This is a genomic window from Mycolicibacterium elephantis DSM 44368, from assembly GCF_004014805.1.
Classification (GTDB): domain Bacteria; phylum Actinomycetota; class Actinomycetes; order Mycobacteriales; family Mycobacteriaceae; genus Mycobacterium; species Mycobacterium elephantis.
The window spans coordinates 56432-111727 of sequence record NZ_ATDN01000010.1; the positions used below are offsets into that span (position 1 = coordinate 56432).

At 68.8% G+C, this 55296-nt stretch carries 60 protein-coding genes and 1 riboswitch (2 of these 61 only partly in view); of the genes, 36 read left to right on the top strand and 24 right to left on the bottom strand.

The window, feature by feature from the left end:
* The 5 genes in view from MELE44368_RS08635 to MELE44368_RS08655 are tightly spaced (at most 41 nt apart) and all read right to left on the bottom strand, a layout consistent with a single transcriptional unit that may run on beyond the window.
* A protein-coding gene (locus MELE44368_RS08635) for a hypothetical protein (protein ID WP_083042924.1) crosses the window boundary here: on the bottom strand, positions 1–600 show its 5' portion. The gene continues 252 nt to the left of window position 1, outside the view; 600 of the gene's 852 nt are visible here — the first part of the coding sequence; the start codon lies at positions 598–600; its stop codon lies beyond the left edge, outside the window.
* Between the two features lie 41 nt (positions 601–641).
* Positions 642–2159 carry an aldehyde dehydrogenase family protein gene (locus MELE44368_RS08640; RefSeq protein WP_128108136.1) on the bottom strand — a complete coding sequence of 506 codons (1518 nt, stop codon included), beginning with the start codon at positions 2157–2159 and terminating at the stop codon, positions 642–644.
* 9 nt (positions 2160–2168) lie between these two features.
* A complete protein-coding gene (locus tag MELE44368_RS08645) occupies positions 2169–2735 on the bottom strand; it encodes a phosphatase PAP2 family protein (RefSeq protein WP_241566529.1) in 567 nt (188 codons plus the stop codon).
* Entirely contained in the window at positions 2732–3247 is a 516-nt protein-coding gene (locus MELE44368_RS08650) for a mycothiol transferase (RefSeq protein ID WP_128108137.1), read from the bottom strand. The genes MELE44368_RS08645 and MELE44368_RS08650 overlap by 4 nt, the downstream gene beginning before the upstream one ends.
* Before the next feature lie 13 nt (positions 3248–3260).
* Positions 3261–3665 (bottom strand): VOC family protein, encoded by a 405-nt coding sequence (locus tag MELE44368_RS08655; RefSeq protein ID WP_128108138.1) that lies wholly within the window; start codon positions 3663–3665, stop codon positions 3261–3263.
* Between the two features lie 22 nt (positions 3666–3687).
* Here MELE44368_RS08655 and MELE44368_RS08660 point away from each other — a divergent pair, with 22 nt between their 5' ends.
* Both MELE44368_RS08660 and MELE44368_RS08665 read left to right on the top strand, forming a co-directional pair.
* A complete protein-coding gene (locus MELE44368_RS08660; RefSeq protein ID WP_128108139.1) occupies positions 3688–5415 on the top strand; it encodes an N-acyl-D-amino-acid deacylase family protein in 1728 nt (575 codons plus the stop codon).
* Positions 5416–5424: 9 nt separating this feature from the next.
* On the top strand, positions 5425–5799 hold the full coding sequence (locus tag MELE44368_RS08665) for a pyridoxamine 5'-phosphate oxidase family protein (protein ID WP_128108140.1): 375 nt from the start codon (positions 5425–5427) through the stop codon (positions 5797–5799).
* A gap of 59 nt (positions 5800–5858) precedes the next feature.
* Here the strand turns inward: MELE44368_RS08665 and groL are convergent, their stop codons facing one another.
* Positions 5859–7484 (bottom strand): chaperonin GroEL, encoded by a 1626-nt coding sequence (groL, locus tag MELE44368_RS08670; RefSeq protein WP_128108141.1) that lies wholly within the window; start codon positions 7482–7484, stop codon positions 5859–5861.
* A gap of 203 nt (positions 7485–7687) precedes the next feature.
* Here groL and MELE44368_RS08680 point away from each other — a divergent pair, with 203 nt between their 5' ends.
* Complete coding sequence (locus MELE44368_RS08680) at positions 7688–8200, top strand: cupin domain-containing protein (RefSeq protein WP_128108142.1); 513 nt, start codon at positions 7688–7690, stop codon at positions 8198–8200.
* A 66-nt stretch (positions 8201–8266) separates the two neighbouring features.
* Positions 8267–9976 carry a DEAD/DEAH box helicase gene (locus MELE44368_RS08685; protein ID WP_128108143.1) on the top strand — a complete coding sequence of 570 codons (1710 nt, stop codon included), beginning with the start codon at positions 8267–8269 and terminating at the stop codon, positions 9974–9976.
* A gap of 5 nt (positions 9977–9981) precedes the next feature.
* Here MELE44368_RS08685 and MELE44368_RS08690 read toward each other — a convergent pair whose 3' ends face one another.
* From MELE44368_RS08690 to MELE44368_RS08710, 5 genes are read right to left on the bottom strand one after another with little or no spacing between them, the layout of a single operon-like run.
* Positions 9982–10455 carry an SRPBCC family protein gene (locus MELE44368_RS08690; protein WP_128108144.1) on the bottom strand — a complete coding sequence of 158 codons (474 nt, stop codon included), beginning with the start codon at positions 10453–10455 and terminating at the stop codon, positions 9982–9984.
* A 36-nt stretch (positions 10456–10491) separates the two neighbouring features.
* Positions 10492–10767: an addiction module protein gene (locus MELE44368_RS08695; protein ID WP_241566530.1), complete on the bottom strand. Its 276-nt coding sequence runs from the start codon at positions 10765–10767 to the stop codon at positions 10492–10494.
* Positions 10768–10769: 2 nt separating this feature from the next.
* Positions 10770–11585 (bottom strand): HAD-IIA family hydrolase, encoded by an 816-nt coding sequence (locus MELE44368_RS08700; RefSeq protein WP_128108145.1) that lies wholly within the window; start codon positions 11583–11585, stop codon positions 10770–10772.
* 25 nt (positions 11586–11610) lie between these two features.
* On the bottom strand, positions 11611–13029 hold the full coding sequence (locus MELE44368_RS08705) for a PH domain-containing protein (RefSeq protein WP_128108188.1): 1419 nt from the start codon (positions 13027–13029) through the stop codon (positions 11611–11613).
* A gap of 50 nt (positions 13030–13079) precedes the next feature.
* The gene (locus MELE44368_RS08710) at positions 13080–13562 is read right to left on the bottom strand and encodes a PH domain-containing protein (RefSeq protein ID WP_046752652.1); all 483 of its coding nucleotides are present in this window, start codon (positions 13560–13562) and stop codon (positions 13080–13082) included.
* A gap of 41 nt (positions 13563–13603) precedes the next feature.
* Between MELE44368_RS08710 and MELE44368_RS08715 the strand changes: the two genes are divergently transcribed.
* The 17 genes from MELE44368_RS08715 (at position 13604) to MELE44368_RS08795 (ending at position 31659) form a co-directional block, all read left to right on the top strand.
* Positions 13604–14515 (top strand): SDR family NAD(P)-dependent oxidoreductase, encoded by a 912-nt coding sequence (locus MELE44368_RS08715; protein WP_128108146.1) that lies wholly within the window; start codon positions 13604–13606, stop codon positions 14513–14515.
* Positions 14515–15750 carry a molybdopterin molybdotransferase MoeA gene (moeA, locus tag MELE44368_RS08720; RefSeq protein ID WP_064919386.1) on the top strand — a complete coding sequence of 412 codons (1236 nt, stop codon included), beginning with the start codon at positions 14515–14517 and terminating at the stop codon, positions 15748–15750. The genes MELE44368_RS08715 and moeA overlap by 1 nt, the downstream gene beginning before the upstream one ends.
* A 40-nt stretch (positions 15751–15790) precedes the next feature.
* Positions 15791–16519, top strand: coding sequence for a phosphatidylserine decarboxylase (locus MELE44368_RS08725; protein WP_046752881.1), 729 nt, complete (start codon positions 15791–15793; stop codon positions 16517–16519).
* Positions 16516–17367, top strand: a complete 852-nt coding sequence (locus tag MELE44368_RS08730; protein ID WP_206613725.1) for a CDP-alcohol phosphatidyltransferase family protein — start codon at positions 16516–16518, stop codon at positions 17365–17367. Before MELE44368_RS08725 ends, MELE44368_RS08730 begins: the two co-directional genes overlap by 4 nt.
* Complete coding sequence (locus MELE44368_RS08735) at positions 17364–19562, top strand: AAA family ATPase (protein WP_128108190.1); 2199 nt, start codon at positions 17364–17366, stop codon at positions 19560–19562. The genes MELE44368_RS08730 and MELE44368_RS08735 overlap by 4 nt, the downstream gene beginning before the upstream one ends.
* Positions 19563–19664: 102 nt before the next feature.
* Entirely contained in the window at positions 19665–20153 is a 489-nt protein-coding gene (locus tag MELE44368_RS08740) for a DUF1707 domain-containing protein (RefSeq protein ID WP_082948561.1), read from the top strand.
* A gap of 127 nt (positions 20154–20280) precedes the next feature.
* A complete protein-coding gene (locus MELE44368_RS08745; protein ID WP_234707875.1) occupies positions 20281–20784 on the top strand; it encodes a CBS domain-containing protein in 504 nt (167 codons plus the stop codon).
* Positions 20785–20796: 12 nt separating this feature from the next.
* Positions 20797–22080: an ArsB/NhaD family transporter gene (locus tag MELE44368_RS08750; RefSeq protein WP_064892429.1), complete on the top strand. Its 1284-nt coding sequence runs from the start codon at positions 20797–20799 to the stop codon at positions 22078–22080.
* 41 nt (positions 22081–22121) lie between these two features.
* On the top strand, positions 22122–24239 hold the full coding sequence (locus tag MELE44368_RS08755) for an acyltransferase family protein (protein WP_128108147.1): 2118 nt from the start codon (positions 22122–22124) through the stop codon (positions 24237–24239).
* A 163-nt stretch (positions 24240–24402) separates the two neighbouring features.
* Positions 24403–27297: a Na+/H+ antiporter subunit A gene (locus tag MELE44368_RS08760; protein WP_128108148.1), complete on the top strand. Its 2895-nt coding sequence runs from the start codon at positions 24403–24405 to the stop codon at positions 27295–27297.
* Positions 27294–27767 (top strand): Na(+)/H(+) antiporter subunit C, encoded by a 474-nt coding sequence (locus tag MELE44368_RS08765; protein WP_128108149.1) that lies wholly within the window; start codon positions 27294–27296, stop codon positions 27765–27767. The genes MELE44368_RS08760 and MELE44368_RS08765 overlap by 4 nt, the downstream gene beginning before the upstream one ends.
* Positions 27764–29362: a Na+/H+ antiporter subunit D gene (locus MELE44368_RS08770; RefSeq protein ID WP_128108150.1), complete on the top strand. Its 1599-nt coding sequence runs from the start codon at positions 27764–27766 to the stop codon at positions 29360–29362. Before MELE44368_RS08765 ends, MELE44368_RS08770 begins: the two co-directional genes overlap by 4 nt.
* Positions 29359–29892: a Na+/H+ antiporter subunit E gene (locus MELE44368_RS08775; protein WP_064919384.1), complete on the top strand. Its 534-nt coding sequence runs from the start codon at positions 29359–29361 to the stop codon at positions 29890–29892. The genes MELE44368_RS08770 and MELE44368_RS08775 overlap by 4 nt, the downstream gene beginning before the upstream one ends.
* Positions 29889–30176, top strand: a complete 288-nt coding sequence (locus tag MELE44368_RS08780; RefSeq protein ID WP_064928265.1) for a monovalent cation/H+ antiporter complex subunit F — start codon at positions 29889–29891, stop codon at positions 30174–30176. Before MELE44368_RS08775 ends, MELE44368_RS08780 begins: the two co-directional genes overlap by 4 nt.
* The gene (mnhG, locus tag MELE44368_RS08785; RefSeq protein ID WP_046752887.1) at positions 30173–30535 is read left to right on the top strand and encodes a monovalent cation/H(+) antiporter subunit G; all 363 of its coding nucleotides are present in this window, start codon (positions 30173–30175) and stop codon (positions 30533–30535) included. The genes MELE44368_RS08780 and mnhG overlap by 4 nt, the downstream gene beginning before the upstream one ends.
* Entirely contained in the window at positions 30522–31313 is a 792-nt protein-coding gene (locus tag MELE44368_RS08790; protein WP_064919383.1) for an SAM-dependent methyltransferase, read from the top strand. The genes mnhG and MELE44368_RS08790 overlap by 14 nt, the downstream gene beginning before the upstream one ends.
* 61 nt (positions 31314–31374) lie before the next feature.
* Positions 31375–31659, top strand: coding sequence for a type VII secretion target (locus MELE44368_RS08795; protein WP_046752911.1), 285 nt, complete (start codon positions 31375–31377; stop codon positions 31657–31659).
* A gap of 11 nt (positions 31660–31670) precedes the next feature.
* Here the strand turns inward: MELE44368_RS08795 and MELE44368_RS08800 are convergent, their stop codons facing one another.
* From MELE44368_RS08800 to MELE44368_RS08820, 5 genes are read right to left on the bottom strand one after another with little or no spacing between them, the layout of a single operon-like run.
* A complete protein-coding gene (locus tag MELE44368_RS08800) occupies positions 31671–32309 on the bottom strand; it encodes an LON peptidase substrate-binding domain-containing protein (protein ID WP_109747058.1) in 639 nt (212 codons plus the stop codon).
* A 2-nt stretch (positions 32310–32311) separates the two neighbouring features.
* Positions 32312–33445, bottom strand: a complete 1134-nt coding sequence (locus MELE44368_RS08805; protein WP_046752889.1) for a glutamate--cysteine ligase — start codon at positions 33443–33445, stop codon at positions 32312–32314.
* On the bottom strand, positions 33426–34112 hold the full coding sequence (sodC, locus tag MELE44368_RS08810; RefSeq protein ID WP_046752890.1) for a superoxide dismutase[Cu-Zn]: 687 nt from the start codon (positions 34110–34112) through the stop codon (positions 33426–33428). Before sodC ends, MELE44368_RS08805 begins: the two co-directional genes overlap by 20 nt.
* Before the next feature lie 10 nt (positions 34113–34122).
* Positions 34123–34584: a LytR C-terminal domain-containing protein gene (locus MELE44368_RS08815; protein WP_198529480.1), complete on the bottom strand. Its 462-nt coding sequence runs from the start codon at positions 34582–34584 to the stop codon at positions 34123–34125.
* A 36-nt stretch (positions 34585–34620) separates the two neighbouring features.
* The gene (locus tag MELE44368_RS08820; protein ID WP_046752892.1) at positions 34621–34929 is read right to left on the bottom strand and encodes a nucleoid-associated protein NapA; all 309 of its coding nucleotides are present in this window, start codon (positions 34927–34929) and stop codon (positions 34621–34623) included.
* Between the two features lie 135 nt (positions 34930–35064).
* Here MELE44368_RS08820 and MELE44368_RS08825 point away from each other — a divergent pair, with 135 nt between their 5' ends.
* Both MELE44368_RS08825 and MELE44368_RS08830 read left to right on the top strand, forming a co-directional pair.
* Positions 35065–35658 (top strand): peptide deformylase, encoded by a 594-nt coding sequence (locus MELE44368_RS08825; protein ID WP_064892431.1) that lies wholly within the window; start codon positions 35065–35067, stop codon positions 35656–35658.
* Positions 35658–36563 (top strand): N-acetylglutamate synthase, CG3035 family, encoded by a 906-nt coding sequence (locus tag MELE44368_RS08830; protein ID WP_128108151.1) that lies wholly within the window; start codon positions 35658–35660, stop codon positions 36561–36563. Before MELE44368_RS08825 ends, MELE44368_RS08830 begins: the two co-directional genes overlap by 1 nt.
* A gap of 1 nt (position 36564) precedes the next feature.
* Here the strand turns inward: MELE44368_RS08830 and MELE44368_RS08835 are convergent, their stop codons facing one another.
* On the bottom strand, positions 36565–36855 hold the full coding sequence (locus MELE44368_RS08835) for a CDGP domain-containing protein (RefSeq protein WP_128108152.1): 291 nt from the start codon (positions 36853–36855) through the stop codon (positions 36565–36567).
* Between the two features lie 66 nt (positions 36856–36921).
* On the opposite strand from MELE44368_RS08835, the gene MELE44368_RS08840 reads away from it, so the two are divergent.
* From MELE44368_RS08840 to MELE44368_RS08875, 8 genes are all read left to right on the top strand, one after another.
* Positions 36922–37722: an exodeoxyribonuclease III gene (locus MELE44368_RS08840; RefSeq protein WP_046752896.1), complete on the top strand. Its 801-nt coding sequence runs from the start codon at positions 36922–36924 to the stop codon at positions 37720–37722.
* A gap of 56 nt (positions 37723–37778) precedes the next feature.
* A complete protein-coding gene (locus MELE44368_RS08845; RefSeq protein WP_109747059.1) occupies positions 37779–39380 on the top strand; it encodes an HNH endonuclease signature motif containing protein in 1602 nt (533 codons plus the stop codon).
* Between the two features lie 40 nt (positions 39381–39420).
* A riboswitch (TPP riboswitch) is annotated at positions 39421–39529 on the top strand.
* On the top strand, positions 39524–41161 hold the full coding sequence (thiC, locus tag MELE44368_RS08850; protein ID WP_128108153.1) for a phosphomethylpyrimidine synthase ThiC: 1638 nt from the start codon (positions 39524–39526) through the stop codon (positions 41159–41161). It overlaps the preceding riboswitch by 6 nt.
* Positions 41158–42000, top strand: coding sequence for a bifunctional hydroxymethylpyrimidine kinase/phosphomethylpyrimidine kinase (gene thiD, locus MELE44368_RS08855; protein WP_128108154.1), 843 nt, complete (start codon positions 41158–41160; stop codon positions 41998–42000). Before thiC ends, thiD begins: the two co-directional genes overlap by 4 nt.
* Positions 41997–42614 carry an alpha/beta hydrolase family protein gene (locus tag MELE44368_RS08860; RefSeq protein ID WP_064928270.1) on the top strand — a complete coding sequence of 206 codons (618 nt, stop codon included), beginning with the start codon at positions 41997–41999 and terminating at the stop codon, positions 42612–42614. The genes thiD and MELE44368_RS08860 overlap by 4 nt, the downstream gene beginning before the upstream one ends.
* Positions 42611–43222 (top strand): septum formation family protein, encoded by a 612-nt coding sequence (locus MELE44368_RS08865; RefSeq protein WP_128108155.1) that lies wholly within the window; start codon positions 42611–42613, stop codon positions 43220–43222. The genes MELE44368_RS08860 and MELE44368_RS08865 overlap by 4 nt, the downstream gene beginning before the upstream one ends.
* Before the next feature lie 55 nt (positions 43223–43277).
* Positions 43278–44765, top strand: coding sequence for a flavin-containing monooxygenase (locus tag MELE44368_RS08870; protein WP_064892874.1), 1488 nt, complete (start codon positions 43278–43280; stop codon positions 44763–44765).
* 24 nt (positions 44766–44789) lie between these two features.
* Positions 44790–45062: a DoxX-related protein gene (locus tag MELE44368_RS08875; RefSeq protein WP_046752914.1), complete on the top strand. Its 273-nt coding sequence runs from the start codon at positions 44790–44792 to the stop codon at positions 45060–45062.
* Here the strand turns inward: MELE44368_RS08875 and MELE44368_RS08880 are convergent.
* Complete coding sequence (locus tag MELE44368_RS08880; protein ID WP_128108191.1) at positions 45029–46264, bottom strand: TetR/AcrR family transcriptional regulator; 1236 nt, start codon at positions 46262–46264, stop codon at positions 45029–45031. The genes MELE44368_RS08875 and MELE44368_RS08880 overlap by 34 nt on opposite strands.
* Before the next feature lie 104 nt (positions 46265–46368).
* Here MELE44368_RS08880 and MELE44368_RS08885 point away from each other — a divergent pair, with 104 nt between their 5' ends.
* The 3 genes from MELE44368_RS08885 to MELE44368_RS08895 are packed head-to-tail and all read left to right on the top strand — an operon-like array spanning position 46369 to position 48181.
* Complete coding sequence (locus MELE44368_RS08885) at positions 46369–46593, top strand: hypothetical protein (RefSeq protein ID WP_206613726.1); 225 nt, start codon at positions 46369–46371, stop codon at positions 46591–46593.
* Positions 46594–46604: 11 nt separating this feature from the next.
* Positions 46605–46946 (top strand): hypothetical protein, encoded by a 342-nt coding sequence (locus tag MELE44368_RS08890; RefSeq protein WP_046752903.1) that lies wholly within the window; start codon positions 46605–46607, stop codon positions 46944–46946.
* A gap of 14 nt (positions 46947–46960) precedes the next feature.
* Positions 46961–48181, top strand: coding sequence for an APC family permease (locus MELE44368_RS08895; RefSeq protein ID WP_128108157.1), 1221 nt, complete (start codon positions 46961–46963; stop codon positions 48179–48181).
* A 47-nt stretch (positions 48182–48228) separates the two neighbouring features.
* Here the strand turns inward: MELE44368_RS08895 and MELE44368_RS08900 are convergent, their stop codons facing one another.
* Genes MELE44368_RS08900 through thiO form a run of 5 tightly spaced genes read right to left on the bottom strand, consistent with a single transcriptional unit; the run spans position 48229 to position 53200 of the window.
* The gene (locus tag MELE44368_RS08900) at positions 48229–49674 is read right to left on the bottom strand and encodes a M28 family peptidase (RefSeq protein ID WP_128108158.1); all 1446 of its coding nucleotides are present in this window, start codon (positions 49672–49674) and stop codon (positions 48229–48231) included.
* Entirely contained in the window at positions 49671–51179 is a 1509-nt protein-coding gene (locus tag MELE44368_RS08905) for a M28 family metallopeptidase (protein WP_128108159.1), read from the bottom strand. The genes MELE44368_RS08900 and MELE44368_RS08905 overlap by 4 nt, the downstream gene beginning before the upstream one ends.
* A 53-nt stretch (positions 51180–51232) precedes the next feature.
* Entirely contained in the window at positions 51233–51991 is a 759-nt protein-coding gene (gene thiG / locus MELE44368_RS08910) for a thiazole synthase (protein WP_128108160.1), read from the bottom strand.
* Positions 51984–52181, bottom strand: a complete 198-nt coding sequence (gene thiS / locus MELE44368_RS08915; RefSeq protein ID WP_064927545.1) for a sulfur carrier protein ThiS — start codon at positions 52179–52181, stop codon at positions 51984–51986. Before thiS ends, thiG begins: the two co-directional genes overlap by 8 nt.
* On the bottom strand, positions 52178–53200 hold the full coding sequence (thiO, locus tag MELE44368_RS08920) for a glycine oxidase ThiO (RefSeq protein WP_128108161.1): 1023 nt from the start codon (positions 53198–53200) through the stop codon (positions 52178–52180). Before thiO ends, thiS begins: the two co-directional genes overlap by 4 nt.
* Positions 53201–53362: 162 nt before the next feature.
* Here thiO and thiE point away from each other — a divergent pair, with 162 nt between their 5' ends.
* Positions 53363–54034 carry a thiamine phosphate synthase gene (thiE, locus tag MELE44368_RS08925; protein WP_128108162.1) on the top strand — a complete coding sequence of 224 codons (672 nt, stop codon included), beginning with the start codon at positions 53363–53365 and terminating at the stop codon, positions 54032–54034.
* Here the strand turns inward: thiE and MELE44368_RS08930 are convergent.
* Positions 54018–54524 (bottom strand): NUDIX hydrolase, encoded by a 507-nt coding sequence (locus MELE44368_RS08930; RefSeq protein WP_064919374.1) that lies wholly within the window; start codon positions 54522–54524, stop codon positions 54018–54020. The two genes, thiE and MELE44368_RS08930, sit on opposite strands and share 17 nt — an antisense overlap.
* Before the next feature lie 113 nt (positions 54525–54637).
* On the opposite strand from MELE44368_RS08930, the gene glnX reads away from it, so the two are divergent.
* Positions 54638–55296, top strand: partial view of a protein kinase G-activating protein GlnX gene (gene glnX / locus MELE44368_RS08935; RefSeq protein ID WP_046751744.1) — the start only. The gene runs 661 nt beyond the window's last position; the window shows 659 of its 1320 coding nt (coding positions 1–659); it begins with the start codon at positions 54638–54640; the stop codon falls past the right edge of the window.

The window sequence follows — 55296 nt, forward strand, 5'->3', positions numbered from 1 at the left end:
AAGCGTTTTACCGCGTGACCGGGACGCCGCCAACGTCAACAGGGCGAAGACACCGGTCAGGATCGTGGCGCCGACGGTGATCCACGGTCCCCACGTCGACACCTGCCGCAGGCGGCCCGGGTGCAATCCCGTGGTTTCGGGCACGGTGATCGGGACGGTCAGGGTCTGCGGCACGTCGAGGTCGATGTCGCCGAGCAAGTCCTTTATCGACGGGTCGTTGAGCATCGGGGCGATGTCGATGTACCAGCGGTCGGTGCCCTCCTCGCGCTGGACGGAGTCGGTGAACATCCACCGGTGCGCGATGCGGTTGGCTTGGCCGAACTGTCCGGGAAACCCGGCGCTGCTGGTGTAGGCGTCGGTCCCGCGGCGGACCATGTCCCGGTTGAGGGTGTAGCCGTTGTCGGCGGCGAAAGAGATGACCTGCCTGGCCAACTCGGCGGCCATCGCGCTCTGCAGCTGGGGGTCCTTGGCCGCTGAAGCCGCGAACGACGCATAGCCGTCCTCGCTGACCACGTTTCGCTGGACCCACATCGCCGGGACCGCCACCGCAAGAAGAAGCGTGGTGACGAGCCACAGCAGCATGGTCGCCACCAGCCGCACGCGTATGTCCTCCTTAAGGGGCAGGGGTCAACGCCGCGAGCTTACTTCGCCACCCGCCGCGGCCGCGCCAGGGCCAGCTTGGTCATCAGCTTGTTCATCCGCTTGAGCGCCTTGAGCGAGTTGTTGTAGTAGGTGCCGCCTGCGCCGATGTTGGTGCGCGGCGCCACGACCGTCTCCTGGCGGCAGAACTTGCGCATGCCTTCGGGTCCGCCGAACCTCGCCCCGATACCGGAGTTCTTCCAGCCGCCCATCGGCGCCGTGGTGCACATCAGGTTGGAGATCACGTCGTTGATGTTCACCGCACCGCAGTCCAGTTGCAACGCAATCGATTTGGCGCGCTCGACGTCCTTGGAGAACACCGACGCCGACAGGCCGTACGGGCTGTCGTTGGCCAGCCGGATCGCCTCGGCGACGCTGGCCACCTTCATGATCGGCAGCGTCGGTCCGAACGTCTCCTCGGTCATGCACGCCATCGAGTGGTCGACGTCCACCAGCACGGTCGGCGGATAGAAGCTGCCGGGGCCCTCGGGCCGCTTGCCACCGGTGAGCGCTTTGGCTCCTGCGGCGACGGCCTCGCGGACGTGCCGCTCGGTCACCTCGACCTGGCTCTCGTCGATCAGCGAGCCGAAGTCATGCCCTTCGCCCGCGCCCATCTTGAGGTTCTCCACCGCGCGCACCACCGCGTCGACGAACTTGTCGTACACCGGCTCCAGCACGTACACCCGCTCCACCGACACGCAGGTCTGGCCGGCGTTGAACATCGCGCCCCACACCGCCGCGTTGGCCGCCAGCTCGATGTCGGCGTCGTCCAAGACGATCATCGGGTCCTTGCCGCCCAGCTCCAGGCTGACCGGGGTGAGCCGGCGCGCGGCGCGCTCCATCACCTTGGCCCCCGTCGTGCTGGAGCCGGTGAACTGGATGTAGTCGGAGTTGTCGACGACGGCCTCGACCGCCTCGCGGGCGCCCTGCACGATCGCCATCACCTCCGGCGCGCCCGAGTCCAGCCAGCCGCGCAGCAGCAGCTCGGCGGTCAACGGGGTGCGTTCGGACGGTTTGAGCAGCACCGCGCAGCCGGCCGCCAGCGCCGCGAGGCCGTCCATCAGCAGGTTGGCGACGGGGTAGTTCCACGGCGCGACGATGCCGACCACCGGATAGGGCCGGTAGTGCACCTCGACTTTCTTGATCGCCAGGAACGGCAGCGCCGCGGGCCGGGTCTCTGGGGCCAGCGCCTTTTCCATCGTCCTGATGTAGTACGAGGTGATCATGATCAGCAGCGGGACCTCTTGGGCGGCGTCGGTGGCCGACTTGCCGGTCTCCTTGATCAGCAGCGACTCGATCTCGTCGCGGTGCTCGCCCATCCACACCGCGTAGCGGGCCAGCACCTTGGCCCGGCCCTTGGGGCCGCGGGCCTCCCACTGTTTCTGCGCGTCGCGCAGCCTCGCCGCCATGCGTGGCACGTCGGCGGGGTCGGTCCACCGCACGGTGCCGGCGACGGCGCCGGTCACAGGGTTGCGGACGGTTCCGGTGTCGGGCAGCTCAACGTCAGGGGTGGCAGTCATAACCCCATGCTAGCCACGTCCTGTGATCCAGATCGCACGCGGGTTGACACGTGTCAAGTCCGGTTCCGCGAGGAGGGCCGCGATGCAGACCAGCGACGTGCCCAGCAGCACCCCGCCGAGCGTGTCGGTGAAGTAGTGAAAGGTCGTGCCGACCCCGATCACCGCCAGCCCGACATACACCGTCGCGAACACCAACGCCCACAGCGCACAGCCGGTCACCAGCACGAACAGGCCCAGCACGACGGTCGTCGTCGTGATATGGCCACTCGGGTAGGCCAGTCCCCCGCCCTTCTCGCGACCGAACAGCGGCTTGATCAGCTGCACCAGCAGATAGGCGCCGTACGGCAGCACGGTCGCGATGACGGCCAACCGCCACCGTCGTCGATACAGCGCGAAGCCGACAACCGCGGCCCCGACGATGATCAGCGCGAGCGGGTTGGCGAACCCCTGCAGGTCGCGCGTCGGGCTGTGGCTGTAGCGGTGAAACCAGTCATCCAGGCCGGTGCTCGACTTTCCGACTGCCCAGCCGAGCAGCACCATCGCGAGCAATCCGACCGGCGGCCACCACCGGATCACGCAATGCCGCGCAGGTAGGCGGCGGCACCCAGGTGCTGGGCGGCGTCGTCGACGATGCTCACCAGCCGCACCCCGGCGGTCACCGGTGGATCCCAGTTGGGGTCGACGACGCGGCTCAATTCGCCGGGCGTGACCGAGGCGATGTACTCGAGCGTCATCTTGTGCACGGCGCGGTAGTAGCCGACGAGCAGATCGGCCGACGCCCGCACCTTGGCGACCTCTTCGGGACCGTGCCCGTAGCCCATCGCGTCGCGAGGAAGGTCGAGGTCGAACCGGTCGACCCAGCCGTCGCGGAACCAGACCTGCTCGGTGCCGGCTATCGCGCAGAGCTGCAGATCCTGTTGCCGCGCGCTGTGCCAGATCAGCCAGGAGATGCTGTTGGCCTCCTGGGTCGGGCGGTAGAACGCGACCTCGTCGGTCAGCCCGTCGGTCAGCTCCTCGGCGTGCTCGATCTGCCGGGTGAACATGTCGCGCAGCAGCTCGCGAACCGCCGAGATATCAGAGTCAGCCATATCCCGACGGTACTCAGTCCGCCTGCGGCGGCGCGCCACTGGAATAGCCGTGGAAGACCGCCTCGATGTTGTTGCCGTCCGGATCGCGCACGAACGCGCCGTAATAGCCCGGGTGGTACTCCGGCCACGGCCGCGGCGCGTGCAGCGACTCGGCGCCCGCCTCCAGCGCGGCGTCGTAGAACGCCTGCACCGCGTCGGTGTCGGCGGCCTGGAACGCGAAGTGCACCTCGCGGTTGGGGCCCGCCGCATCGCCGGCGTTCATGTCGGCGATCCAGAAGTCGGGCTTGCCGTCCCGCCCGTAACCGATGGCGACCTGGTAGTCCAGCTGCCGGGTGTAGCCGAGCACGCCGAGCACCTTGTCGTAGAACGCCTTCGACTTCTCGAAGTCCGCACAGTTGATTCCGAAGTGGTCGATCACCGGCTCATCGTAGATTCGAGGTATGACATATGACCTCGTGATCCGTGGCGGCACCATCGTCGACGGCCTCGGCGGCGAACCCTACGTCGGCGACCTGGCGGTCTCGAACGGGGTGATAGCCGCAGTGGGCACGGTGGACGGCACCGGGACGCGGGAGATCGACGCGACCGGGCTGCTGGTCACCCCGGGCTTCGTCGACCTGCACACCCACTACGACGGCCAGGCCGTCTGGTCGGACCGGCTCACCCCGTCCTCGGCGCACGGCGTGACGACGGCGGTGATGGGCAACTGCGGCGTCGGGTTCGCTCCGTGCCGCGCCGAGGACCACGACGTGCTGGTCGACGTGATGGCCGGGGTCGAGGACATCCCCGGTGTGGTGATGGTCGACGGACTGCCGTGGAACTGGGAGACGTTCCCGGAGTTCCTCGACGCGCTGGACGCGCGCCACCGGGATATCGATGTGGCCGCGCTGCTTCCGCACTCCCCGCTGCGGGTGTACGTGATGGGCTCCCGCGGCGTCGACCGCGAACCGGCCACGCCCGAGGACCTCGCGATGATGCGCAAGCTCGCCGCCGAAGCGGTCCAGGTGGGCGCGCTCGGGTTCGCGTCGTCGCGGTTCACGTTGCACAAGACGCAAAGCGGGCGCCCGATTCCCAGCTACGACGCCGACCGCGCCGAGATCGAGGCGATCGCACGCGGCGTCGAGGACGCCGGCGGCGGGCTGATCCAGTTCGTGCCCGACCTCGTCGCCGGTGACTACGAACCGGTGCTGCAGACGGTGTTCGACGTCGCCGAGGACGTGGGGCTGCCGGTGACGTTCACGCTGGCGATCGGCAACGCCGGTGATCCGTTCTTCGTCGACGCGCTCACCATGGTCGAGAAGGCCAACGCTGCCGGCGGCGACATCACCGCGCAGATCTTCCCGCGGCCGATCGGGCTGGTGCTGGGGCTGGAGCTGTCGGGCAACCCGTTCGTGACGTATCCGAGCTACCAGGAGATCGCGGGGCTGCCGCTGGCCGAGAAGGTCGCCGAGATACGCAGACCCGAAGTGCGCGAACGCATCCTGGCCGACACCCCGGCATCCGACGGGCACCCGCTGATGTTCGCCGCGCAGGCGTTCGAGTGGATGTTCCCGCTGGCTGATCCGCCGAACTACGAGCCGCCGCGGTCGGAGAGCATCGCCAGCAGGGCCCGCGCCCGCGGCGTCAGCCCGCTCGAGGAGGCCTATGACCGGCTGCTCGACGACGACGGGCACGCCATGCTGCTGGTCACGCTGGCCAACTTCCGTGACGGCAGCCTTGACACGGTCGCGGAGTTGATCCGTCGCGAAGACGTCGTGCTTGGCCTCGGTGACGGCGGCGCGCACTACGGAATGATCTGCGACGCAAGCTTTCCCACGTACATGCTGGCGCACTGGGCGCGCGACCGCGCGTCGGGGCGGCTGACGGTGGCCGAGGCGGTGCGCGAGTTGACGTCGGCGCCCGCGCGGGTGGCGGGCCTGGCCGACCGGGGCCGGATCGCGGTGGGATACAAGGCCGATCTCAACGTCATCGACCACGCCGCGGTGCGTCTGCACCGGCCCGTCGTCACCTACGACCTGCCCGCGGGTGGTCGACGCCTGGACCAGAGGGCCGACGGTTACGTCGCGACCATCGTGTCGGGCGAGGTCATCGCCGAGAACGGGGTGCCGACCGCGGCGCGCCCCGGCCGGTTGATCCGCGGCCGTCAACCGGCGCCGAGCGGGAAATAGGATGGCGATATGAGCGTCAAAGTCGACCTCGACGGGCTGGCCGACGCGCTGGCCGATTTCACGTTCGCCTACCTGATCACCGTCGGCGACGACTACCGCGCCCACACCGTCGCCGTCGAGCCCACCCTCACAAGCGGCGTGCTCGACGTCGGTTCCGTCGGCACCACCACGCAACGCAACATCGAGGCGCACGGCGACGTCACCGTGGTGTGGCCGCCGCGCGAGCCCGGCGGTTACTCGTTGATCGTCGACGGAACCGGTCGGATCACCGACAGCGCGTTGCGGGTCGAGCCGACGCGCGCGGTGCTGCACCGCAAAGCGACCCCCGACTCGCCGAAGACGAGCCCGGACTGCCTGCACGACTGCGTGCCGCTGAAGAAGTAGCCGCGCGCACGAAAAAGCCCGGGCTGCCTAGGCAACCCGGGCTTTCCCGTTGGACAGACTCAGAAGTCCATGCCGCCCATGCCACCGGTCGGGTCGGCCGCGGCTGCGGCTGCCTTCTCCGGCTTGTCGGCGACGACGGCCTCGGTCGTCAGGAACAGCGCCGCGATGGACGCCGCGTTCTGCAGCGCCGAACGCGTCACCTTGACCGGGTCGGCCACGCCCGCCTTGAGCAGGTCCTCGTACTCACCGGTCGCGGCGTTGAGCCCCTCACCGGCCTTGAGGTTGCGGACCTTCTCGGCGACAACGCCGGGCTCCAGGCCCGAGTTGGCGGCGATCTGCTTCAGCGGGGCCTCCAGCGCGACCCGGACGATGTTCGCGCCCGTGGCCTCGTCACCGGTGAGCTTCAGCTCGTCGAGCACCGGGGCAGCCTGCAGCAGGGACACACCGCCACCGGCGACGATGCCCTCCTCCACGGCGGCCTTGGCGTTGCGCACCGCGTCCTCGATGCGGTGCTTGCGCTCCTTGAGCTCCACCTCGGTGGCGGCGCCGGCCTTGATCACCGCAACGCCGCCGGCCAGCTTGGCCAGCCGCTCCTGCAGCTTCTCGCGGTCGTAGTCGGAGTCGCTGTTCTCGATCTCGGTGCGGATCTGGGCGACCCGGCCCGCGATCGCCTCGCTGTCACCGGCGCCCTCGACGATGGTCGTCTCGTCCTTGGTGACGACGACCTTGCGGGCCCGGCCCAGCAGCGAGATGTCGGCGCTCTCCAGCGACAGGCCGACCTCCTCGCTGATGACCTGGCCACCGGTGAGGATCGCCATGTCCTGCAGCATCGCCTTGCGGCGGTCACCGAAGCCCGGGGCCTTGACGGCGACGGACTTGAAGGTGCCGCGGATCTTGTTGACGACCAGGGTCGACAGCGCCTCGCCCTCGACGTCCTCGGCGATGATCAGCAGCGGCTTGCCGGACTGGATGACCTTCTCCAGCAGCGGCAGCAGATCCTTGACGGTCGAGATCTTGGAGCTGACCAGCAGGATGTAGGGATCCTCCAGGACCGCTTCCTGGCGCTCGGCGTCGGTCACGAAGTACCCCGAGATGTAGCCCTTGTCGAAGCGCATGCCCTCGGTCAGCTCGAGCTGCAGCCCGAAGGTCTGCGACTCCTCGACGGTGATGACACCCTCGTTGCCGACCTTGTCCATCGCCTCGGCGATCAGCTCACCGATCTGCAGGTCACCGGCCGAGATCGCGGCGGTGGCGGCGATCTGGTCCTTGGTCTCGACCTCCTTGGCCGACTTCAGCAGGGTCTCGGTGATCTTCTCGACGGCCTTCTCGATGCCACGCTTGAGGCCGAGCGGGTTCGCGCCCGCAGCGACGTTGCGCAGGCCCTCGCGCACGAGCGCCTGGGCCAGCACGGTGGCGGTGGTGGTGCCGTCGCCGGCGACGTCGTCGGTCTTCTTGGCGACTTCCTTGACCAGCTCGGCGCCGATCTTCTCGTACGGGTCCTCCAGCTCGATCTCCTTGGCGATGGACACGCCATCGTTGGTGATCGTGGGGGCGCCCCACTTCTTCTCCAGCACGACGTTGCGACCCTTGGGCCCCAACGTCACCTTTACCGCGTCGGCGAGGGCATTCAGGCCCCGCTCGAGGCCGCGGCGGGCCTCTTCGTCATACGCAATTTGCTTGGCCATTGCGAAGTGTTTCCTCCGGATTGGGGATGGCACATCTGTTGGCCGGGTGCAGTGCCCGCGACGGACGGCGTTGGGTGTGCTCCGCGGGTGCGGCCCCTTGCCTCACCGTCCCGACCTAGCACTCACCGGTCGCGAGTGCCAACTGCATTCTTAGCACTCGACCATGGAGAGTGCAAGGTCGTCGGGGACTAGGCTCAGCCCCGATGTCGCTCTGGAATCCGCGCGACGTGCCGCCCTATCCTCCGCCCAGGTACACCCAGGACGAACCCGAGGCCAGCGCATGGCTGAAACGGGGTGACGAACCGCCGGACTACGACGCGTTCGGCCTGGTGCAGTACCGCTATCTCGCCAACCAGGAGGCCACCGACGGCGACTACGGGCTGTACCGCGTCGACATCGCCCCGAACGCCGGCGGCCCGGGGCCGCATTTTCACCGCGCGATGTCCGAGGCCTTCTTCGTGCTCTCCGGGACGGTGACGGTCTACTACGGCACCGACTGGACCGACGCGCACCGCAACGACTTCCTCTATGTCCCGCCCGGCGGCATCCACGGCTTCCGCAACGAGGCCGACGCGCCGGCGTCTCTGCTCATGTTGTTTGCTCCAGGCGCCCCGCGCGAGCACTACTTCGAGGGTCTGGCCCAGCTCGGCGACATGACCGACGCCGAGCGCCGAGAATGGTTCGTTCGCAACGACAATTTCTTCGTCGACACGTGACCCGGGAAGGATGCGAACGCGTAATCCGTTGCGCTAGGCTGCTTACCGATCAGTGAGGAGTCTTGGGTGCGGGTTGGTTCAGCGCCCGACACCCAGGCTTTAAGAGGCTGGCAGCGTCGGGCTTTGGTGCGGTATCTTGGCGCCCAACCGCGCGATTTTCTGGCCGTCGCGACGCCCGGTTCCGGTAAGACGGCGTTTGCCCTGCGGGTGGCCGGTGAGCTGCTGGCCGACGGCACCGTCGAGCGTGTCACCGTCGTCGTGCCGACCGATCACCTCAAGACCCAGTGGGCGCTGGCCGCCGCCAGAAGCGGGATCGCGCTGGACCCGAAGTTCACCAACTCGTCGGCGCTGACGTCCTCGGAGTACCACGGCGTCGTCGTCACCTACGCGCAGGTGGCCAGCCACCCGACCCGGCATCGGGTGCGCACGGAGAACTACCGCACGCTGGTCATCTTCGACGAGATCCACCACGGCGGGGACGCCAAGAGCTGGGGCGAGGGCATGCGCGAGGCGTTCGGCGACGCCACCCGCCGGCTGGCGCTGACCGGCACGCCGTTCCGCAGCGACGACAGCCCGATCCCGTTCGTCACCTACGAGCCCGACGGCGACGGCGTGCTGCGCTCGGTGGCCGACCACACCTACGGGTATGCCGAGGCGCTCGCCGACGGCGTGGTGCGCCCCGTGGTGTTTCTGGCGTACTCCGGTGAGGCCCGCTGGCGCGACAACGCCGGCGAGGAGCACTCGGCGCGGCTCGGCGAGCCGCTCACCGCCGAGCAGACCGCACGGGCCTGGCGCACCGCGCTGAACCCGGCGGGCGAGTGGATGCCCGCGGTCATCGCCGCCGCCGACACCCGGCTGCGCCAACTGCGCCAGCACATGCCCGACGCCGGCGGCATGGTGATCGCGTCCGATCAGACCGCCGCGCGGGCATACGCCGAGCTGCTCACCGAGATCACCGGCGAAGCGCCGACCGTGGTGCTCTCCGACGATCCCGGTTCCTCCGACCGGATCAGCGAGTTCTCCGCTGGCACCAGCCGGTGGCTGGTCGCCGTGCGGATGGTCTCCGAAGGGGTCGACGTGCCGCGGCTGGCCGTCGGCGTCTATGCCACCAGCGCGTCGACGCCGCTGTTCTTCGCCCAGGCCATCGGCCGGTTCGTCCGGTCGCGCCGGCCCGGGGAAACCGCGAGCATCTTCCTGCCTTCGGTGCCCAACCTGCTGTTGCTGGCCAGTGAGATGGAGGCCCAGCGCGACCACGTGCTCGGCAAGCCGCACCGCGAGACCGACGGCGACGACGAGTACGTCGAGCGCCGCAAGTCCGAACCCAGCGAACTCGACAACGGCTTCGAGTCACTGGGCGCCGACGCCGAGCTGGACCAGGTGATCTTCGACGGGGCGTCGTTCGGCACCGCGGCGCCCGCAGGCAGCGAGGAGGAAGCCGACTATCTTGGCATCCCCGGCCTGCTGGATGCCGAGCAGATGCGAGACCTGTTGCGGCGCAGGCAAGAAGAGCAGCTTGACCGCAGGAGCCGCGCAGTCGGCGACATCCAAACGGACACCGCGACCGGTGAGGTGCCGCGAGCGTCCACCCACAGGCAGCTGCGCGAACTGCGCCGCGAGCTCAACGCCCTGGTGTCGATCGCCCACCACCGCACCGGTAAGCCGCACGGCTGGATTCACAACGAGCTGCGCCGGATCTGCGGCGGTCCTCCGGTGGCGGCGGCCACCACCGAGCAGTTGCAGGCACGCATCGAGGCGGTCCGCACGCTGCGGGCGTGATCTCGCTATTTTTCGGCGAGCTGAGCCAGGTGCTTCAGCGAGTTGTCCAGGTGCGCCGCCTCGAACGGCGGGAACTGGATGTGTTCGCGCAGAACCGGCGGCACCTGCGACCAGTCGTAGGTCAGCGTGACCTCCGTCTGACCCGGTCCGGTGGACGCGAGGTCGTAGCGCCAGTACCAGCCGCCGAATTCGAGTTCGGCGTCGTCGGGCCCCTGACCGGGCCGCCATGCGATGGCGTGCGGACGGTCGAAGACCTCGACGCGGTTGGCCATCTCGTACTCCTTGTCGGGATGGTTGTCGTGATACATCGCCATCCGGAAGACCTGCCCGGCTTCGCTGATGCGCTCACCGGTCAACGGCTCGCGCACCCACCCGGTGCCGTCGATCGCCTGATGTGTCGACGGGTCGGCCAGGACATCGAAGACGACGTCGATGGGCGCGCTGACGGAGGTGCTGACGCACATGCGTTCTTCAGTCATAGCTGTATCGACCGCCGACGGTCGCGAAACTCATCGCTAGGTGAGCAGCCCGCAGCCGGCCACTCCGCACAGCAGCGAGCTGGTTAGCAGCGCCGGCCAGCCCAGCACCGCGACCACCAGCGCCGCGATGTTGGCGAAGACGGTGAAGTCAGCGCTGAGCGCGTGTTTGAGCTGCCCGATCAGCTCGATGTGAAGCATCGCATAAACCACGCCGATCACCGTGTACGCCAACCCGATCCACAGCACGAGCTCGAGCAGAGTGTTGATCCCCCGCCGCAGCAGCGCCTGCTGCACGCGTTCCCACATCGTCATCGCTAGAGCCCGAGAAGCTCCGGCAGGTCGGCCACCGAGTCGATCACGTGGTTGGGCTGCATCGCGAACTCGTCTGCCGCCCAGCGGTCCAGCGTCTCCTGCCGGAACTTGCCCGTGCGCACCAACACCCCCGTCATCCCGACCACCTGGGCCGCCAGCACGTCGTTGTTGAGGTCGTCACCGACCATGTACATCTCGTCGGGCTCGACGCCGAGACGGCTTGCGGCCGCGAGGAATCCGTCCGGGGCCGGCTTACCGACGGCAGTCGCCTTGCGGCCGGAGGCCTCCTCCATGCCGATCAGGTACATCCCGGTGTCGATCCGCAGACCGTCGCTGGTGGTCCACGCGGTGCTGCGGTGCATGGCGACCACCGGAACGCCCTGGGCCATCCAGTCGTACACCCACGACAGGGTCGGATGGCTGTACTCCGGTCCCGCGCCCCCGAGCAACACCACGTCGGGCTTGTCCGGGGCCTTCGGCCCGCTGAACTCGGTCGAGTACACGATGTCGATGCCGGGCATGTCCTCGGCGATCTGACCGCTGTTGACGAGAAAGCAGCGGGCATCCGGAAAGCGGTCACGGACATACTCGGCCGTCAGCACCGCCGCGGTGACGACCTCGTCGGGGCGCACCGCCATGCCCGCCTCGGTCAGCAGTTCGGCGATCTGGACCCGGGTGCGCGTCGTCGTGTTGGTCAGATAGGAGCAGGCAACCTGGTGCTCCGCCAGTAGGCGCAGCGTCCTCGCCGCGCCCTCGATCGGTTTCCATGACGTCACCAGGACACCATCGATGTCGAAGAGCACTCCACCGATAGCCATTGCCCGACATTAAACGGCAACCGATTCAGCGCAAGTCGGACCCCACCCGAGCCCACTCGGTGTCGGCGACCCACGGCGATGCCTCCGCAGCAATCGACCACGCCAACTCCGCGGGCACATCGATCACCTGATAGTGCTTGACCCCCGCCGCCGTGGCCGCGATCAGCGTCGCCACTCCGGCGCGGCGCTGCATCAGCGTCTGCCGCACGGTCCAGCCGATGATGCCCGACGCCTCGATGCAGTCGCGGCGGCGCTGCAGGCTGCCGGTGCGCGCGACCAACCAGCCGTCCCCGACCCGGTGCCCCAGCGACCGGGTCCGGTCGTGCGCCAGCAGCGCGCAGCCCACCGCGAGCACGACGCACAGCAGCCAGGCCCACGTCGGCGCCGCGGTGACGGCCAGCACAACGGCGATCACCACAGGCGCCACCATCGCCCGCGTCCACCGCCGTCGCGTGGCCGCCGGGCCGTGCGCCCGCAGCGGACCGCTGACCACCTCGGGCCGCTCGATCAGATCCGTCAGCACCGCCTCGGCCGTCGCCCGGGGGCACGGGGGCAGCAGCAGCGACGCCTCCCCCACCCCGCCGACCCCGGTCATCACCGCGTCCAGCCGCGCCCCGCCGAACAACCGCACCAGCAACGGCTCCCGCAGCGACCCGCCGCGCAACCTGCGCATGTCGAAGGTGTGCTCGCGCACCCGCAGCAGCCCGAGCCGCAGGTGCAGCACATCCGCGTCGCGCCGCAGCACCAGGTTCCCGTAGCTCAACAGCGACTGCAGCACCGACAGCACCACCGACGCCAGCAGCACCACGATCGCCGCCACCGCGACCGTCGTCGCCACCCCGAACTGCTCGGCGACGTCGACACCCGACTGGGCCACGTCCGAATCCCGCAGCGCCGCACCGGCGCCCATCTGATAGACCAGCCCGGCGGCCGCCGCGATCATCGCCAGCCCGGTGAAACTCAGCGGGCTGTACCGCAGCCACGACGGATCCCACTTGGCCAGTACGCGGCCCGCGGGCGCCTGCTCTTCGTCGGCGACCGCCAGCGAGTCCGCCAGCAGGATCGCCCGTAGCCGGGGCACCTCCTCGGCCTGCACCGCGTCCAGCGCGAACACCGCGTCGCCCCTGGCCTCCTGGCCGGTGCTCACCCGCAGCACCGTCAGTCCCAGCATCCTGTGCAGCAACCGGGCCTCGGTGGACACCGACCGAATCCTGTTGCGCGGCACCGAGATCACCTTGCGTTGCAGTACACCGGTGCGCAGCTGCACATCGGTGGGCCCGATGCGGTAGGTGGTCGTGAACCAGCGCGCCGCGCCGTACGCCACCGTCGCGGCCACCACCATCACCACCACCGCGGGGTTGCCGGTCGCCGAACCCAGCACCAGCGACCCGATGATCACCGGGATCTGACGCATCACCTCATGCACCGGATGCACCAACAGCATTCGCGGGCTCAGCCGGTGCCACACCTCGGTCGGGGCTGCGGGCGGCCAGCTCACGTGGCGTCCTCCGCGCCCAGCGCCGCGACGTCGGTCAGCTGCGCGACGATCTGGTCGGCCACCTCGGTGTCCAGCGCGACGATGCGCACCGCACCGGCCGACGACGCCGTCGTCACCGTCACGGTGGACAGCCCGAACAGCCGGTCCAGCGGCCCGCGTTCGGTGTCGACGGTCTGCACCCGCGATATCGGCGCGATCCGGCGTTCCTGCACCAGCCAACCCGAACGCGTGTAGACGGCCCGCCCGTCGATGTCCCAGCGGTGCACGCGGTACCGCCACAACGGCACCACCACCACGAAGACCGCGACGCCCACCGCCGTCGCCGCCGCGGCGGTCACGTGCAACCACCACGCTCGCGGGTCGACGAGAAGCCACACCAGCTGGGCGAACGCCAGCACCAGCCATGGAATCGCCGCGCCGATCGCCCACACCAGAGGCGCCTTGCGGCTCGGCGGATGGGCGGGTTCAACCAGATCCATGATTCGAGCATGACGCACGTCGGGCTGAGTATGTTGATCGCATGACCGCCAAATGGACCGCGGCCGATGTGCCGGATCAGTCAGGCCGGGTGGCCATCATCACCGGCGCCAACTCGGGGCTGGGCTATGACACCGCGGCGGTGCTGGCCGACAAGGGCGCACATGTCGTGCTCGCCGTGCGCAACCTCGACAAGGGCAGGCAAGCCGTCGATCAGATCAAGTCGGGCAGCCCCAACGCCGACGTGACGCTGCAAGAGCTCGACCTGTCGTCGCTGAACAGCGTGCGCAAGGCCGCAGCAGAGCTGCGCGCGGCCCATCCGCGCATCGATCTGCTCATCAACAACGCAGGCGTGATGTACGTGCCGAGGCGCGAGACCACCGAAGACGGCTTCGAGATGCAGTTCGGGACCAACCACCTGGGCCACTTCGCGCTGACCGGGCTGCTGTTGGAGAACATGCTGCAGGTCGGCGGGTCACGTGTCGTGACGGTCAGCAGCGTCGGTCACCGGATCCTGGCCCGCATCCATTTCGAGGATCCGCATCTGGAGCGCAAGTACAACCGGGTCGAGGCCTACGGGCAGTCCAAGCTGGCCAACCTCATGTTCACCTACGAGTTGGCTCGCCGCCTCAAGGCCAAGGAGGCCCCCACCATCGCGGTGGCCGCGCACCCCGGGCTTTCGGACACCGAGCTCATGCGCCACCTGCCCGACTTCATCCCCGACTTCGTCTGGAAGATCGTCGCCCAACCCGCCGACAAGGGTGCGTTGCCGACGCTGCGCGCGGCCACCGACCCGGGCGTGCAGGGCGGTCAGTACTACGGACCCGACGGCATCGGCGAGTCCAGGGGGCATCCGAAACTCGTTGCTTCCAGCGCACAGTCGCACAACGAAGACATTCAGCGTCGGCTGTGGAGCATGTCCGAAGAGCTGACCGGCGTCACCTTTCCCGTCTGATGCCCGGTCTGCTACGCCCTGTCGAGGAACACCAGCGCGTCGTCACGAGCCTCATCGCGCCCCGGCCCGCCGTTGGCGTTCCGCTCGCCGACGCGCTGGGCCTGGTGCTGGCCGACGACGTCGTCGCGCCGCTGTCGTTACCCGGGTTCGACAACTCAGCCATGGACGGATACGCCGTCGTCGCCGACGACGTGGCGGGCGCGTCAGCCGAGCAGCCCGTCGTCCTGCCCGTCGCCGAGGACATCCCGGCCGGCCGCACCGATGTGCTGATGCTCAAACCCGGTACCGCACACCGGATCATGACCGGGGCGCCGGTGCCGTCCGGCGCGACGGCCGTCGTGCCCGTCGAGGCGACCGACGGCGGCGTCGACACGGTCGCCATCCGCGCCGCCGCGCCACCCGGAAAGCACATCCGCCGCGCGGGCGAGGACGTCACCGCGGGCACGACGGTGTTGCGCAGCGGGCACCTGGTCACCCCGGCGGCGCTGGGGCTGGCGGCCGCACTCGGATTGGGTGAGCTGGCGGTGATTCCGCGCCAGCGGGTGGTGGTGATGTCGACGGGCACCGAACTGGTCTCCCCCGGCACACCGCTGCGGCCCGGCCAGATCTACGAGTCCAACGCGGTGATGCTGACCGCCGCGCTGCGCGACGCCGGCGCCGAGGTGGTGGCCTCGACGATGTCCGGAGACGACGTCGACTCCTTCCGCGCCACGCTGTCCCGCCACGCCGGAAACGCCGATCTGATCGTCACGACCGGCGGGGTGAGCGCGGGCGCCTATGAGGTCGTCAAGGACGCATTGGGCGGTTCCGTCGATTTCGTCAAGGTCGCGATGCAGCCGGGCATGCCGCAGGGCTGCGGGCGCGTCGCCGGAGCAGGTTCGCCTGCGACATCAGAAACAGCCACGCCGATCGTCACGCTGCCTGGCAACCCCGTCAGCGCTCTGGTGTCCTTCGAGGTGTTCCTGCGGTCGCCGCTGCGCGCCGCGATGGGGCTGCCCAACCCCGACCGGCCGCGCCGCACCGCCGTGTTGACCGAGGATCTGACCTCCCCGCGCGGTAAGCGCCAGTTTCGCCGCGGCGTGTTCGACGCCGACGCGGGCACCGTCACCAGTTACGGCCCGCCTGCGTCGCACCATCTGCGCTGGCTGGCGTCGGCGAACTGTCTGCTGGAGATCGACGAGGACGTCACGGAGGTAGCTGCGGGCACGCAGGTGCGGGTCTGGGACCTGGCATAGCGGTCGTGGCCGGCGCGTGCGCCCGTAGAATCGCGGGACGATGGCCAGACGCCCCGACCTCAAATCCGGCCCCGAGCGGCTCGCGGCGCTGGTGCGCACCACGATTCCACCGATGCACCGCGCCGGGCTCCCCTTCGTGGGGGCCAGCCTCGCGGTCGCCGCGCTCGGCTGGCGCAACCCCTGGCTCCGCCGCGCCGGGCTGACCTCGGCGGCCGCCAACGCGGCGTTCTTCCGGCACCCGCCCCGCGTCGCACCGACTCGCCCAGGCCTCATCGTGGCACCGGCCGACGGGTTGATCTGCCTCATCGAAGAGAAACCTCCGCCAGCCGAACTCGGTTTGCCTGCAACGCCGTTGCCGCGCATCAGCATCTTCCTTTCGGTGTTCGACGCGCACGTGCAGCGCGCACCGATCGGGGGTGAGGTCACCGCCGTCGTGCACCGGCCGGGGCTGTTCGGCTCGGCCGAACTCGAGGCGGCCAGCGAGGACAACGAACGCAACAGCATGGTGATCCGCAGCCCCGAGGGCGTCGAGGTGATCGCCGTGCAGATCGCCGGGCTGATCGCGCGCCGCATCGTGTGCGAGGCCAAAGTCGGCGACAAACTCACGATGGGACAGACGTACGGGCTGATCCGGTACGGGTCGCGGCTGGACACCTACCTGCCCGCGGACGCGAACGTCTTGGTGACCACCGGGCAGCGCGCGCTGGCCGGCGAGACGGTATTGGCCGAGCTGCCGCGATCCGATGTCGCCGCCGGAGCGGCTCCGTGATCAAACCTCGGGTCAAGCCGGGCGTGGTCAGCCTGCGCATCCTGCCCAGCGGTATGACGGTGGCCGCGATCTGCCTGGGCCTGACCGCGGTCAAGATGGCGCTGGACACCCGCCCCACCGAAGCGATGGCGTTCCTGGCCGTCGCGGCGATCCTCGACGCGCTCGACGGGCGGATGGCCCGCGCGCTGAAGGCGACCTCGCGGATGGGCGAGGAGGTCGACTCCCTGGCCGACGCGGTCAACTTCGGTGTGGCACCGGCGTTCATCGTCTACGGCACGCTGCTGTCGCAGTCGCAGGTCGGCTGGATGGTGGTGCTGCTGTATGCGGTGTGCATCGTGCTGCGCCTGGCGCGGTACAACGCGATGCTCGAGATCGATCAGCCCGCCTACGAGAAGAAGTACTTCGTCGGGATGCCCGCGCCCGCCGGGGCGATCGGGGCGATCGGACCGCTGGCCGCCAAAATGCAGTTCGGCGAGGGCTGGTGGACGTCGGAGTGGGCGGTGGTCATCTGGATGGTCGGCGTCTCGCTGCTGGTGGTCAGCACCATCCCGATGCGCAAGATCCACACGTTCTCGGTGTCGCCCAACATGGTCGCCCCGCTGCTGGCGCTGCTGGCCATCGCAGTCGCGGCCGCGATCCTCTACGGCTACCTCGTGATCCTGTTGATCATCGCGGCGTACGTCATCCACATCCCGTTCGCCGTGCGGACCAAACGATTCCTCGCCGAGCATCCCGAGGTGTGGGACGAGCGGCCGCGCCAGCAGCGCGCGGCGCGACGGGCCATCCGCCGCGCACAGCCACATCGACGCTCGATGCTGCGGCTCGGACTGCGGAGGCCAGGGTCCTGACGAAACCCACACAGCAACTCGCCCTGACCGCACGGTTGAACACGTCAGCGCTGGACTCCCGGCGCGGCGTGGTCCGGCTGCATCCCGAAGCCATTGCGGCACTCGGTATTCGAGAGTGGGACGCCGTGTCGTTGACGGGCTCACGCACCACCTCCGCCGTCGTGGGGGCCGCACCGGCGGGCGCCCCGGTGGGAACGGCGCTGCTCGACGACGTCACCCTGTCCAACGCGGGTCTGCGGGAGGACGCCACGGTGCTCGTCGCCCCGGTCACGGTCTACGGCGCGCGTTCGGTCACGCTGTCGGGCTCCAAGCTGGCGACACAGTCGATTTCGCCGCAAACTCTGCGACAAGCGTTGCTGGGCAAGGTGATGACCGTCGGTGACACGGTGTCGCTGCTGCCCCGCGAGCTCGGGCCCGACATCCCCACCTCGCGGGCCACCGCGGCGCTGGCGTCGTCGGTCGGCATCACCTGGACATCCGAACTGCTGACAGTGACGGCCACCGACCCCGCGGGCCCGGTCAGCGTGCAACCCAATTCATCGGTGGCTTGGGCATCGACGGGCACGTCGGCCACGAGCACGTCGGCGCCGGCGCCGACCACCGCGCCCCCACCCTCGACCCCGGTGCGCAGCATCGACGACCTCAAGGGCGCCCAGGCCCAGGCCGAGCGCCTGACCGAATGGCTCAAGCTCGCACTCGATCAGCCCGAGCTGTTGGAAACCCTCGGCGCCACAGCCAATCTCGGGGTGATGGTGTCCGGTCCCGCCGGCGTCGGCAAGGCCACCATGGTGCGTGCCGTGTGCGCCGACCGGCGACTCGTCGAGCTCGACGGCCCCGACGTCGGTGCGCTGAACGCCGAGGAGAGGCTGCGCAGCGTGGCGTCGGCGGCGAACACCGTCCGCGACGGCGGCGGGGTGCTGCTGATCACCGACATCGACGCGCTGCTGCCCGCTGACCCGGATCCGGTGGCGTCGCTGATCCTGGCCGAACTCCGCAACGCCGTCAGCACCCCGGGGGTGGCGGTCATCGCGACCTCGGCGGTACCCGAGAATGTCGACGCGCGGCTGCGCGCACCCGATTTGTGCGACCGCGAGCTCGGACTCCCGCTGCCCGACGGCGCAATCCGCAAGCAGCTGTTGGAAGTGCTGCTACGCGACGTGCCCGCAGTCGATCTCAACCTCGACGAAGTCGCCGATCGCACACCGGGTTTCGTCGTCGCAGACCTGGCCGCACTGGTCCGCGAGGCGGCGCTGCGGGCGGCGGCGCGGGCCAGCGCCGACGGGGAGCCGCCGCGGCTGACCCAGGAAGACCTGGTCGGGGCGACGTCGGTCATTCGCCCGCTGTCGCGTTCGGCCACCGAGGAGGTCTCCGTCGGCTCGGTGACCCTCGAGGACGTCGGCGACATGGCCGCCACCAAGCAGGCGCTCACCGAGGCGGTGCTGTGGCCGCTGCAGCATCCTGACACGTTTCAGCGCCTCGGCGTCGCGCTGCCGCGCGGTGTACTGCTCTACGGTCCGCCGGGGTGCGGCAAGACGTTCGTGGTGCGGGCGCTGGCCAGTTCGGGCCGGCTGTCGGTGCACGCGGTCAAGGGCGCCGAGCTGATGGACAAATGGGTCGGGTCATCGGAAAAGGCGGTGCGCGAACTGTTTCAACGCGCCCGTGACTCCGCGCCGTCGTTGGTGTTCCTCGACGAGATCGACGCGCTGGCGCCCCGGCGCGGGCAGAGCTTCGATTCCGGTGTCACCGATCGCGTGGTGGCCACGCTGTTGACCGAACTCGACGGCATCGACCCGCTGCGCGACGTGGTGGTGCTCGGCGCGACGAACCGGCCCGACCTGATCGATCCCGCGCTGTTGCGGCCCGGGCGCCTGGAGAAGCTGGTCTTCGTCGAGCCGCCCGACGCCGAGGCCCGCCGCGAGATCCTGCGCACCGCGGGCAAGTCGATCCCGCTGGCCTCCGAGGGTGATCAGGCTGTGGACCTCGACGCGCTCGCCGACGAACTGGAGGGCTACAGCGCGGCTGACTGCGTCGCACTGCTGCGCGAGTCGGCGCTGACCGCGATGCGCCGGTCCATCGACGCGGCCGACGTCACGGCCGCCGACGTCGCCGCAGCCCGGCAGACCGTGCGCCCGTCGCTGGACGCGGCGCAGGTCGAGTCGCTGCGCGCGTTCGCCCGAACCAGAACGGCCCGCTGACCTCCACTTTCTCCACCGAGCATCCGCATCTTGACAGTGCCAAGTTGACGAGGCATAGTCGGACAGTGAACTTGTCATTGTCAAGATCGAGGAGGTCCCGCCATGACCGCCCCCCACACGGCCGAGGTCCGCGCCGGCGACCGCGACCGGGAGAAGACCGCGAACCTGCTCGGGCTGGCGCTGGCGCAGGGCTATCTCGCGATGGACGAATACGAGTCGCGGCTGCAGACCACGTTCGCGGCCGAGACCCGCGCGCAGTTGCGTCACCTGACCAGCGACCTGCCCGTCGAGCGGCTCAAGCGCAACGATCCCCGCCGCCACGAAGCCCGCAGGCGGGCGGTCAGGCACAGCGTCCGGTTCCACCTGGCCGGCTACCTGACGATGGTCGCGATCGTGCTGACGGTGTGGCTGGCGGTCGGCCTGACCGCGGGCTCCTGGTACTTCTGGCCGATCTGGCCGATCCTCGGCGCGGGCGTCGGGCTGCTCGGCCACACGCTGTCATCGACCGGCGCTCGCTCGCATCGGCGCGAATTACACAGCGCGGCAACCGATCTCATGTCTGTACCGGTAGTCTGCCGATTCCGACCGTGAACCGTCCGCCGGTCGACTACGCTTTCACGTAGGTGTTCGCCCCGCTGGTCACCAGCACGTCACGGGCGCTCGGAGTTTCAGCTCAGTCGGGTCAACGGGTCGACGAACCGATCGGAGAACGACGACCATGACACTTGCCGCCGACAACCACGGAACCCGATGGAAGAACGTCATGCAAGCACATGAGATCGCGGTGACCCCTCCGACGGTCCGGATGGACGACCCGGTATCCAAAGCCGTGCAGCTGATGGTGGTCAACCGGCTGCCCGGGCTCGTCGTCGTCGACGACAAGGACATTCCGGTCGCCGTGCTGCCCGGCACCCAGGTGCTGCGGCTGGCGATCCCCGAGTCCTACCGCGACGACCCGGCGCTGGTGCGCACCGTCGACGAGATCCACGCCGACCTGTTCTGGCACGGCACCGGCAAGCTCACCGTTGGTGACTGCCTGCCCACCCCGGTCGCCAAGCCGGTGACCGTCTCGCCCGATGCCACGCTGCTCGAGGTGGCCGCAGTGATGGCCACCAAGCGAAGTCCGCTGATCGCCGTCGTCAACGGCGAGGGCAGGCTCGTCGGCGCGGTGACCCTGGAGCGGCTCCTCACCAGCTTGGCCGTGGCCGGGCCCAACGACTGAATCGTCCCGCTCGTGCTGGCACCACTACTGGCGCTGGCAATATTCGTCGTCGCATTCTGGTTCCTGGCGACCGAACGCGCGAACAAGGTCAAGACGGTTCTGGTCGCCGCGGGCCTGATGACCCTGCTCGGGTTGACCCCGGGTGCGCGGGTCTTCTACTCCGAACACGAGGGCATCGACTGGAACGTCATCTTCCTGCTGCTGGGCATGATGGTGATCGTCGGCGTCGTCAAACAGACCGGCTTGTTCGACTTCCTGGCCATCTGGGCGGCAAAACGATCCAGGGGCAAGCCGTTTCGGCTCATGGTGATGCTGATGTTGATCACCGCGGTGGCCTCGCCCGTGCTCGACAACGTCACGATCATCATGCTGGTCGCACCGGTGACGCTGGTCATCTGTGACCGGCTCGGCATCGCACCCCAACCGTTCCTCATCGCAGAGGTGCTGGCGTCGAACATCGGTGGCGCCGCCACGCTGATCGGCGACCCGCCCAACATCATCATCGGCAGCCGGGCCGGCTTGTCTTTCAACGACTTTCTGATCCACATGGCGCCGGCGGTGGTCGTGATCTTCGTGCTGTTTGTCTTCTTCACCAGGGTGTTGTTCCGAAAAGACCTGGGCACCAACCACATGCAGCTTGAAAGAGTGATGGCTCTGCAGGAACGCCGCGCGATCAGGGACAGTCGGCTACTCGCACGCTCGATGGCGGTGCTGGCCCTGGTCATCGTCGGCTTCGGCCTGCATTCGGTGCTGCACGTCGCCCCGTCGATCGTCGCGCTGTTGGGGGCGGGCGCGATGCTGCTGGTCACCAACGTCGACGTCGGCGACGTGCTGCCGGAGGTCGAGTGGCCGACGCTGGTGTTCTTCATGGGCCTGTTCGTGATGGTCGCCGGTTTGGTGCACACCGGGGTGATCGGCCGGATCGGCAACGCCGCGGTCTCGTTCTTCGGCGACAACTTCTTTCTGGCCGCGACCGGGTTGCTGTTCGGCTCCGCCGTGCTCGGTGCGTTCGTCGACAACATCCCCTACACCGCCACGATGACGCCGGTGGTCGAACCGTTGGCCGCCGAGGCCGGGGGCGAGACCGGCAGGGCGCTGTGGTGGGCGTTCGCCCTGGGCGCCTGCTTCTCGGGCAACGGCACCGCGATCGCGGCCAGCGCCAACGTCGTGGCCATCGGCATCGCCCAGCGCGCCGGTCACACCATCAGCTTCTGGCGGTTCACCCGCTACGGCATCGTGGTGACACTTCTCTCGACCGTGCTGGCCTGGGTGTACGTTTGGCTTCGATATTTCTGAGCCACCTGATCTGCTGACCTGGCGGCCCGCTCAGCCGCCCCATGAGGACCCCCGTGCCCGCCGTCAAGCCATACCCCGCTGCCCGAACGGTGCACCGCCGGGTCCGCGACGACCTCAACGGGTTGCGCGGTATCGCGATCGCGCTGGTGGCCGTGTACCACATCTGGTTCGGCCGGGTGTCCGGCGGCGTGGACGTGTTCCTGGTGCTCTCCGGGTTCTTCCTCGGCGGCCGGCTGTTGCGGCAGGCCGCCGATCCCGGCGCCGACGAGCCGTTGCCGAGCGCGCTGCTGAGGCTGGTGCGCCGGCTGTGCCCGGCGCTCGTGGTGGTGTTGGCCGCGGCGGCGGTGCTGACGGTGCTGATCCAGCCGCAGACCCGATGGGAGACGTTCGCCGACCAGAGCCTGGCCAGCCTCGGCTATTACCAGAACTGGTATCTGGCCATCACCTCCAGCGACTATCTGCGCGCCGGCCAGAGTGTCAGCCCGCTGCAACACATCTGGTCGATGTCGGTACAGGGCCAGTTCTTCGTGGCGATGCTGCTGATCGCCTGGCTGGTGGCGTTCGTCACGGGCAGGCACGGCTGGAGTGCGAGGCGACGCCGGGTGCTGGTCGCGGTCACCGCCGTGGCCACCGTCGCCTCGTTCGCGTATGCGGTGTTCGCCCACCACCTCGACCAGGCCAGCGCCTACTACGACAGCTTCGCCCGTGCCTGGCAACTGCTGGCCGGTGTGCTGGCCGCCGCGATGATCTCCGCTGTCCGGATGCCCGGCCGGCTACGCGTGGTGACCGCGTTGGCCGGGGTCGTGCTGCTCTTCAGCTGCGGCATCCTGCTCGACGGCGCGGCGCAGTTCCCAGGACCGTGGGCCCTCGTCCCCGTCGGCGCCACGCTCCTGCTGATCTTCAGCGGCGCCGGAACCGAAGCAAACCTGCCGTGGCCGAACCGGCTGATGGCCACTCCCGCGCTGGTCACGCTGGGCGCGATGGCCTACGCGCTGTACCTGTGGCACTGGCCGCTGCTCATCTTCTCGATGACCTTGCTGGACCGTCACACCGTCGGACTGCGCGGCGGTGTGCTGGTGTTCGCCGCCTCGCTGCTGCTGGCCTATCTGACCCTGCGGCTCGTGGAGGATCCGCTGCGTATGCCGAGTGCCGCGACAACCCCTGCCGCACAACCGGTTCACGAACGGCCACGACGCCTGACCGCGATCTCGGGCACTGCCGTCGTGCTGCTGGCGGTGACGTTGTGCGTGACGGCTTTCGGCTGGCGCCAGCACATCGCCGACATCCGGGCGAACGGCAACGAACTGCAGTCCCTCTCGCCGCGCGACTACCCCGGCGCCCGCGCGGTCCTCGAACCCGTGCGGGTCCCGGACCTGCCCATGCGCCCCACGATCCTGGAGGCGGCCGAGGATCTTCCCGCGACCACCGTTGACGGCTGCATCACCGACTTCGCCGGCACGGAGGTGATCCGCTGCACCTATGGCGACCCCGGCGCGGCGAGAACCATCGCGTTGGCGGGCGGTTCGCACTCGGAGCACTGGATCGCGGCGCTCGATTTGCTCGGTGTCCGGCACGGCTTCCGCGTGGTGACCTATCTGAAGATGGGGTGCCCGCTGACGACGGACGACGATCCGCGCAATGCGGTCACCCAGGAGCCCTACCCCGAATGCCGGGCCTGGATGCCCGAGGTCATGGCGGCGTTGATCGCCGACCGGCCCGACTTCGTGTTCACGACGACGACGCGGCCCCGCCCCGACGGGCCCGGCGACATGGTGCCCGACGGCTATCTCGGCATCTGGGACGTGCTCGACGCCAACGACATCGCGATCCTCGGCCTGCGCGACACCCCGTGGATGTTCCGGGACGGGGCCCTTGTCGCGCCGGTGGACTGCCTCGCCGAAGGCGGCGACGCCGAAGCATGCGGGCTGCCGCGGCACGAGGCCCTGGCCGAACGCAACCCGACTCTCGACCACGTCGACCGCTATCGGGCGATGTCGGTACTCGACCTGACCGACGCGATGTGCCGGCTCGACATCTGCCGTGCTGTGGAGGGCAACGTGCTCGTCTACCACGACGCCCATCACCTCTCGTCGACCTATGTGCGGACGCTTGCCGACGAGCTCGGCCGCCAACTTTCCGACGCCACCGGCTGGTGGTGAGGACGCCCCGATATCACACCGGTTGCCGGATGACGGTGCGCGGGCACGACATCGGCCCACGTAGAATGGCCTCCGAATTAGCCATCGACACCGGCTGACACCCCGCCATCCGCACATCGCCTGACGGCTGATGCCGACCAGACGACCCGATCGGAGTGCCAACTTGCTCGCCATCTTGCTCGCCCACGCGGTGGCCACCGCGTTGGCGCCGCTGTTGGTGTACCGGTGGGGCCGCAACGCGTTCTATCCGCTGTCGCTGGTACCGCTGGGCTCCCTGGTCTGGGTGGCGCTGAACTGGCCGGCGCCAGGCCAGGCGAAAACCACGGACGTGGTATGGCTGCCCGAGCTGTCGATGGAAATCACGCTGCGCTTCGACGCGCTGGCCGCGATCATGAGCGTGCTGGTGCTGGGCATCGGCGCGCTGGTGCTCTTCTATTGCGGCAACTACTTCCATCGTCGCGACGGCAAGATGGAGAACCGGCTGCCGAGCTTCGCCGCCGAGATGGTCGCGTTCTCGGGCACGATGTTCGGCCTTGTCGTCGCCGACAACATGCTGGTGCTCTATGTGTTCTGGGAGCTCACCAGCGTGCTGTCGTTCCTGCTGGTCGGGCACTACGCCGAGCGGGCCACCAGCAGACGCGCGGCCACCCAGGCCCTGTTGGTCACCACGTTCGGCGGGTTGGCGATGCTGGCGGGCATCATCGTGCTCGGCAACGTCGCAGGCACCTACCTGCTGTCGGAGCTGATCGCGGCCCCGCCGACCGGGATGGCCGCATCGGTGGGCCTGGTGCTCGTTCTGGTCGGCGCGCTGTCGAAGTCGGCCACCGTCCCGCTGCATTTCTGGCTGCCCGGCGCGATGGCCGCCCCCACCCCGGTGAGCGCCTATCTGCACGCCGCCGCGATGGTCAAGGCGGGCGTCTATCTCATCGCGCGGATGGCACCGGGCTTCGCCGATTCGCCGATCTGGCGTCCCACCGTGCTCAGCCTGGGCGTGCTGACCATGCTGCTGGCCGGCTGGCGCGCGGTGCGTGAATACGACCTCAAGCTCATCCTGGCCTTCGGCACGGTCAGCCAACTCGGGCTGATCACCGTGATGGTCGGCGGCGGCGGCAGCGACATGATGCTGGCCGGGCTGGCCATGCTCGTCGCGCACGCGATGTTCAAGGCCAGCCTGTTCATGGTCGTCGGCATCATCGACCACGCCACCGGCACCCGCGACATCCGCAGGCTGGCCTGGCTCGGCGATCGTGCCAAACCGTTGCTCGTCATCGCGGTCCTCGCGACGGCGAGCATGGCGGCGCTGCCGCCGTTCTTCGGGTTCGTGGCCAAGGAGGCCGACTTCGAAACCGTGCTGCACAGCCCGTCCCTGGGCTCGGCGGCGCCGTTCGTGCTCGCCGGCATCGTGCTCGGCTCGGTGTTCACCACCATCTACAGCCTGCGGTTCCTGTTCGGCGCGTTCGGCCGCAAAGGGTTGGCCAGACCCAGCAAGCGGGTGGCCGAGTTACACCGTCCCCCGTTCAGCTTCCTCATCCCGCCGGGGATCCTGGCGGTCGCGGGGCTGGCCTTTGGGCTGTGGCCGTCCCGGGTCGACGGCGTCCTCGACGCCTACGCCGACACCGTGCCCGGCGGGGCCGACTACGACCTGGCGCTCTGGCACGGCTTCGGCCTGCCGCTGCTTCTGTCGGTCCTCGTCGTGGCCGTCGGCACGGCCGCCTACGTCGGCCGCGAGCAGCTGCGGCGGGTGCGCACCGCGCCGGCGCCCCTCGGCAATGCCGACCACATTTACGACAGGGTGGTCCGCGCGCTGGACGTGCTCGCGGTGCGGGTGACAGCGGTGACCCAGCGCGGATCGATCCCCGCGACCCAGTCGGCGATCCTGGCCACGCTCGTCGCGGTGCCCACGGTGGGGCTGGCCCTCGGTGCCCGCGACCGCCCGAACTTCGAGATCTGGGACCTCCCGCTGCACACGGTGGTCAGCTTCGTCATGCTGTCCGCCGCGTTCGGTCTCACCGTGATGCGCAACCGGTTGGCCTCCGCACTGCTGGTCGGGGTCACCGGCTACGGCTGCGGCGCGATCTTCGCGCTGCACGGCGCCCCCGACCTGGCGTTGACCCAGTTTCTGGTGGAGACGCTCACGCTGGTGATCTTCCTCCTGGTGTTGCGGACGCTGCCCGCAGAAGCCGACAAGGCCAACGTCAGCGCGCGCCGGCTGCCGCGTGCCGTACTTGCGCTGGCCGTCGGCGCGACCGTCACCGCGGTGGCGAGCTTCGCGGCCGCCGCCCGTAGCGGGGTGTCGGTGTCCGCGCTATTGCCCGACGCCGCGTACTACCGCGGCCACGGGGCCAACACGGTCAACGTGCTCCTCGTCGACATCCGCGCCTGGGACACCATGGGCGAGATCATGGTGCTACTGGTGGCCGCCACGGGCGTGACGTCAATGGTGTTCCGGCACAGGCGGTTTGGCACACCGCCGCGCGTGGCCGACGCCGGCCAGCCCGACATCGGCCGGATCGCGTCGTTCATCAACATCAGCCCGGCCGTCGGCGACATCACCTGGCTGCGCGGCAGCGACCTGCGCGACCCGCAACATCGGTCGCTGGTGCTCGAGGTGGCCACCCGCATCATCTTCCCGCTGATCATGGTGTTGTCGGTGTACTTCTTCTTCGCCGGCCACAACACCCCCGGCGGCGGGTTCGCGGGCGGGCTGACCGCCGGGCTGGCGGTGGTGTTGCGCTACATCGCCGGCGGCCGTTACGAACTCGGCGAGACGCTGCCGTTCGACGCCGGTCGGGTGCTCGCCGCGGGGCTCACCCTGTCGGCTGGCACCGCGGTCGGCTCACTGCTGCTCGGCGCACCGGCGCTGTCGTCGGCGCTGTTCGAGTTCGACGTGCCGGTGCTGGGCACCGTCAAGGTCGTCACTTCACTTCTCTTCGACGCGGGGGTCTACCTGATCGTGCTCGGCCTGGTTCTCGACGTGTTACGCAGTCTGGGCGCCCGCCTGGACGTCGAGTTGGCCGAGTCGCGCCCCGCCCGCCGATCGCAGGTGCGTGTCGAATGACCTCTTACATCGTCCAGCTCGTGCTGATCGGCGGGGTCACCAGCGCCGGGGTGTACCTGCTGCTGGAACGCAGCCTGGTCCGGATGCTGATGGGGCTGCTGCTGATCAGCAACGCCGTCAACCTGCTCATCCTGTTCGCGGGCGGGGAGTCGGGCAGGCCCCCGATCCGGGGCGCCACGAGCAGCAGCTCCGAACACACCGTGGACCCGCTGACCCACGCGATGATCCTGACCGCGATCGTCATCACCATGGGTGTGGCGGCGTTCGTGCTCGCGTTGGCCTACCGGTCCTACCAGCTGACGACGGCCGACGAGGTCAGCGACGACCCCGAGGACACCCGGGTGTCGCGGCTGTCCGACGAGGAGGCCACCACCATCGACGCCGACCGCCCGCCGCCGCCCGGGCTGTACAAGGACACCGACGCGCCCGACGAACTGGACGCGGTGCCCGGGGACAAGGGATCACGATGACGCTCGGGGGTGTGCTCACGCCGTTGCCGGTGCTGATCCCGACGCTCGCGGCGGCCATGACGCTGTTGGCGGGACGGCGGGTGCGGCTGCAGCGCCTCATCACCACGCTCGCGCTGACGGCCGTGGTGGTGGTGTGTTCCCTGCTGCTCTGGCTCACCGACGGAAGCGGCACCATGGCGCTGCACGTCGGCGGTTGGGGCCCAACGGTTTCGGGCATCGGGCCGTTGGGCATCACGCTGGTGGTCGACCGGTTGTCGGCGCTGATGCTCGTCGTGTCCTCGGTCGTGCTGCTGGCCGTCATGCTCTACGCGATCGGGCAGGGTATCCGCGACGGCGATGAGCGCCAGCCGGTGTCGATCTTCCTGCCCACCTACCTGGTGCTGTCGGCGGGCGTGTGCATGGCGTTCCTCGCCGGTGACCTCTTCAACCTGTACGTCGGATTCGAGGTGTTGCTGGCCGCGAGCTTCGTGTTGTTGACCATCGGCGCCAGCGAGGACCGGGTGCGCGCAGGCGCCTCCTACGTCATGGTGTCGATGGTCTCGTCGATGATCTTCCTGTTCGGGATCGCGTTCGTGTACTCAGCCACCGGGACACTGAACCTGGCCGAACTGGCGGTGCGCCTCGACCACGTCAGCAGCGGCACCCGCACCGCGATGTTCGCGGTGCTGCTGGTGGCCTTCGGCGTCAAAGCCGCGGTGTTTCCGCTGTCGGCGTGGCTGCCGGACTCCTACCCCACCGCCCCAGCCCCCGTCACCGCGGTGTTCGCCGGCTTGCTGACCAAAGTCGGTGTGTACGCGATCATCCGGGCGCACTCGCTGCTGTTCCCCAACGGCGGGCTGGACCCGGTGCTGCTGGTGGCCGCGCTGGTGACCATGCTGGTCGGAATACTCGGCGCGATCGCCCAGAGCGATATCAAACGTCTGCTGTCGTTCACGCTCGTCAGCCACATCGGGTACATGGTGTTCGGTATCGCGCTGTCCAGTGATCTCGGCACCGCGGGCGCGATCTACTATGTGGCCCACCACATCGTCGTACAGACGACGCTGTTCCTGGTGGTCGGCCTGATCGAGCGGCAAGCGGGCGCATCCACACTTCAGCGGCTGGGTGGGCTGGCCGCGGCAAGTCCGCTGCTGGCGTTCATCTTCGTGGTACCGGCGCTCAATCTCGGGGGTATACCGCCGTTTTCCGGCTTCATCGGCAAGGTCGCGCTGATGCAGGCGGGCGCCGACAGCGGCTCGGTGCTGGCCTGGATTCTGGTGGGCGGCAGCGTGGTGACCAGCCTGCTCACGCTGTACGTGGTTACCCGGGTGTGGACCAAGGCGTTCTGGCGGACCAGGGCCGACGCGCCCGAGGGGCACCTGGCTGCGGCGACGCCGACGGTGCTGCTCGACGATTCCGAGGACGTGGAGTTCGCCGATCGTCTTCACGTCGGCCGCATGCCGGTCAGCATGCTGGTGCCCACCGGGGCGCTGATCCTCGTCGGCGTGGCCCTGACCGTCTTCGCGGGCCCGATCTTCGGCTACAGCGAACGCGCCGCCGATCAGGTGCTCAACCGCGACCTGTACATCAGCACCGTGCTGGGGGTGGACCGATGAGGGCTGTCGTGCTCCGGCTCAGCGTGCTCCTGGGTCTGATCCTGGTGTGGATGTTGTTGTGGGGCAGCATCTCTGTGGCGAACTTCGTCGGCGGTCTGGTGGTGGCGCTGGTGATCACCCTGTTGTTGCCGCTGCCGGTGGTGCCGGTCGAGGGAAAGGTGCACCCGCTTTCGTTGCTGCGCTTGCTCATTCAGATGGTCTACTGGCTGGTGCGCTCATCGATCCAGGTCGCCTGGCTGGCCGTCAGGCCGGGGGCGCCACCGGTCAGCGCGGTGCTGCGCGCCCACTTCGCGCTGAAGTCCGATCTGGTGCTCGCGATGGCGGTCAACCTCATCAACCTGACCCCGGGGACGATCGCACTCGAGGTCGACCAGGCGCGCCGGATCGTCTACGTGCACGTGCTCAACGCCAACACCGACCGCGCCATCCAGGAGTTCCACGCCCAGATGGCGACGTTGGAGCGGCTGCTGAAGACGGCACTGGAACGCGACGAGGACTGGCGACCGGCGTCCGACAAGGAGGCCGCGTGAGCTACGTGTGGACGATCACCGGGGTGCTGATCAGCGCTGCCGCGTTGGTCACGATGTACCGGATGCTGGCGGGTCCGAGCACGCTGGACCGGCTGGTGGCACTGGACACCCTGACGGCGGTGACGATGTGCGGCATCGGGACCTGGGCCGCGTTCAGCCAGGACTCCACGGTCACCTACCCCATGGCCGCGATCGCGTTGATCTCGTTCGTCGGCACGATCAGCGTGGCGCGCTTCCGCGTACGCGACGTCGAGCGGCCGCGCGGCGGACGGGGGACGCAATGAACGTCGCCGACGTCATCACCGCTGTGCTGGTGCTGGGCGGCTCGACGCTGGCGCTCACCGCCGCGATCGGCATCGTCCGGTTCCCGGACACCTTGACGCGCATGCACTCTGCGACCAAGCCCCAGACGCTCGGTCTGCTGCTGGTGCTCGCGGGGGCCGCGATCAGGCTGCGCGGCAACGCCGACGTCGGCATGCTGATCCTCACCGGGTTGTTCGCGGTGATCACCGCCCCCGTGATCGCAAACCGGGTGGGACAGCTGGCATACCGAGAGCACAGTTTCCGCGATGACCTGCTGACCAAAGATGAGATGCGTGAAGCGGTCGTCGACGGGGAACTCGACGACAATGGCGAGAGCTGACGACAGCCGGTACGACACCGAGAGCATCGACCCGACCGAGTTGGGTGTGGCGTGGTTACGCGCGCAGGAGAACCACTCGGGTTGTCCGCTGTTCACCGACCCGTACGCGCAGATGTTTCTCGACGCCGCCGAGGAGCGGGGCTGGCAGCTGCCGCCCGCGCACGTGATGGACCGGGTCCGCTCGATCGCGGACTACGCGGCCTCGCGCACGAAGTGGTTCGACGAGTTCTTCATCGCCGCGGGTGCCAACGGCATCGAGCAGGTGGTGGTCCTGGCCCCCGGGCTCGATGCGCGGGCGTGGCGGTTGCCGTGGGTGGACGAGACCGTCGTCTACGAGATCGACCAGCCGGAGGTGCTGGCGTTCAAGGCCGAGACACTGCGCGCCCACGATGCGCAGCCCGGAGCCCGCTACGTCCAGGTCGCCGTCGACCTGCAGCAGGACTGGCCGAAAGCGTTGCGCGACGCGGGGTTCGACGACACCGAGCCGATGGCGCTGGCGGCCGAAGGGTTGTTGTCCTACCTACCTGCCGAGGGCCGCGACCTGCTGTTCGAACGCATACAGGAACTCAGCGTGAACGGCACCCGGATCGCCGTGGAATCCTTCGGGGCAGGACGCGAACAGCGCACCGATGTGATGCAGTGGCTGACCGAACACGGCTGGGAGGTCACGACCACGACGGCGGCCGATCTGATGGATCGTTATGGCCGCTGCGGTCCCGATCAGCCCGACGAGACCACGCCCCGCACCGAGTTCATCGACGCCCGGCTGGTCTGCTGAGACTCCCCGGGTGAGAAATTGGTGCGAATCAACGGTGCCGACCGCCGGTAACGTGCTGGCCATGCTGGTTGATCCGGAGATCCTGCGGGCATTCGCCGGTCGGGTGGACGCCTCGTCGTCGACGGTCCGCGAAGCCGACGCCGGCCACAAGGTGAGCACTGCGGCCGACGGGCTGCCCGGCTCCGCCACCCAGTGGGCGGCGCGGCTGGTCGGCGACCATCTCGCCGAGCAGGCCGAGGCCATCGCCGCGAACCTCACCGAGATGGGACAGGCGGTGCGCGGTGCGGGTGACACGTATGAGGTCACCGACGCAGAACTGGCGGGCAGCTTCGAAGAGGTCTTCTAGATTCGGAGAAGCTACTCTCCCGACGACAGCTGGAACTCCACCATCGCCGTGAGGGTCTCGAGCGCGTCGCGCAGCGCCGCCAACCGCGCCGACGCGCTGGGCGCCGCCAGGATCGCGTACCGGTCGGCCTGCCCGATCGGAAGCCGGGAACTCAACGCGTACAACCACGTTCCGGCGTCGCCCGAGGCGTCGGCGCCGGCGACGATGTCTCGTGCGTTGACCTCGGCGCCGCGGGCGCCTGCGATCCGTTCGTACAACGCCACGATGCGATCCTCGACGTCGCGGATCGCGTCGACGTCGACCGCATCCCCGGGCTGGTCGGGCCACGGCTCGACGGCGGCCCGCGGGTAGGGGTCGTCGGGCTGCCATTCGAGCACCCGGATCCGCTCGCCCATGACGCACCGCAGCCGGTAGCGCCCGTTGCCCTGGTCGATGCACTCGGCGATGCGGGCCATCGCGCCGACGTCGCTGCGGATGTCGCCGCCGCCGACCTCGCGGCCCGCCTCGATCAGCACGACACCGAACGCCGGGTCGTCCATCGCCAGACAGTCCGAGACGAGCGCGGTGTATCGCGGCTCGAAGATCCGCAGCGGCAACTCTTCTCCGGGCAGCATCGCCACCTGAAGCGGGAACATCGGCATCGCGGCCACGGCTAGATGTCCAACTCGGCGACCAACGCGTCGACCACCGCACGCAGATCGCCGTCGTGCTCCTCGGCGACCCTGCGCTGGCGCTGGTAGGACGCGCCGATCCGGTAGATGTCGGCGACGCGGGCCAACTCGTCCGCGCAGTGCAGCGACTTGGCCACCGGTTCGAGCCGGTTCAGCAACTCGTCGAGATCCTCGGTGACCAACCGCTCGTTGCTGTCGGCGTCCAGGATGATCACCGCGTCGAGGCCGTAACGCGCGGCGCGCCACTTGTTCTCCTGCACGTGCCACGGCGGCATCGTCGGCAGGCGTTCGCCGGCGTCGAGTCGCCGGTCGAGGTCGACCACCAGGCAGTGGGTCAGCGCCACCAGCGCGCTCAGCTCGCGGAGGTTGGAGACACCGTCGAAGACCCGGATCTCCACCGTGCCCTTGTGCGGCGAAGGCCGGATGTCCCAACGGATCTCGTTCATGTGGTCGATGACGCCGGTTTTCTTCTGGTCGTGGACGAAGCCTTCCCACTCCGCCCACGTCTGGAAGTGGAACGGCAGCCCGGCCGTCGGCAGCTGCTGAAACATCATGGCCCGGTTGGAGGCGTACCCGGTGTCTTCGCCGTCCCAGAACGGCGACGACGAGGACAGCGCGAGCAGGTGCGGGTAATGGTTGAGCAACGAGGTGTTGATCGCCATCACCTTGTGCGCCGACGAGATCCCGACGTGGACGTGCACCCCCCAGATCAGCATCTGCCGGCCCCACCACTGCGTGCGCTTGATCAGCTCCGCGTACCGCGGCGCATCGGTGAGGCTGCCCGGCGACCATTTCGCGAACGGGTGGGTGCCCGCGCTGAACAACTCCATTCCGCGGCTGCGAACGATTCTGCGTGCGGTGAGCAGTGTTTCGCGCAGATCGTCCATCGCCTGCGGCACCGAGTCGCAGATGCCGGTGACGATCTCGACGGTGTTGCGCAACAGCTCCTTGTGCACGCGCGGGTTGTTCTCGCCGAGCTCCTCGATGACCTGGGTGGCCTCGTTGCTCACGTCGCGCGTTTCGGAGTCGACGAGCGCGAACTCCCATTCCACCCCGACAGTCGGCCGGGGCGATCCGGCGAAATCTATGTGGCTGCTAGCCGGTGCCGATAACACCGCACGCCACGCGATTTCCGGCGTCGCCGGTCGCCAGGGTGGTCTCATCGGGCGGCGGGTTCCCGTTGACCTGCTGGTAGCGCTCCGGCGGGATGTTGGCGAAGTTGTCCGCGTTCGCGTGGATGATGATCGCGGTCTTCTCACCCTCCAGCAGATCCTCGGCGGTGAAGGCGTCGGTCGTCGTCACCAGCAGCGCCGAACCGTCCTCGCGGACCTGCAACGAGGTGAGGTCACCGCTGGCCGGATGACCGGTGTGGCCGGGCACCTGGAAATGTCCACCCGCGGAGTTGAAGTTGCCGGGCGCACCGCCGGTGGGCGCCACCGAGTTCGCCTCGCACTTCCCGACGGAGTGGATGTGCATGCCGTGGAACCCGGGGGTCAACTTGCCCGACTCGGTGGTCTGAACGGTGATCGTGGCGTATCCGTCCGCGAACTCGAAGTCGGCGGTGGCCACGGTGGTGCCGTCGGCCATCTTCAGATCGGCGGTCAGCTTCTCGGTGGCCTCACCCTCTTGGTGCGCGCCGGGCGCGGTGGTCGGCGATGGCGAGCCCGTCCAGATCGACGGCGTGGTGCCCGGCGTATCGCTGGGTTGTTCGGGCGCGGCGCATGAACTCAGAGCAAGAGCGGGAACGGCAAACAAGGCGGCAGCTGCGGCGGTCTTGAGCATGGGCAAGAGCCTAGCCGGTGACCACCACGACCACGCCCGGCGGTTGGTCGGCGAGTTCAGGCCGCCGCGGTTCCACCGGTGCCTCCAACAGTTTGCCCACCTCATCGGCGGCTTCCTGCTCGCCGGGGGCGTCGCTGAAGAACACCGTGGTGCCCGCCACGTCCGGAAGGGTCAGGTTCCCGGTCTCGGTGACGTCCCAGCCGGCCTCCCGCAACCGGTTGGCGGTGCCCTCCGCGGCCCCCTGGACGTCGGAGACGTTGTAGACCCGCACATCGGCCCGTGCCGGTTCCGCCGCTTTCGTCGGGCTCGTCGTGGTCGTGATGGTGCTCGTGGCGAGCGTCGACTGCTCGGCGTCGTCGTCGTTGTCCGAACCCATCGCCTGGAATCCGACCAGCAGAAACACCACGCCCAGGAACAGCAGCACCATCACCATGGCGCGCAGCGGCAGGCCGGAGGAGTTTCGCTGGTTCATTGCGCCCACTGTAACGGCCCGTCGGGCCGACGAAGATCAGGTGACGTCGAAGCCGAGCCGACGTGCCGCGCGCGCCTTCTGCCTGCTGGCCCGCAGCCGACGCAGCCGCTTGACCAGCATCGGATCGGCCGCCAGCGCCTCAGGCCGGTCGACCAGCGCGTTCAGCACCTGGTAGTAGCGGGTGGCCGACATCGAGAACAGCTCTTTGATGGCGTCTTCCTTGGAGCCGGCGTACTTCCACCACTGGCGTTCGAACGCCAAAATATCGTGCTCTCGGCGGGTCAGCCCATCGCTGGAATCAGAGACGTCCCCGGATTGCTCAGTCCGCGCGATCGCGCCGTCCATCTCGCTCCTGGACCCTTCCGACAATCGAAATTACATCGCTGTGGTTCGGCGATCATTCAATCACGGGTTCGTGACCTATGGCGTCAGATATGCCCGCGAGTCGGGGGATAAGGCTTGCCGCCTTAAGCTTTCCCCGTGGCCGTCGTACCAATCCGCATCGTAGGAGATCCCGTCTTGCACACCCCGACCGAGCCGGTCACCGTCAATGACGACGGCTCGCTGCCCGAGGAGATCGTCGAGCTCATCCAGGACATGTACGACACCATGGACGCCGCCAACGGCGTTGGCTTGGCGGCCAATCAGATCGGCGTCTCCAAGCGCGTGTTCGTCTATGACTGCGCCGACGCACGGGGCCAGACCACTCGCCGCCGCGGCGTGGTCGTCAACCCGGTGCTGGAGACCTCCGAGATTCCCGAGACCATGCCTGACCCGGATGACGACGACGAGGGCTGCCTTTCGGTGCCCGGTGAGTCGTTTCCGACCGGCCGCGCCGACTGGGCCCGGGTGACCGGCCTGGATGCCGACGGCAACCCGGTCACGGTGGAGGGCACCGGCCTGTTCGCGCGGATGTTGCAGCACGAGACCGGCCATCTGGACGGGTTCTTGTACCTGGACCGGTTGATCGGCAGGCACGCCCGCGCCGCCAAGCGGGCGGTGAAGGCGCACGGATGGGGCGTGCCAGGGCTGTCGTGGATGCCCGGCGAGGATCCGGACCCGTTCGGGCACTGATGACGTGGCCCGCGGTGGGAAAGCGGGTGGTGATCCGCTACCGCCTGCCCGCCGGATCCGAACCACCGCGCAGCGACGTCATCGGCCACCTGCTCGAGGCGGGCCGGACGTTGACCGTGCGCACGAAAACCGGTGACGTCGTGGTCGTCCCGGCCGAGGACGTGATGGTCATCCGGGAACTGCCGCCGGCCACCATCCGCACCGCCGACATCCGCAAGCTCGAACACGCGGCAGCGCTGGCATGGCCCGGTGTCGAACAGCAGTGGGTCCAGGGGTGGTTCCTGCGGGCCGCCGACGGTCACACCCACCGCGGCAATTCCGCTGTGCCGCTGGGCTTCGACGCCACCGCATCGGCGCTGCCCGCCATCGTCGAGTGGTATTCCGCACGGGGCTTGACCCCGTGGCTGTCGATTCCCGACCGCCTGTTCAGGCTCGCCGATGTCGCGCCGCATCTCGAAACCGTCGTGCTGGCACGCGATCTCGACGCGGTCGAAGAACCCCATGCGACGGTGCCATTGGCCACCAGCCCCAACGACGACTGGCTTCGGCTGTATGAGCGCGACATCCCCGTCGAGGTGCTGACCTCCGTGGTGGACGGCGAGACGGTGTTCGCCTCGGTCGCCGGCGCGGCTGTGGCCCGGGGCGCGGTGACGACGACGATCGACGGCGGCCGGTGGGTCGGCGTCTCGGCCCTGCGGGTGACGGATGCGGCGCGCCGGCAGGGACACGCGCGTCGGCTGTGCTCGGCCCTGATGTCCTGGGGGGCGGAACACGGCGCGTCCCACGCGTACGCGCAGGTGCTGATCGACAACGCGCCCGGCAGGAATCTGTTCGCGTCGATGGGTTTCATCGAGCACCACCGCTCGCGTTATGTCCGCGCGGACACCCTCGTCGGGGGCCGGTAGTTCAGGGTCCGATATGTGTCGGCGGATCCGCGAAGGCGAGGTCCGCGGTGTGATGACCGGGCCCCATCGGGCCGCAGCGCTTCTCGGGCACCAGGTGCGAGCTCAACCCGCTGGGAACCCACCGGGTCACGCCCACGCAGCGTTCCCAGCTGCCGTCGGGCTGGACGGGTCCGTCGCACTTGCTGATGAATTGGCCTCCGTACAGGCAGCCGGCGCTGGCGGGCGGTGCCGTCGCCATCGAGCCCGCCGCGATCAGCAGCACGGCGGCGGCTCCGACGATGCAGCGCCTCATGCGACGAACGCTACCGCTTATCGGCCTGCTTTTCGCGCGGATCGCGCTCTCCGTAGCCTGTAGGGCATGCGCCTGGCGACCTGGAACGTCAACTCGATCCGTGCCCGGGTCGACCGGGTCGTGGACTGGCTGGAGCGCGGTGACGTCGACGTGCTGGCCATGCAGGAGACCAAGTGCTCCGATGAGCAGTTTCCGGTGATGCCGTTTCTCGCCGCCGGCTACGAGGTGGTGCACTGCGGGTTCAACCAGTGGAACGGCGTGGCGATCGCGTCGCGCGTCGGTATCGACGATGTGCGGGTCGGGTTCGAGGGCCAGCCGACGTGGTCCGACAAGCCCGACGTCGAAGCCGCGGCCGAAGCCCGCGCGTTGGGCGCGACGTGTGACGGCGTGCGGGTGTGGAGCCTGTACGTGCCCAACGGTCGCACCGTCGGCTCGCCGCACTACGGGTACAAGCTGGAATGGCTTGCCGCACTGCGCAACGCCGCAGAGAAGTGGCTGTCGGAGGATCCGTCGGCGCAGATCGCGCTCACGGGCGACTGGAACATCGCCCCCACCGACGACGACGTGTGGAGCGTCGAGTTCTATCAGGGCAGCACCCACGTCACCGAACCCGAACGCGCGGCGTTCAATGCCATCGTCGACGCGCAATTCACCGATCTGGTAAGGCCTTTCACGCCGGGCCCGGGTGTCTACACGTACTGGGACTACACGCAGCTGCGGTTCCCCAAGAACCGCGGGATGCGCATCGACTTCATCCTCGGCTCGCCCGCACTGGCCGCGCGCGTGGTCCACGCCGAGATCGTGCGTGAGGAACGCAAGGGCAAGGCACCAAGCGACCACGCCCCGGTGCTGGTCGAGTTGGCCTGAACCCAGCCTGTGGACAACCCCTGAGACTTGTCGGTGGGCCGTGGCATGATCGGGGCATGTTGATCGAACAGTTGTTCGAGCACCCCAGTGCCGAGGTGCTGATCGAGGAGATCGTCACGGCGCACCGGGAAGAGTCCATGCTGATGGCACGGCGGATGGGAGCCATCGGCGACCTGCTGTCGCTGCGCACGGACGAGGCCGAGAACACTGACCCGGACCCCGGCTGGGCGATCATCACCGGGTTCGCGCGAACCTCCGCCGAGGTGGGCGCGGCGATGAACATGGCGCCCATGGCCGCCAGCCGGCTGGTCGCGCAGGCCGAAGCGCTGGACACCCGGCTGCCGAGCATCGCCGAGCTGCTCAGGGACGCCGAGATCGACTGGGCCACGACACAATTGATCATCACCCGTACAGAACTGGTCGACGACCACTTGATCAGCCGGATCGACGTGGCCCTGGCCAAGCGCTTCGTCAAATGGCAGAGCTGGTCGCGGCGGCGCGTCATCAACACGGTCGACAAGCTCATCCGTGAGATCGATCCCGATGCCGCAAAGGAGCGGCGGGAGTCGTCTGAACGTGGCCGCTACGTCAGCGTCACACCCCGCCCTGACGGCACGGCACAGCTGAGCGGGCGGCTCACGGCCACCGCGGCGGCGGCGTTCGACCGGCGCGTCTCGCAGATGGCGGCAGGGGTGTGCGCCAAGGATTCACGCACGGTGGATCAGCGTCGTGCCGACGCGATGTTGGCGCTGTCCGAGGGCCGCGAACTGCGCTGCGACTGCGGCCAACCGGAGTGCCCGGCGCGCGGGACCGACGACGCCGACAGCGGCCCGCGGGCGGTCATCAACGTGATCGCCAGCGAGGACACCGTGACCGGAAACGGCGACGAGCCGGGATATCTGGAGGGGTTCGGCGTCATCGACGCCGACCAGGTGCGTGAGCTCGCCGAGAACGCGCCCGTGCGGTGGCTCGAGGAACCCACGGTCACCGAAGATCAGGCGATGCGGTACCAGCCCTCCGCCGGGGTGGCCCGTTGGATCCGGCTGCGCGACCTGACGTGTCGCTTTCCGGGCTGTGACCGACCGGTTGCGCGGTGCGACATCGACCACACCACACCGTTCAACCACGCCGACCCGGCAGCAGGTGGCTTGACGGTGCCGTGGGGCCTGGCGGACTACTGTCGACAACACCACCGCCTCAAGACTTTTCACAGCGGAGCGGGCGGCTGGAACGACGAGCAGTTGCCCGACGGGACCGTCGTCTGGACTTCGCCGACGGGCCAGACGTACCGCACCACCCCCGACGGCCCGGAGTTGTTCGCGGGTATGCGGCCCGCCTGCGCGGCGCCGACAGCGCGCAAAGCCAGCCGGGCTCGTGACAAGGCGGCGCGAATCAAGCTGATTCGCAAGCAACTTTCAGAACAGCGACCGATCAACACCGCCCGACGTCATCGAGATCGAGCCCGCAGGCGCGAGATCGAGCTTCGCAAGTGGCGAAACAGATCGCGAAAACTGCTCGTCCTGTTCAAGGGCGGCGAGCCGAGCACCAGCCCGTGGTGCCCGTGGATCAACGAGCCGCTGGAGCCCGAGGAGCTGCCGCCGGACTGGGAGCCGCCGCCGATTGAGCAGGCATGCGACTCGGACGAGCCGCCGTTCTGAGGGGTCTCCCCTTTCGTCGACCGCTGCGCTACCGTGGGCAGCGTCCATACACGGGAGTGCACGCCCAGTGCGCTGAGAGGACGGGTGGGCCCGTCGACCGTACGAACCTGACCGGGTAATGCCGGCGTAGGGAGATGAATCAAATGGCGCTGTCGAAAAATGCTGTGACTACTCCGTCCGTCACCACCGGGCCGATCGCGGGCAGCACGAAGATCTACCGCGAACTCGAGGACGGTGCCCGGGTGCCGTTTCGGAGAGTGAACCTCTCCAACGGCGAGCACTTCGACCTGTACGACACGTCGGGTCCGTACACCGATCCGGCCGCGGACATCGACCTGCATCGGGGGCTTCCGCCGCGGCCGGGCGTCGTGCGCGACCGGGGCACCCAGCTGCAGCGCGCCCGCGCCGGCGAGATCACCGCGGAGATGGCGTTCATCGCCGCACGCGAAGGTGTTGCGGCCGAGCTGGTCCGCGACGAGGTGGCCCGCGGGCGCGCGGTGATCCCCGCCAACCACAACCACCCCGAGACCGAGCCGATGATCATCGGCAAGGCGTTCGCGGTGAAAGTCAATGCCAACATCGGCAATTCGGCCGTGACCAGTTCCATCGCCGAAGAAGTCGACAAGATGGTGTGGGCCACCCGTTGGGGCGCCGACACCATCATGGACCTGTCGACCGGTAAGAACATCCACGAGACCCGCGAGTGGATCCTGCGCAACTCCCCGGTCCCGGTCGGCACCGTGCCGATCTATCAGGCGCTGGAGAAGGTCAACGGCGACCCGACCGCGCTGACGTGGGAGCTGTACCGCGACACCGTGATCGAGCAGTGCGAACAGGGCGTCGACTACATGACCGTGCACGCCGGTGTGCTGCTGCGCTACGTCCCGCTGACCGCCAAGCGGGTCACCGGGATCGTCAGCCGCGGTGGGTCGATCATGGCCGCCTGGTGCCTGGCCCATCACCGGGAGTCGTTCCTCTACACGCACTTCGACGAGCTCTGCGAGATCCTGCAGCGCTACGACGTGACGTTCTCGCTGGGCGACGGGCTACGGCCCGGCTCCATCGCCGACGCCAACGACGCCGCCCAGTTCGCCGAACTACGCACCCTCGGTGAGCTGACGAAGATCGCCAAATCCCATGGCGTGCAGGTGATGATCGAGGGGCCCGGCCACGTGCCGATGCACAAGATCGTCGAGAACGTTCGGCTCGAGGAAGAGCTGTGCGAGGAAGCCCCGTTCTACACGCTCGGGCCGCTGGCCACCGACATCGCACCGGCTTACGACCACATCACCTCGGCGATCGGCGCGGCGATCATCGCCCAGGCCGGCACCGCGATGCTGTGCTACGTCACCCCGAAGGAGCATCTGGGGCTGCCCGACCGCAAGGACGTCAAGGACGGCGTGATCGCCTACAAGATCGCCGCCCACGCCGCCGATCTGGCGAAGGGGCATCCGCGCGCCCAGGACCGCGACGACGCGCTGTCGCGCGCCCGGTTCGAGTTCCGGTGGAACGACCAGTTCGCGCTGTCGCTCGACCCGGACACCGCGCGTGAGTTCCACGACGAGACCCTGCCCGCCGAGCCGGCCAAGACCGCGCACTTCTGCTCGATGTGCGGTCCGAAGTTCTGTTCGATGCGCATCACCCAGGACGTCCGTGACTACGCCGCCGAGCACGGGCTGGACACCGAAGAGGCCATCGAAGCCGCCATGCAAGCCGGCATGGCCGAGAAGTCCCGGGAATTCGCCGAACACGGCAACCGCGTCTACCTTCCATTGGCATGAACCAGCCATTTCTGCCGCTGCCCGACCCCGGCGCGACGCCGGTGCGGGTGATGACCATCGCGGGATCGGACTCCGGCGGCGGCGCAGGCATCCAGGCCGACATGCGCACGTTCGCCCTGCTCGGGGTGCACGGTCTGGTCGCGATCACCGCGGTGACGGTGCAGAACTCGGTGGGCGTCAAGGGGTTTCACGAGGTCCCGCTGGACGTCATCGCGGGTCAGATCGAGGCGGTGGCCTCCGACATCGGGGTGCAGGCCGCCAAGACCGGCATGCTGGCGTCGTCGGCGATCATCGACACCGTGGCCGAAGTCTGGCGCAACCAAGGTCTTTCGGGCAGCGTGCCGTTGGTGGTCGACCCGGTGTGCGCGTCGATGCACGGCGACCCCCTGCTGCATCCCAGCGCGTTGGATTCCCTGAGGCATCAGCTGTTTCCGTTGGCCACGCTGGTGACACCCAACCTCGACGAGGTCCGGCTGCTCACCGGCATCGAAGTCGTCGACGCGCCAACGCAACACGACGCCGCGCGCGCCCTGCACGCGCTGGGACCGCAGTGGGCCCTGGTCAAGGGCGGCCATCTGCGCACGTCGTCGCACAGCGCGGACCTGCTGTACAACGGCACCGACTTCTTCGAGTTCGACGCGACGCGCATCGACACCGGCGACGACCACGGCGCGGGGGACACCCTGGCCGCGGCGACCGCCAGCGCACTCGCGCACGGCTACCCGGTGCCCGACGCCGTCGAGTTCGGGAAACGCTGGGTCACCGAATGTCTGCGCGCGGCCTATCCCCTGGGGCAGGGACACGGACCGGTGTCGCCGTTGTTCAGACTGTCCCGATGAACCTCGAGCAGATCGCGGGCGTCGCGCACGAACCGGACGCCGCCCCGGCGGGGGTGGTCGTGCTCACCCACGGGGCAGGCGGCAACCGCGAGTCGCCGCTGCTGATCCGCGTGTGCGACGAGTGGGCGCGAAGGGGCTGGCTGGCGGTGCGCTACAACCTGCCGTACCGGCGGCGCCGCCCCAAGGGCCCGCCGTCGGGCTCGGCCACAGCCGACCAGGCCGGCGTCGCGGAAGCCGTCGCCGTGGCCCGCACGTTGGCCGACGGCCCGGTGATCGCCGGTGGGCACTCCTACGGTGGCCGGATGACCTCGATGGTGGTCGCCGACGGCACCGCCGACGTCGATGTGCTGACGCTGTTCTCCTATCCGTTGCACCCGCCCGGTAAGCCGGAGCGCATGCGCACCGAGCACCTGCCGCGCATCACCTCGCCGACGGTGTTCACCCACGGCACCTCGGACCCGTTCGGCGGCATCGACGAGTTGGCCGCCGCGGCGAAGCTCGTCGCCGCGCGCACCGAGATCGTCGAGGTCACCGGGGCCCGCCATGACCTCGGCTCCACGTCGCTGGATGTGGCGGCCATGGCCGTCGATGCGGCACTACGCTTGCTGACGTGACCACGCCGCCGGGCCAGCCGCCCGAATACGGGCCGCCCCCGTCGGCCCACGGACAGCCGCCGTATCCCCCGCCGCCCGGGCAGCCGTATCCCCCGCCTCCCCCGCCGCCGTACTCGGCGCCACCGCCGGGCGGTTACTACCCGCCGCCGAAACCGAAGTCGAACTCCAACAAGGTCCTGCTGATCGTGCTGGGCGTCGTCGTCGGGCTGATCGTGCTCGTGGTCGCCGTCAGCATCGCGTTGTTCCTGATCGTCGGCAAGGACACCGTCACCGCGACGGACGTCAAGGTGGGCGACTGTCTCAAGGAGATCCCGTCCGGCGGCCGGGTGTTGACGGTGCAGACCACCTCGTGTGACGAACCCCACGCCGGCGAGGTGTTCGCGGTGCTGTTGATGCCCGACGGGGATTTTCCCGGTCAGAGCGCCATCGACGACTACGCCGAGAAATGCAGCCCCGAGTTGGCCAGTTACTCGCCTGCCGCCATGGAGGACGACTCCATCCAGATGTTTGTGCTCTATCCCACTGCCGAAACCTGGGCCCAGGGCGACAGGGCCGTGACCTGCATCGCAACGCTGGAGCCGCCGCGCACGGGGTCCATCAAAGGGTGATCGCTTTCGCCGAGGCGCACACGGGATTACGCGGTACCTGAGGTACCGTTTGAACATGCTTTCCGAGCAGTTCGATGCCGTCATCGTCGGCGCCGGTTTCGGCGGGATCGGCGCGGCCATTCAGCTCAAGCGGATGGGATACGAGAACTTCGTGATCCTCGACCGCGAGGACGACCTGGGTGGCACCTGGCACGTCAACCGCTACCCCGGGCTGGCCGTCGACGTCCCGACGACGACGTACTCCTACTTCTTCGAGCCGAACCCGAACTGGTCCCGGTTGTTCTCCACCGGTGACGAGATCAAGCAGTACGCCGCCGACGTCGCCGACAAGTACGACGTGCGCAGGCATATGCGCTTCGGCACCACCGTCGAGGGCGCCCGCTGGGACGAAGAGGACAGGGTCTGGCGGGTGGCGTTGGCCGGCGGCGAGACGCTCACCGCGCGCTATCTGATCACCGCCACCGGCTTTCTCTCGCAGCCGCACACCCCGGACATCCCGGGGATCACCGGCTTTTCGGGCAAGGTCATCCACACCACGGCGTGGGACCACGACTACGACCTGACCGGCAAGCGGGTGGCGATCATCGGCACCGGCGCCACCGCGGTGCAGCTGATCCCCGAGCTCGCCAAGAAGGCGGCCGACCTGACCGTCTATCAGCGCACCCCGATCTGGGTGGTGCCCAAGCTGGACTTCAAGTTCTCGCCGGGGGCCAAGCGGCTGTTCGCCCGAGTGCCGTTGGCGCAGCGGGCGATCCGCGCGATCACCGACTCGCTCTACGAGTTCTTCATCTACGTCGTGCTTCATCACCGGCAGCTGCTGTTCCGTCGCCTCAACATCACGGCCTCCGACCTGGCCAAACTGCACCGGTTCCTGTCGGTGCGCGATCCCGAGTTGCGCAAGAAGCTGACGCCGGATTACGACTTCGGGTGCAAGCGGCCGACGTTCTCCAACAGCTACTACCGCATTTTCACCAAGCCGCACGTGCACCTGCAGGCCAGTGGCATCGAACGCATCGAGCCCGACGGCATCGTCGCCAACGACGGCACCAAGACCGACATCGACACGTTGGTGCTGGCCACCGGATTCGACCTGTGGGAGGCCAACTTCCCGGCGATCGAGATCGTCGGGCGGGAGGGCCGCAACCTCGGAAAGTGGTGGCGTGACAACCGGTTCCAGGCCTACCAGGGCGTGACGGTGCCCTACTTCCCCAACTACCTGAGCCTGGCCAGCCCGTACGCATTCCTCGGGTTGAACTTCTTCAACACGATGGAATATCAAATGCGCCATATGGATCGGCTGTTCGGGGAGCTGAAACGGCGCGGCGCCACCACCTTCGAAGTCACCGAGGACGCCAACAGCCGCTATCTGGACCGGATGACCGACCTCATCCAGGACTCGGTGTTCACCGCCGGCAGCTGCGCGACGTCGCGCTCGTATTACTTCGACCCCGCGGGAGAGGCGTCGCTTCTTCGGCCGATGCCCACCCGCACGGCACTCAAAGAGGCATCGACTTTTCCGTTGAGCGACTACCAGATTGCGTGATCAGAGAGGAACACCGCTGTGCCCGTGGACGAATCAGGAAGCAACTCGCGTGCCGCCACGCTCGCCGGCCTGACCCTGGCCGGGGCGGGGTTGGCGCACTTCGTCAAGCCTGAGCTGTTCGATTCGATCACCGAAAAGGCATTCGGCCACAGCCGTCGCGAAACGATCTACACCAACGGCGCCATCGAGACCGCGCTCGGGCTCGGCCTCGCGGCGCGTAAGACCCGCAAGCTGGCGCTGCTCGGCACCGTCGGCTACGTCGTCTATCTCGCGGGCAACGTCGCGCGTAACCGGTAGCGGCCCAACAGCGTCAGGTCGAGCAGCCGCTGCAGCATGAGGTGGCTCTGCGGCGAGTTGTCGTAGCGGGTCAACCGGCCCAGGTCGATCACCAGCGACATCGCCGCGTGCACGGCGAACCTCGCCTGACCGGGCGTCCACTCCGGCCGCACCGCGACCACCAGGTCGACCCACGACTCCACGGTGGCGCGCTGCATGTTGCGCAGGATCTTCTGGTCGGCCGCGGTCATGTTGAGCCGCTCGGTGTAGTACACGTAGTCCAGTTCCGGCTGGTCGAACGACCGCTCGACGTAGGCGTCGATGATCGCGGTCAGCGCGTCCTCCGGGTCGGGGTAGGTGCTCGTGATCGTCGCGAGCTCCGCAGACAACCGGTCGGCCGCCCGCCGGAACGCGGCGGCGAGGATGTCGCTCTTGCCGGAGAAGTAGCGGTAGATCCCGGACGCCGGCATGCCCACGGCGGCAGCGATCTCCTCCATGCTGGTCTCGCGGTAGCCCTTGATGTTGAACAGCCACATCGACTCGGTCAGCAGCGCTTCGTACTTCGACGAGTCGGCCGGGGCGCGCACCCGCGGCTGCGGCGCGGCCTCCGCGAGGTCCGGCAGGTCGGTGGTCAGCACCGCCTGGGCGAGGTCGGCCAGCAGCGCGCGGACCTGGATGGCAGGCAGCTTGGCCCGGTGATCGACGATGCTGCCGATCACCGACAGCGCCGCGATGGACAGCGTCCACCGCTGCCGCGAGGACAGTCCCGGACGAATCGCGTTCAGCGGCCGCTGAATTCGGTGGTTCACGACGCGCATCTGCGCGATGAGCGTGGCCTGGTCGTCGCCGCGCAGGTACCGGCCCTCCCACCGATACAGCCCTCCGGAGGCCCGGTTGCGCATCGCGGTGTCGATGAGCGCCGCGATCAACCGGTTGAGCAGGTCCTGCGGATCGTCGAGCTCGACGTCGTCGGCGAACGTCGTGCAGTCCACCAACTGCTGCCCCAGGTTCAGCACCGCGTCCCGGAACAACTCGTACTTGCTCGCGTAGTGGCGGTACAGCGCGGCGGCGGAGATGCCGACGCGTGACGCGATGGCCTCCATGCTCACGCCGTAATATCCCACGGCGCTGAACGCCTCGGCCGACGCCTGCGCGATCTGGGCCTTGCGGTCCTTCGGCCGGCGCCGCACCGCGTCAGGGCGGGGTGAACCGCTGGGCGACATGGCACTCACGATAACTGACCTTACGGACACATATCTGCCGACTTCGCCTCGAAACTATCGGCAAAGCCTTCGCGGGAGAAAGAATAGTCGTTAACATAATGGGGGTGTTGAGCGCGCTGCGGAAGGTACTGAGCTTCCGGGTGACGGTCGGCGAGTCGATCATGGTGGCGCTGGTCGTCGGCACCCCCTACCTGATCGTCGGCGTCTTCTGGTCCAGCACTCACACCGATCATCTGCAGCACATGAACGACATCGACCTGGTGATTTCCTATCTGGGTTCGATCGTATCGTGGCCGGTGCTGTTGTTCTCCGACGTTTGCATGACCTGAATGGAGGCCTCTTGAGCCAACGGCACCACCGCCTCGCCTACACCGGCATCATCGCCGCGGTCCTGTTGGGTATCGGGTTGTTCGCGATGAACTTCCCGGTCTTCCTCGACACCTACGACCAGTGGGGCTTCCAGATCAAGTGCGGGACCGGTTACGTCTCCGATCTGACCCAGGCCGCCGCGGTGGTCGGCGACACCAACTACGTCGACGAATGCGAGACCGCGCTGCTGACCCGGCGGCTGTGGACGATTCCGCTGGCCGTGATCAGCGGCCTGGTGCTGCTCGGCGTCGTCGTCGCGTCGGCGACGACCTCGGTGCGCGAATCTTTGGTACCGCACCACGACGCGGACTGACCTAGCATTTCGGCGTGAGCACGCCGGAGCCTCCCGCGCTGCACCGGCGGCTGGGCACCGTCGACGCCGTCACCATCGGGCTCGGCTCGATGATGGGCGCCGGCGTCTTCGTCGCCTTCGCTCCCGCGGCCGCCGCCGCGGCGTCCGGCCTGCTGCTCGGTCTGGTGGTGGCCGCCGTCGTGGCCTACTGCAACGCCACGTCGTCGGCCCGGCTGGCCGCGTTGTATCCGCAGTCCGGCGGCACCTACGTCTACGCCAGGGAGCGGCTCGGCGCGTTCTGGGGTTACCTCGCGGGGTGGAGCTTCATCGGCGGCAAGAGCGCGTCCTGCGCGGCCATGGCGCTGACGGTCGGCTACTACCTGTGGCCGGACTGGGCGCACGCCGTCGCGGTGGCCGCCGTCGTGGCGCTGACGGCGGTGAACTACGCGGGCATCCAGAAGTCGGCGCTGCTGACCCGGGTGCTCGTCGCCGTCGTGCTCGCGGTGCTGGCCGGGGTGGTCGTGATCGTGCTGGGCTTCGGTGACATCGACACCGCGCGGCTGGAGCTGCGCGACGACGTCTCCGCGGGCGGCGTGTTGCAGGCCGCCGGGCTGCTGTTCTTCGCGTTCGCCGGCTATGCCCGGATCGCCACGCTCGGCGAGGAAGTACGCGACCCCGCCAAGACGATCCCGCGCGCGATCCCGATCGCGCTGGCCATCACGCTGGTGGTGTACGCCGCCGTCGCGGTCGCCGTGTTGTCCGAATTGGGCAGCCACACCCTGGCTTCGGCGACAGCACCGTTGGCCGACGCCGTGCGGTCGGCGGGGTTTGCGCCGTTCGAGCCGGTGGTGCGGGCCGGTGCGACCGTCGCGGCGCTCGGCTCGCTGCTCGCGTTGATCCTCGGGGTGTCGCGAACGACGCTGGCGATAGCGCGCGACGGGCACCTGCCCACCGCGCTTGCGGCGGTACATCCGCGCTTCGGCAGCCCGCACCACGCCGACGTCGCGGTCGGCGTGGTCGTGGCCGTCGTCGCCGCGGTGGTCGACGTGCGCAGCGCGATCGGGTTCTCCTCGTTTGCCGTGCTGGTGTACTACGCGATCGCCAACGCCGCGGCGTTCACCTTGGGGCGCAGGGTGATTCCCACCGCAGGGCTCATCGGCTGTCTGGTCCTGGCGTTCTCGCTGCCGGCCTGGCCGGTGATCGTCGGCGCATCTGTGGTGCTGATGGGTGCGCTGGCCTACCGTCTTACAGCGTGAATCCCCTGACGTTCACCGGGATCGCGCTGGGTTCGGGTTTCGGAAGGCTAGCGGGCGCCCCGCTGCCGCTGCTCCTGAGCCGGAACACCGTTGACGCCGTCGATCGACTGCGCGTAGGTCGCGACGGCGAACGCAGCGGCCGAACCCATCACCGCGAGCGCATCCCGGTTGATGTTGTCGACGGTGTCGCGCCGGGTGCGGTAGTTCGGGTCGAAGGCGATGCCGGCGTGCCCGCCCCAAAGACGGGCCTGCGCTTCGGATTTGCGCTGAGACGAGCCGGCGGTCAACCCGCCGATCGGCACGCCGACGGACAGGAACGCGTTGTAGTCGGTGATCCTGCTCAGCGGCATGTCGGCCGGCCGCACACCCGCCGAGTAGAGATAGCCGGCGAGCGTGCGCTCGATACCGGCCGATCCCTCCGGCACCGCGTGTACCGGGATGTCGGGGTTGGGCTGCGCCGACTGGTCGCCGTCGTAGGTGAAGTAGCCCGCGTTCGACGACCCGACCATGTCGAAGTCCAGGTACAGCGCGATCTGGCTGAGTTGTTCGGCGGACAGCCCGCGCAGATAGCTTGTCGCGCCGGCGAGCCCGTTCTCCTCCGAGCCCCAGAACGCGAATCGCACGGCGTTGGTCGTGCGCGGTTGCGACCCCAGCGCCGATGCGGTCTCCAACAGCGCCGCGACCCCGGAGCCGTTGTCGTTGACGCCGGGGCTGGCGGCCGAGCTGTCCAGGTGCGCCCCGGCCATCACGACGTTGCTGGTATCACCGGTCTTGGTCTGGGCCAGCACATTTCGGCCCTTGGCCAGCACGGGCTTGCTGTCCAGCACCAGCGCCACGCGGGCGGTGGTGCGGCGCAGTGCCGCGTTGGTGGCCGTGTCGATGATGCCGACCGGCACGGTCAGCCCACGGTAGTAGCCCGGCGGGAACAGGCCGCTGCGGCCCTCTTCGCTGACGACGAGAAGGCCGACCGCGCCCTCGCCGACGGCCACGTTCTGCTTGTCGACGACCGAGCACCCGGTGTCGTCGACGACTGAGATCGCACCCTTGACCGAAACGCCGTCGTAATCGGAGGCGCGGCACCCCGCCGGTTTCCCGGGCCGCAGCGTGATCGCCTTCAGCCCGCCCGGTGGTGTGCTGATCAGCAGCGACGCCTGGTCGACGTGATGGTCACGACCGTTGACCGTCAGCTTCGGGTCGCCGCCCTCCATCCGGTCGAGCCGCTCGTACTCCGGCGTCTCGACGTCGAAACCCTTGTCCCGCAGGAACTGCGCGACATACTCCACGCTGGCGGCCAACCCGGCGGTGCCCTGCCCGCGGTTGCCGTCATTGGCGTCGGCGATCTCCTGCAGCTTGTCCAGGTGGGTGTACATCCCGTCGGCGGTGACGGCATCGGCCAACTCGCGGGCGAACTGAGCAGGCGACGGTCGGTCGTCGCCTCGCGAGCAGGACATCAGCACGGCCACCACCGCGATGAGCGCCGCCCACCTCATCATGATTCCAGCGCATGACGGGTGCGGTCCTCACGGATCGGAATGCCGTTGCGGCCGCCCTGGTCCTGCGCATAGATCCCGACGGCGTACGCCACGCCTTTGCCGTTGATCTCCAACGCGGTTCGGCTGATGTGTTCCAGCGTGTCCGAGGCCTTGTGGTAGTTGGGGTCGAACGGTTCACCGGCCCGGCCGCCCCATCGCTCCGCTTGTTGCTCGGTCATCTCCGCCTCCGCGCCCGAGAACAGGCCGCCCGCGGGAATGCCGGCAAGGGTGAAGCTGCTGTAGTCGGACCGGCCTTCGAAGTTGATGTCGGCGGGCGACTTTCCGGCACCGTCCAGATAGGCGACCAGCGTGCGCTCGATACCCGCCGAGCCCTCGGGCACCCGCGGGACGGGCTGGTTGTGGTCGGGCGGCGCGGACTGGTCGCCGTCGATCGTGAAGTAGCCCGCGTTGGGCGACGCGATCATGTCGAAGTTCAGGTACAGCGAGATGTCCCTGAGCTCATCGACGTTCAACGATGCCACATAGTCGCTGGAGCCGAGCAGGCCGTTTTCCTCTGCGCCCCAGAACCCGAACCGCACCGCGTAGTTGACGTCCGGCGAAGCGCCCAACTGCAGCGCGGTCTCCAGAACCGCCGACACCCCGGAGCCGTTGTCGTTGATCCCGGGCCCCTCGGGAACGCTGTCCAGGTGCGCACCGACCATCACGACGTTGTCGGTGGAGCCGGTCTTGGTCTGGGTGATGACGTTGCGGGTGCGTTCGATATGCACGCCGGCCTCGAGGATGAGCCTGGTGTCGCCCGGGTCGGCACGCAGCCGCTCGCCGACGGCCTTGGTGACGCTGACGACGGGGATCTTGACCTCGGTCTCCTCCCCGAGCGTGCCACCCATCTCGTCGCCCTCCTCGTTGTTGGCGACGACCAGCGCCACCGCCCCACGCTCGGCAGCGGCGCTTTCCTTGTCGGAGAACGGGCAGGTTCCGCGGTCCACGAGCACGACCGCGCCGGCGACCGGGAGCCCGTCGTAGTCAGACGGCGTACAACCAGGTGAGTCCTCGACGCGGGCAGGCACCAGCGGCCCCGATACTCCTTCGGGCGGCGTGCCGATGGTGAAGTTCAGCGGCTTGGCGGCGATGTTGGCGCCGCCGACGGTGAGCGACGGCTCCTCGGCGAACGGGATACGCACCTCGAACTCCGGAGTTTCCACCTCGAAACCCTTGTCCCGCAGTGTGTTCACCACGTAGTCCACGCTGGCGTCGTAGCCGGGCGTGCCCAACGCGCGGTTGCCGCCGTGCTCGTCGGCGATCTCCTGGAGCCTGGTCAGGTGCGCCGACATCGCATCGACCGTCACCCGGTCGCCGAGCGTCCGCGCGAAGTCGGTGGCCGCCGCGCTGGGGCCTGCGGGTGTGGACGGCGTCGGTTTCTCGCGCTCGTCGCGGCCGCATCCGCCCAGGATGACGACGGCGACAGCCGCCAGGGCGAGCAATTTCGACGACAGTGTGTGCCTCATCGCCCACCACGGTAGCGGCAAGCCCGAACGTCGCGCCTGTTACGCGAGACCATTCACAGCGACGGGCTCGACGCCCGAGCCCAGAACCGCTTCGGGATCCGCCCGGCCTGGCGGGCGAGGTATCCGGCGGTGACCGCCGCGGCCATCGCGGCGGCCATGGTGGGCGGATCGTCCGCGCGGGTGACGGCAGACGCCAAAAGCACCGCGTCACAGCCGAGTTCCATCGCCAACGCCGCGTCGCTGGCCGTGCCGATGCCCGCGTCGAGGACCACCGGCACCGAGGCCGCCTCGACGATCATCTCGATGTTGTGCGGGTTGGCGATTCCCAGCCCGGTGCCGATCGGCGAGCCCAGCGGCATCACCGCCGCGCACCCGGTGTCCTCGAGGCGGCGGGCCAGCACCGGGTCGTCGTTGGTGTAGGGCAGCACGACGAACCCGTCGTCGACGAGCTGCTCGGCGGCCTTGACCAGTTCGACCGCGTCGGGAAGCAGGGTGCGCTCGTCGGCGATCACCTCGAGCTTGACCCAGTCGGTCTGCAGCGCCTCGCGCCCGAGCTGCGCGGTCATCACCGCCTCGGCGGCGCTGCGACAGCCGGCGGTGTTGGGCAGTGGCGAAATGCCAAGCCGGTTCAGCAGATCCAGCACGCCCGTGCCGCCCTCGGCGTCGACGCGGCGCATCGCCACGGTCGTCAGCTCGGTTCCGGAGGCGATCAGCGCCTGTTCCAGCACGGCGAGGTTGGCCGCGCCGCCGGTGCCCATGATCAACCGGGAACCGAACTCGCGACCCGCGATGGTCAGTTTCGAGTCAGCCACCCTGCACCGCCGTCACCACTTCGAGGCGGGCGCCGTCGGTCAGCGTGGTGTCCCACGCCGAGCGCGGCAGCACCGACCAGTCCAACGCCACCGCGATGCCCTTGTCGGGGAAACCGAGGCGGGACAACAGCGCGGCGATGGTCGTGTCCGCGTCGATTTCGACCGCTTCGTCGTTGACCGTCACTTTCATCTACCTGCTCCGAGACTTGCTCCAACTTGAACTTCGAGTTCGGCGGCGATCTGCTGTGCGGTCCAGGGCGCCAACAGAAATCCGTTGCGTCCGTGTCCCGCGGCCACCAGTGTGCGCTCGTCGAGGCGCTTCACGATCGGCAACCCGTCCGGCGTCATCGGGCGCAGGCCCGCCGAGACCTCGGCGAGCTCGTATTCGCCGAGTGCCGGCATCACCGCGCACGCGTCGTCGAGCAGTTCGCGCACGCCGGTGACCGATGGTGCGGTGTCGCGGCCGTGCTCGTACTGCGTGGCCCCGACGACGACGCCGTCCGCGCGGGGCACCAGGTACACCTGCCTGCCGTGTACCCGGGCGCGCACCACGCGTTGCGGCACGGGCATGCAGCCTCGCCGCCAGCGCAGCCGCAGCACCTCGCCCTTGACCGGGCGGATCGGCAGTCCCGGCCAAAGCGCAGGCGCGTCAATTCCGTTCGCGATCACCACCGCGTCGGCCTGCGCGTCGCCGAGCTGCAGCACCGGCGCAGCCCACTGCACGCCGAGTTGTTCGCAGTGCGCTTCCAGCGCCGCGACGACAGCCCGATTGTCCACGGCCAGTTCGGTTTCCGCGCACAGGCCGTGCCGAATGCTCTGCGCGAGCATCGGTTCGACGTCGCGGGCGCACGAGGTCACGGTGATCGGATGCCCCTGGGAGTCCAGCCACTCACCGACCCTTTTGAGATCGGCCACGTCGGCGCGGTCGACGGCGACCACCAGGGATTCCCGCGCGGTCACCACGGTCTCGGGCAGGCCGTCGAGGAAGCCGTCGTGCCACAGCGCCAGCGACTTCAGCCCCAGCCGCAGCAGCTCCTCCTCGCCGGGCCAGCCTTCGCTGTGCGGGGCCAGCATGCCGCCGGCCACCCAGGACGCGCCCCGCTCGTCGGTGCGGTGCACCCGGACGGCCCACCCGTCCTGGGCCGCGCGGCGGGCGACGGAAAGGCCGATGACGCCGCCACCGATGACAGCCAGCGACCTGCCGGTCATTCCTGAAACCAAGATCCCTCCCTTCGCCGGCATGACCCGGATCAGGTGTGACGGTAAGGGCGCGGCGGGCCCACTCTCAGTCCCCGCTCCCGGGACTCCCGTGTCGCGCCATCCACCCTACTCGCGGCCCGTCGCGCGATTTGAGCCGCTAACGTTCGCCCTGTGGACAACCGTCGTGACCGTCTCGGCGCCGCGTCGCTGTACCTGTGCACCGACGCCCGGCGTGAGCGCGGCGACCTCGCCGAATTCGCCGATGCGGCGCTGGCCGGCGGGGTCGACATCATCCAGCTGCGCGACAAGGGGTCACCCGGTGAGCAGCAGTTCGGCCCGCTGGAGGCCCGCCAGGAGCTCGAGGCGCTGGCCACCCTCGCCGACGCGGCCGGGCGCCACGGCGCGCTGCTGGCGGTCAACGATCGCGCCGACATCGCCAAGGCCGCGGGCGCCGACGTGCTGCACCTCGGCCAGGACGATCTTCCGCTCGACGTCGCGCGCGACATCATCGGCCCCGGGCCGCTGATCGGCCGGTCCACCCACGACCCCGACCAGGTGCGCGCCGCGGTCACCGAAGCCGTCGACTACTTCTGCGTCGGCCCGTGCTGGCCGACCCCGACCAAACCGGGCCGCGCCGCCCCCGGCCTGCCCCTGGTCCGCGCGGCCGCCGAAGTCGGCACGGCCAAGCCGTGGTTCGCCATCGGCGGAATCGACGAGCAGCGGCTCCCCGAGGTCCTCGAGGCCGGGGCGCGCCGCATCGTGGTGGTGCGGGCCATCACCGCGGCCGACGACCCGCGCGCCGCCGCGCAACGGCTGAAGACCGCGCTCAACGCTGCGGGTTGACCAGCAACGGAATCTCTTCGGTAAGTGCGCGCAGCCGCTCCCAGCTCGCGGCGAACCCCGGGTGCAGCGGCAACTCGCCCACCTGCCCGACAGGGACCCAGCGCAGCTCGGCGCTCTCCCGGTTCGGGGTGGTCTCCAGCTGTTCGGGCGCGTCGGCGATGACGGTGGTGTAGCTCCAGTACGCGCCGCCGGGGCCGGACACCTCCGCGGTGACGACGGTGGTGCGTACCGTGAGCCGCTCGGCCGCCAGCCCGGCCTCCTCCTGCGCCTCCCTGACGGCGGCCTCCTCGGCGGTTTCGTGGCTGTCGCGAGCGCCGCCGGGCAGACCCCAGGTGCCGCCCTGATGACTCCACGCCGCGCGGTGTTGCAGCAACACCGCAGCCGAGCCACCGGGATTCGGGGCCCGCAGCAGCAGGCCGGCCGCACCGAATCTGCCCCAGAAGGCTGCGCCGGTGTCCGACACCACCCAGCCGTCACCGTCGCCACGCACGCGATCAGAATACGGACGCGCGCGCTTCCGTAACCTCTTAGACTTCTTTTATAGAGTTGAGCGGTCGGGAACCATAGCTGGAAAGCACCGATTTAGATGAGGTCCGCGCGCACGTGACTGTCGAGTTGGCGCACCCGTCGACCGAGCCGCTCGCATCGCGGTCGCCGACCACTTCTGCCCACCCGCGCTGGTGGTTCTTCTGGACGACGCCCGGCCGCATCCTGACGATCGGGTTCGTGTTGTCCGCGCTCGTGATCGCAAGCGCCTTCGGCACGTCGACGACGATCAACGACCGCCAGCAGGCATTGATGCGGGTGCTCAACCACACCGAGCCGCTGGCGTTCGCCGCCGGGCAGCTCTACACCACGCTGTCGGTCGCCGACGCCGCCGCTGCCACCGCGTTCATCGCCGGCGCCGAACCGCAAGACGTCCGGCAACGCTACGAACAGGCCATCACCGACGCCTCGGTCGCGGTCACCCGCGCGTCCAGCGGGCTGACCGACGAGGACATGATCCAGCTGCTCGGCCGCATCAACGCCCAGCTCTCGGTCTACACCGGGCTGGTCGAGACCGCGCGCACCAACAACCGCTCCGGCAACCCGGTCGGCTCGTCGTACCTGTCGGAGGCGTCGGCGTTGATGCAGACCCAGATCCTGCCCAACGCCCAGCATCTGTACGAGCAGACGTCGGCCATGGTGGACGAAGAGACGTCGGCCTCGACGCGGATCCCGGGGCCGGTGATCCTCATCGTGCTCGCGACGCTGTTGTTCGG

Excerpts from the sequence above, each read along its gene's own strand:
- MELE44368_RS08640 (WP_128108136.1), bottom strand. The coding sequence starts at position 2,159 with ATGACTGCCACCCCTGACGTTGAGCTGCCCGACACCGGAACCGTCCGC.
- MELE44368_RS08650 (WP_128108137.1), bottom strand. The coding sequence starts at position 3,247 with ATGGCTGACTCTGATATCTCGGCGGTTCGCGAGCTGCTGCGCGACATG.
- MELE44368_RS08660 (WP_128108139.1), top strand. The coding sequence starts at position 3,688 with ATGACATATGACCTCGTGATCCGTGGCGGCACCATCGTCGACGGCCTC.
- MELE44368_RS08665 (WP_128108140.1), top strand. The coding sequence starts at position 5,425 with ATGAGCGTCAAAGTCGACCTCGACGGGCTGGCCGACGCGCTGGCCGAT.
- groL (WP_128108141.1), bottom strand. The coding sequence starts at position 7,484 with ATGGCCAAGCAAATTGCGTATGACGAAGAGGCCCGCCGCGGCCTCGAG.
- MELE44368_RS08680 (WP_128108142.1), top strand. The coding sequence starts at position 7,688 with ATGTCGCTCTGGAATCCGCGCGACGTGCCGCCCTATCCTCCGCCCAGG.
- MELE44368_RS08690 (WP_128108144.1), bottom strand. The coding sequence starts at position 10,455 with ATGACTGAAGAACGCATGTGCGTCAGCACCTCCGTCAGCGCGCCCATC.
- MELE44368_RS08695 (WP_241566530.1), bottom strand. The coding sequence starts at position 10,767 with ATGACGATGTGGGAACGCGTGCAGCAGGCGCTGCTGCGGCGGGGGATC.
- MELE44368_RS08700 (WP_128108145.1), bottom strand. The coding sequence starts at position 11,585 with ATGGCTATCGGTGGAGTGCTCTTCGACATCGATGGTGTCCTGGTGACG.
- MELE44368_RS08705 (WP_128108188.1), bottom strand. The coding sequence starts at position 13,029 with ATGCTGTTGGTGCATCCGGTGCATGAGGTGATGCGTCAGATCCCGGTG.
- MELE44368_RS08710 (WP_046752652.1), bottom strand. The coding sequence starts at position 13,562 with ATGGATCTGGTTGAACCCGCCCATCCGCCGAGCCGCAAGGCGCCTCTG.
- MELE44368_RS08715 (WP_128108146.1), top strand. The coding sequence starts at position 13,604 with ATGACCGCCAAATGGACCGCGGCCGATGTGCCGGATCAGTCAGGCCGG.
- moeA (WP_064919386.1), top strand. The coding sequence starts at position 14,515 with ATGCCCGGTCTGCTACGCCCTGTCGAGGAACACCAGCGCGTCGTCACG.
- MELE44368_RS08725 (WP_046752881.1), top strand. The coding sequence starts at position 15,791 with ATGGCCAGACGCCCCGACCTCAAATCCGGCCCCGAGCGGCTCGCGGCG.
- MELE44368_RS08740 (WP_082948561.1), top strand. The coding sequence starts at position 19,665 with ATGACCGCCCCCCACACGGCCGAGGTCCGCGCCGGCGACCGCGACCGG.
- MELE44368_RS08745 (WP_234707875.1), top strand. The coding sequence starts at position 20,281 with ATGACACTTGCCGCCGACAACCACGGAACCCGATGGAAGAACGTCATG.
- MELE44368_RS08755 (WP_128108147.1), top strand. The coding sequence starts at position 22,122 with ATGAGGACCCCCGTGCCCGCCGTCAAGCCATACCCCGCTGCCCGAACG.
- MELE44368_RS08765 (WP_128108149.1), top strand. The coding sequence starts at position 27,294 with ATGACCTCTTACATCGTCCAGCTCGTGCTGATCGGCGGGGTCACCAGC.
- MELE44368_RS08770 (WP_128108150.1), top strand. The coding sequence starts at position 27,764 with ATGACGCTCGGGGGTGTGCTCACGCCGTTGCCGGTGCTGATCCCGACG.
- MELE44368_RS08775 (WP_064919384.1), top strand. The coding sequence starts at position 29,359 with ATGAGGGCTGTCGTGCTCCGGCTCAGCGTGCTCCTGGGTCTGATCCTG.
- mnhG (WP_046752887.1), top strand. The coding sequence starts at position 30,173 with ATGAACGTCGCCGACGTCATCACCGCTGTGCTGGTGCTGGGCGGCTCG.
- MELE44368_RS08790 (WP_064919383.1), top strand. The coding sequence starts at position 30,522 with ATGGCGAGAGCTGACGACAGCCGGTACGACACCGAGAGCATCGACCCG.
- MELE44368_RS08795 (WP_046752911.1), top strand. The coding sequence starts at position 31,375 with ATGCTGGTTGATCCGGAGATCCTGCGGGCATTCGCCGGTCGGGTGGAC.
- sodC (WP_046752890.1), bottom strand. The coding sequence starts at position 34,112 with ATGCTCAAGACCGCCGCAGCTGCCGCCTTGTTTGCCGTTCCCGCTCTT.
- MELE44368_RS08815 (WP_198529480.1), bottom strand. The coding sequence starts at position 34,584 with ATGAACCAGCGAAACTCCTCCGGCCTGCCGCTGCGCGCCATGGTGATG.
- MELE44368_RS08820 (WP_046752892.1), bottom strand. The coding sequence starts at position 34,929 with ATGGACGGCGCGATCGCGCGGACTGAGCAATCCGGGGACGTCTCTGAT.
- MELE44368_RS08830 (WP_128108151.1), top strand. The coding sequence starts at position 35,658 with ATGACGTGGCCCGCGGTGGGAAAGCGGGTGGTGATCCGCTACCGCCTG.
- MELE44368_RS08835 (WP_128108152.1), bottom strand. The coding sequence starts at position 36,855 with ATGAGGCGCTGCATCGTCGGAGCCGCCGCCGTGCTGCTGATCGCGGCG.
- MELE44368_RS08840 (WP_046752896.1), top strand. The coding sequence starts at position 36,922 with ATGCGCCTGGCGACCTGGAACGTCAACTCGATCCGTGCCCGGGTCGAC.
- MELE44368_RS08845 (WP_109747059.1), top strand. The coding sequence starts at position 37,779 with ATGTTGATCGAACAGTTGTTCGAGCACCCCAGTGCCGAGGTGCTGATC.
- thiC (WP_128108153.1), top strand. The coding sequence starts at position 39,524 with ATGGCGCTGTCGAAAAATGCTGTGACTACTCCGTCCGTCACCACCGGG.
- thiD (WP_128108154.1), top strand. The coding sequence starts at position 41,158 with ATGAACCAGCCATTTCTGCCGCTGCCCGACCCCGGCGCGACGCCGGTG.
- MELE44368_RS08860 (WP_064928270.1), top strand. The coding sequence starts at position 41,997 with ATGAACCTCGAGCAGATCGCGGGCGTCGCGCACGAACCGGACGCCGCC.
- MELE44368_RS08870 (WP_064892874.1), top strand. The coding sequence starts at position 43,278 with ATGCTTTCCGAGCAGTTCGATGCCGTCATCGTCGGCGCCGGTTTCGGC.
- MELE44368_RS08880 (WP_128108191.1), bottom strand. The coding sequence starts at position 46,264 with ATGTCGCCCAGCGGTTCACCCCGCCCTGACGCGGTGCGGCGCCGGCCG.
- MELE44368_RS08900 (WP_128108158.1), bottom strand. The coding sequence starts at position 49,674 with ATGATGAGGTGGGCGGCGCTCATCGCGGTGGTGGCCGTGCTGATGTCC.
- MELE44368_RS08905 (WP_128108159.1), bottom strand. The coding sequence starts at position 51,179 with ATGAGGCACACACTGTCGTCGAAATTGCTCGCCCTGGCGGCTGTCGCC.
- thiS (WP_064927545.1), bottom strand. The coding sequence starts at position 52,181 with ATGAAAGTGACGGTCAACGACGAAGCGGTCGAAATCGACGCGGACACG.
- thiO (WP_128108161.1), bottom strand. The coding sequence starts at position 53,200 with ATGACCGGCAGGTCGCTGGCTGTCATCGGTGGCGGCGTCATCGGCCTT.